At 29.5% G+C, this 57,671-nt stretch carries 49 protein-coding genes (1 of these 49 running past the window's edge); 39 read left to right on the top strand and 10 right to left on the bottom strand.

Annotation, left to right across the window (positions count from 1 at the left end; all coding sequences use genetic code 11):
- The 4 genes from Q3287_RS13645 to Q3287_RS13630 form a co-directional block, all read right to left on the bottom strand.
- Positions 1-54, bottom strand: the beginning of a protein-coding gene (locus tag Q3287_RS13645) for a UxaA family hydrolase (protein WP_407964222.1). Its footprint begins 222 nt before the window's first position; only the first 54 of its 276 coding nucleotides appear in the window; the start codon lies at positions 52-54; its stop codon lies beyond the left edge, outside the window.
- Positions 55-74: 20 nt separating this feature from the next.
- A complete protein-coding gene (locus Q3287_RS13640) occupies positions 75-1,049 on the bottom strand; it encodes a 2-keto-3-deoxygluconate permease (RefSeq protein ID WP_407964221.1) in 975 nt (324 codons plus the stop codon).
- A gap of 269 nt (positions 1,050-1,318) precedes the next feature.
- Entirely contained in the window at positions 1,319-3,226 is a 1,908-nt protein-coding gene (locus tag Q3287_RS13635; protein ID WP_407964220.1) for a sigma 54-interacting transcriptional regulator, read from the bottom strand.
- Between the two features lie 197 nt (positions 3,227-3,423).
- Positions 3,424-4,638 carry an NAD(P)/FAD-dependent oxidoreductase gene (locus Q3287_RS13630; protein ID WP_407964219.1) on the bottom strand — a complete coding sequence of 405 codons (1,215 nt, stop codon included), beginning with the start codon at positions 4,636-4,638 and terminating at the stop codon, positions 3,424-3,426.
- Positions 4,639-4,882: 244 nt separating this feature from the next.
- On the opposite strand from Q3287_RS13630, the gene Q3287_RS13625 reads away from it, so the two are divergent.
- The 3 genes from Q3287_RS13625 to Q3287_RS13615 all read left to right on the top strand — a co-directional run bounded on the left by Q3287_RS13625 (position 4,883) and on the right by Q3287_RS13615 (position 8,625).
- Positions 4,883-6,265, top strand: a complete 1,383-nt coding sequence (locus Q3287_RS13625; protein ID WP_407964218.1) for a TldD/PmbA family protein — start codon at positions 4,883-4,885, stop codon at positions 6,263-6,265.
- Between the two features lie 11 nt (positions 6,266-6,276).
- A complete protein-coding gene (locus Q3287_RS13620; RefSeq protein WP_407964217.1) occupies positions 6,277-7,626 on the top strand; it encodes a TldD/PmbA family protein in 1,350 nt (449 codons plus the stop codon).
- A gap of 189 nt (positions 7,627-7,815) precedes the next feature.
- On the top strand, positions 7,816-8,625 hold the full coding sequence (locus Q3287_RS13615; RefSeq protein ID WP_054271459.1) for an alpha/beta fold hydrolase: 810 nt from the start codon (positions 7,816-7,818) through the stop codon (positions 8,623-8,625).
- 244 nt (positions 8,626-8,869) lie between these two features.
- Here Q3287_RS13615 and Q3287_RS13610 read toward each other — a convergent pair whose 3' ends face one another.
- Complete coding sequence (locus Q3287_RS13610; RefSeq protein ID WP_407964216.1) at positions 8,870-10,105, bottom strand: MFS transporter; 1,236 nt, start codon at positions 10,103-10,105, stop codon at positions 8,870-8,872.
- Positions 10,106-10,253: 148 nt separating this feature from the next.
- Positions 10,254-10,727 (bottom strand): MarR family transcriptional regulator, encoded by a 474-nt coding sequence (locus Q3287_RS13605; protein WP_407964215.1) that lies wholly within the window; start codon positions 10,725-10,727, stop codon positions 10,254-10,256.
- Between the two features lie 246 nt (positions 10,728-10,973).
- Here Q3287_RS13605 and Q3287_RS13600 point away from each other — a divergent pair, with 246 nt between their 5' ends.
- The 32 genes from Q3287_RS13600 to Q3287_RS13445 all read left to right on the top strand — a co-directional run bounded on the left by Q3287_RS13600 (position 10,974) and on the right by Q3287_RS13445 (position 48,195).
- The gene (locus Q3287_RS13600) at positions 10,974-13,019 is read left to right on the top strand and encodes a sigma 54-interacting transcriptional regulator (protein WP_219672861.1); all 2,046 of its coding nucleotides are present in this window, start codon (positions 10,974-10,976) and stop codon (positions 13,017-13,019) included.
- Positions 13,020-13,278: 259 nt separating this feature from the next.
- Positions 13,279-14,478 (top strand): dipeptidase, encoded by a 1,200-nt coding sequence (locus tag Q3287_RS13595; RefSeq protein WP_407964214.1) that lies wholly within the window; start codon positions 13,279-13,281, stop codon positions 14,476-14,478.
- A gap of 55 nt (positions 14,479-14,533) precedes the next feature.
- Positions 14,534-15,229, top strand: coding sequence for a DUF5058 family protein (locus Q3287_RS13590; RefSeq protein ID WP_054271454.1), 696 nt, complete (start codon positions 14,534-14,536; stop codon positions 15,227-15,229).
- Positions 15,230-15,242: 13 nt separating this feature from the next.
- A complete protein-coding gene (locus Q3287_RS13585; RefSeq protein ID WP_407964213.1) occupies positions 15,243-15,920 on the top strand; it encodes a hypothetical protein in 678 nt (225 codons plus the stop codon).
- 105 nt (positions 15,921-16,025) lie between these two features.
- A complete protein-coding gene (locus Q3287_RS13580) occupies positions 16,026-17,627 on the top strand; it encodes an N-acyl-D-amino-acid deacylase family protein (protein ID WP_407964212.1) in 1,602 nt (533 codons plus the stop codon).
- Positions 17,628-18,643: 1,016 nt separating this feature from the next.
- Positions 18,644-19,969, top strand: a complete 1,326-nt coding sequence (locus Q3287_RS13575; protein WP_054271451.1) for a uracil-xanthine permease family protein — start codon at positions 18,644-18,646, stop codon at positions 19,967-19,969.
- Between the two features lie 385 nt (positions 19,970-20,354).
- Positions 20,355-20,834 carry a (2Fe-2S)-binding protein gene (locus Q3287_RS13570; RefSeq protein ID WP_054277445.1) on the top strand — a complete coding sequence of 160 codons (480 nt, stop codon included), beginning with the start codon at positions 20,355-20,357 and terminating at the stop codon, positions 20,832-20,834.
- Positions 20,827-23,079, top strand: a complete 2,253-nt coding sequence (locus Q3287_RS13565) for a xanthine dehydrogenase family protein molybdopterin-binding subunit (RefSeq protein WP_407964211.1) — start codon at positions 20,827-20,829, stop codon at positions 23,077-23,079. Before Q3287_RS13570 ends, Q3287_RS13565 begins: the two co-directional genes overlap by 8 nt.
- 110 nt (positions 23,080-23,189) lie before the next feature.
- Positions 23,190-23,924, top strand: coding sequence for an SDR family NAD(P)-dependent oxidoreductase (locus Q3287_RS13560; RefSeq protein WP_054271448.1), 735 nt, complete (start codon positions 23,190-23,192; stop codon positions 23,922-23,924).
- 25 nt (positions 23,925-23,949) lie between these two features.
- Positions 23,950-24,909, top strand: coding sequence for a methenyltetrahydromethanopterin cyclohydrolase (gene mch, locus Q3287_RS13555; RefSeq protein ID WP_054271447.1), 960 nt, complete (start codon positions 23,950-23,952; stop codon positions 24,907-24,909).
- A gap of 35 nt (positions 24,910-24,944) precedes the next feature.
- Positions 24,945-25,925 (top strand): thiamine pyrophosphate-dependent dehydrogenase E1 component subunit alpha, encoded by a 981-nt coding sequence (locus tag Q3287_RS13550; RefSeq protein WP_167640399.1) that lies wholly within the window; start codon positions 24,945-24,947, stop codon positions 25,923-25,925.
- On the top strand, positions 25,925-26,902 hold the full coding sequence (locus Q3287_RS13545; RefSeq protein ID WP_407964210.1) for an alpha-ketoacid dehydrogenase subunit beta: 978 nt from the start codon (positions 25,925-25,927) through the stop codon (positions 26,900-26,902). The genes Q3287_RS13550 and Q3287_RS13545 overlap by 1 nt, the downstream gene beginning before the upstream one ends.
- A 17-nt stretch (positions 26,903-26,919) precedes the next feature.
- The gene (locus Q3287_RS13540) at positions 26,920-28,185 is read left to right on the top strand and encodes a dihydrolipoamide acetyltransferase family protein (RefSeq protein ID WP_407964209.1); all 1,266 of its coding nucleotides are present in this window, start codon (positions 26,920-26,922) and stop codon (positions 28,183-28,185) included.
- Positions 28,186-28,308: 123 nt separating this feature from the next.
- Positions 28,309-29,706: an amidohydrolase family protein gene (locus Q3287_RS13535; protein WP_407964208.1), complete on the top strand. Its 1,398-nt coding sequence runs from the start codon at positions 28,309-28,311 to the stop codon at positions 29,704-29,706.
- A gap of 26 nt (positions 29,707-29,732) precedes the next feature.
- A complete protein-coding gene (locus Q3287_RS13530; protein WP_407964207.1) occupies positions 29,733-30,740 on the top strand; it encodes a dihydrofolate reductase family protein in 1,008 nt (335 codons plus the stop codon).
- 59 nt (positions 30,741-30,799) lie between these two features.
- Positions 30,800-32,200, top strand: a complete 1,401-nt coding sequence (gene lpdA / locus Q3287_RS13525) for a dihydrolipoyl dehydrogenase (RefSeq protein WP_407964206.1) — start codon at positions 30,800-30,802, stop codon at positions 32,198-32,200.
- Between the two features lie 109 nt (positions 32,201-32,309).
- Positions 32,310-32,660 (top strand): TIGR03792 family protein, encoded by a 351-nt coding sequence (locus Q3287_RS13520; protein ID WP_054277438.1) that lies wholly within the window; start codon positions 32,310-32,312, stop codon positions 32,658-32,660.
- A 71-nt stretch (positions 32,661-32,731) separates the two neighbouring features.
- Positions 32,732-32,965: a hypothetical protein gene (locus tag Q3287_RS13515; protein ID WP_153885148.1), complete on the top strand. Its 234-nt coding sequence runs from the start codon at positions 32,732-32,734 to the stop codon at positions 32,963-32,965.
- Positions 32,966-33,147: 182 nt separating this feature from the next.
- Positions 33,148-34,437, top strand: a complete 1,290-nt coding sequence (locus Q3287_RS13510) for a hemolysin family protein (RefSeq protein ID WP_054277436.1) — start codon at positions 33,148-33,150, stop codon at positions 34,435-34,437.
- 28 nt (positions 34,438-34,465) lie between these two features.
- Positions 34,466-35,146, top strand: coding sequence for an HAD family phosphatase (locus tag Q3287_RS13505; RefSeq protein WP_054271438.1), 681 nt, complete (start codon positions 34,466-34,468; stop codon positions 35,144-35,146).
- 101 nt (positions 35,147-35,247) lie between these two features.
- Positions 35,248-35,787 (top strand): putative ABC transporter permease, encoded by a 540-nt coding sequence (locus tag Q3287_RS13500; protein WP_054271437.1) that lies wholly within the window; start codon positions 35,248-35,250, stop codon positions 35,785-35,787.
- Between the two features lie 178 nt (positions 35,788-35,965).
- Positions 35,966-36,982 carry a Gfo/Idh/MocA family protein gene (locus tag Q3287_RS13495; protein WP_407964205.1) on the top strand — a complete coding sequence of 339 codons (1,017 nt, stop codon included), beginning with the start codon at positions 35,966-35,968 and terminating at the stop codon, positions 36,980-36,982.
- A gap of 48 nt (positions 36,983-37,030) precedes the next feature.
- The gene (locus Q3287_RS13490; RefSeq protein ID WP_407964204.1) at positions 37,031-38,002 is read left to right on the top strand and encodes a Gfo/Idh/MocA family protein; all 972 of its coding nucleotides are present in this window, start codon (positions 37,031-37,033) and stop codon (positions 38,000-38,002) included.
- Between the two features lie 243 nt (positions 38,003-38,245).
- Complete coding sequence (gene dltD / locus Q3287_RS13485; RefSeq protein ID WP_054277433.1) at positions 38,246-39,436, top strand: D-alanyl-lipoteichoic acid biosynthesis protein DltD; 1,191 nt, start codon at positions 38,246-38,248, stop codon at positions 39,434-39,436.
- A 120-nt stretch (positions 39,437-39,556) separates the two neighbouring features.
- Positions 39,557-41,071, top strand: a complete 1,515-nt coding sequence (locus Q3287_RS13480) for a D-alanine--poly(phosphoribitol) ligase (RefSeq protein WP_407964203.1) — start codon at positions 39,557-39,559, stop codon at positions 41,069-41,071.
- Positions 41,071-42,219, top strand: a complete 1,149-nt coding sequence (gene dltB / locus Q3287_RS13475; protein WP_243193322.1) for a D-alanyl-lipoteichoic acid biosynthesis protein DltB — start codon at positions 41,071-41,073, stop codon at positions 42,217-42,219. The genes Q3287_RS13480 and dltB overlap by 1 nt, the downstream gene beginning before the upstream one ends.
- Before the next feature lie 18 nt (positions 42,220-42,237).
- Positions 42,238-42,468 (top strand): D-alanine--poly(phosphoribitol) ligase subunit DltC, encoded by a 231-nt coding sequence (dltC, locus tag Q3287_RS13470; protein ID WP_003422749.1) that lies wholly within the window; start codon positions 42,238-42,240, stop codon positions 42,466-42,468.
- A 215-nt stretch (positions 42,469-42,683) separates the two neighbouring features.
- A complete protein-coding gene (locus tag Q3287_RS13465) occupies positions 42,684-43,469 on the top strand; it encodes a DeoR/GlpR family DNA-binding transcription regulator (RefSeq protein ID WP_407964202.1) in 786 nt (261 codons plus the stop codon).
- A gap of 258 nt (positions 43,470-43,727) precedes the next feature.
- On the top strand, positions 43,728-45,638 hold the full coding sequence (gene phnW / locus Q3287_RS13460; protein ID WP_079740411.1) for a 2-aminoethylphosphonate--pyruvate transaminase: 1,911 nt from the start codon (positions 43,728-43,730) through the stop codon (positions 45,636-45,638).
- Positions 45,639-45,937: 299 nt separating this feature from the next.
- Positions 45,938-46,759 carry a polymer-forming cytoskeletal protein gene (locus Q3287_RS13455; RefSeq protein WP_407964201.1) on the top strand — a complete coding sequence of 274 codons (822 nt, stop codon included), beginning with the start codon at positions 45,938-45,940 and terminating at the stop codon, positions 46,757-46,759.
- A gap of 40 nt (positions 46,760-46,799) precedes the next feature.
- Entirely contained in the window at positions 46,800-47,567 is a 768-nt protein-coding gene (locus Q3287_RS13450) for a polymer-forming cytoskeletal protein (RefSeq protein ID WP_054271429.1), read from the top strand.
- 7 nt (positions 47,568-47,574) lie between these two features.
- A complete protein-coding gene (locus Q3287_RS13445) occupies positions 47,575-48,195 on the top strand; it encodes a YhbD family protein (RefSeq protein ID WP_054277429.1) in 621 nt (206 codons plus the stop codon).
- 222 nt (positions 48,196-48,417) lie between these two features.
- On the opposite strand, the gene rbr is transcribed toward Q3287_RS13445, so the two are convergent.
- Both rbr and Q3287_RS13435 read right to left on the bottom strand, forming a co-directional pair.
- Entirely contained in the window at positions 48,418-49,005 is a 588-nt protein-coding gene (gene rbr / locus Q3287_RS13440; protein ID WP_054277428.1) for a rubrerythrin, read from the bottom strand.
- An 85-nt stretch (positions 49,006-49,090) separates the two neighbouring features.
- Positions 49,091-49,528 carry a MarR family winged helix-turn-helix transcriptional regulator gene (locus Q3287_RS13435; protein WP_054271426.1) on the bottom strand — a complete coding sequence of 146 codons (438 nt, stop codon included), beginning with the start codon at positions 49,526-49,528 and terminating at the stop codon, positions 49,091-49,093.
- 103 nt (positions 49,529-49,631) lie between these two features.
- Between Q3287_RS13435 and Q3287_RS13430 the strand changes: the two genes are divergently transcribed.
- Positions 49,632-50,630 carry a YhdH/YhfP family quinone oxidoreductase gene (locus Q3287_RS13430; protein ID WP_407964200.1) on the top strand — a complete coding sequence of 333 codons (999 nt, stop codon included), beginning with the start codon at positions 49,632-49,634 and terminating at the stop codon, positions 50,628-50,630.
- Positions 50,631-50,732: 102 nt separating this feature from the next.
- Here Q3287_RS13430 and Q3287_RS13425 read toward each other — a convergent pair whose 3' ends face one another.
- A complete protein-coding gene (locus tag Q3287_RS13425) occupies positions 50,733-51,659 on the bottom strand; it encodes a carbon-nitrogen hydrolase family protein (RefSeq protein WP_407964199.1) in 927 nt (308 codons plus the stop codon).
- Positions 51,660-52,042: 383 nt separating this feature from the next.
- On the opposite strand from Q3287_RS13425, the gene Q3287_RS13420 reads away from it, so the two are divergent.
- A complete protein-coding gene (locus tag Q3287_RS13420; protein ID WP_407964198.1) occupies positions 52,043-53,647 on the top strand; it encodes an amidohydrolase in 1,605 nt (534 codons plus the stop codon).
- 200 nt (positions 53,648-53,847) lie between these two features.
- Here the strand turns inward: Q3287_RS13420 and Q3287_RS13415 are convergent, their stop codons facing one another.
- Positions 53,848-54,390, bottom strand: coding sequence for a helix-turn-helix domain-containing protein (locus tag Q3287_RS13415; protein ID WP_054277425.1), 543 nt, complete (start codon positions 54,388-54,390; stop codon positions 53,848-53,850).
- A 346-nt stretch (positions 54,391-54,736) separates the two neighbouring features.
- Here Q3287_RS13415 and serS point away from each other — a divergent pair, with 346 nt between their 5' ends.
- Both serS and Q3287_RS13405 read left to right on the top strand, forming a co-directional pair.
- Positions 54,737-56,008, top strand: coding sequence for a serine--tRNA ligase (gene serS, locus Q3287_RS13410; RefSeq protein WP_054277424.1), 1,272 nt, complete (start codon positions 54,737-54,739; stop codon positions 56,006-56,008).
- A gap of 187 nt (positions 56,009-56,195) precedes the next feature.
- Positions 56,196-57,623 (top strand): histidine kinase, encoded by a 1,428-nt coding sequence (locus Q3287_RS13405; RefSeq protein WP_407964197.1) that lies wholly within the window; start codon positions 56,196-56,198, stop codon positions 57,621-57,623.
- Positions 57,624-57,671: the final 48 nt, after the last annotated feature.

Genomic DNA, 57,671 nt, shown 5'->3' with positions numbered 1-57,671 from the left:
TCTAACACATGTAACTAGATTATCTTTTTCATTTGCATGAATAATTGCATTCATTACTTTTACCTCCTTAAATATTAATTTACTTCAATGTTTTCATTTGCTTTAAAAATAGCTTTTTTCCTTTTTTCTCTCTTATCTAAATAAGAAACCAACATTGGACAACATATTGCAGTAACAATGATAGCAGCAGCAACCTGCACTGTTGAAACAGCAGCAATTGTCGCTAGAGTAGGGTCTATAGCAGCTAAAGCTTCAGGAGTACCAGCTGCATTACCAGCTGTTGTACCAGTAGCTGCACCTACTGCTGGATGCTCTGCACGTATAAGTTTCATTACAAAATATCCACCCATACCAGTTATTAGAGTAACTCCTAAACCAAGACCAACCCCAGGTAATCCAGCAGTTATAATTTGATTAAAGTTTAATGCTGCTCCTAAAGGAAAAGCAAAGAAAGGAATTAATAATGTTGTACCAGGTGCGAGGAATTCTCGTATATCTTCATCAAGATTTCCAAGTATAAATCCAAGTAATATTGGTATAAGTGCTGCAAATAGTGCTACTATAGGTACATTTGCAAGGCCAGTCACTCCAAAAGCAAGCATTGTGAAAAAAGGACCATCATTTAGTGATAATATAGATATTGCTCCAACATCTGTAGAGTCCCCATATTCCCCTGCAAGTGCAGCAAATAGACCTCCATTTGAATTAGTCATGGTAGCAACTATGGCAAGAGGTGTAATACCAAGTATACCTTTAGGTCCTATAAATTTACTGACAATAATACCTAATACTGCACCAATTATGAATTTTGTTGCTGTAAGTGCTATTCCTTTAGTCAATGGTTTACCAGCTTGTCTAATGTTAATTTGAGCTCCATTACATAGACAAAATAGAGCAAGTATACTCATTGCACCAGTTTTAAATAAGGATGTTGTGAATCCTCCAATTTCTAGAGCTTGTGGACATACTGTATTAAATAGTGCTCCCAATAACAGGGGACATACCATAAGTCCTCCTGGCATCTTTTTCACTGATTTCAAGATGTGCATTTAGTATCACTCCTTTTTATTTTTATATAAGTATCTAAAAGCAATTACTATGCCAATATATAGATTTTATGTTTTAAGTTATTATGATTATTTTTGCTGATTGCTTGAAGTGCTGTAGAATACTTAGAACTAAAAGTATAATTGTGTAAATCTTAACATTGAAAATAATTATTTCATTATATAATAATATTTCTCAGTGAAAACAAATAAACGTCTTATGTATTAAAATTAAACATAAAACGTTTCGATATATTAAGTATGTATTATTTTTAAACATCACTTTCCATTTCTTTTAACTTTCTCCATAGAGTAGAGCGAGTTATTTTTAGAATTTCACAAGTCTTTGTAGTGTTTCTATTGTTTTCGTTGTAAATTTTATAGATATATTTTTTTTCTAGTGTCTTTAAATCTAAGTTATTACATTCAAAATTATTATTTATATTATCTATATTGCTTGTATTATCTATATTATTTATATACTCACTGTTATATTTTTCTAACAAAATCGAGTCAAATGATTCTACAATAACAGCTCTTTCCATCATTCCTTCTAATTCTCTTATATTTCCTTCATATTCTCGTTCGAGAAGTACTTGCTTAATATTTGGAGTGATAATTAAAGGGGTTTTGTTGTATTTGACTGAGTATTTATGTATAAAAAATTCTGATAGTTTTAATATATCTTCTTTTCTTTCTTTTAATGAAGGGAGATATAGTGTTAAGATATTTATTCTAAAATAAAGGTCTTGTCTAAATAAACCATCACGCATCATATTTTTTAAGTCTTTATTAGAAGCACAAATAATTTTCACATCTATAGGAATGACTTTATCACCACCAATTCTCATAACTTGTTTTTCCTGCAAGACTCTCAATAGTCGTCCTTGAAGTTCAAGAGGAATTTCACTTATTTCATCGAGAAAAATTGTACCCTCATGTGCTAGTTCAAATACACCTGCTTTTCCTTTTTTTCTCGCACCTGTAAATGAACCTTCCTCATAACCAAAAAATTCACTTTCTATTAAAGATGGAGGTATAGCAGCACAATTTACAGCTACAAAAGGTGCATTTTTACGTTTACTATAGTTGTGTATGCTTTGACAAAATAGCTCTTTACCAACACCTGATTCTCCAGTGATAATCATAGGGGTGTCATAACAGGCATATTTCTTTGCAATTTCTATGCAATTTTTCGTTTTTTCACTAGCATGAATTATGTCATCGAAAGTGTATTTAGCAGAGAGACCTTTATTTAATAGACTTCTTCTTATTGTATGCTCAAAAGAACTTATCTCCTTGCTATCTTGAAAGGTAGAAACAGCTCCTTGGATTTGACCATCGACGATGATTGGAACTCTATTTGTTATGATTTTTGTACTTCCTATATTTTGTATTTCACCAATTTGTGGCTCCATAGTTTCAACTACTTGAGGAAGGACTGTATTTGGGATTACATCTATAATGTTATGATAAAGTGCATTCTCTTTTTTTATACCAAATATTTTTTCTGCACTCTTATTAAATAATGTGATTATAAAATTTTTGTCAACAGTTATTATGCCATCATGTACAAAATCTGTCATAGCTTCTATCTGTAATCTTCTTTTTTGTTCATCTTTGGTTGCATCAAGTATTTGTTCTGCTTGTTGAATGGCTCTAAGTATATTTTCTTCCCTAGATTCGATTAATATCCCCTTGCAATTGAGTCTTTTAACAATATGTGCAACAGTAGTATCTCCTATGTATGTGTTGATACCTTTTTTTCTGTATTTCTCTATAGCATCATAAATCTCTTCTTCTTTTTCAATTTCAATCATAGTTATTTTCTTATTTAATATTTCTTCTATGATGTCAAAACCATAGATTACATTATTAAATCCAATTATTCCAAATGGCTCATTAGAGTTTTTTACTTCTTTATAGCTTTCTATGATATCATAAGCATCTACTTTAATCTCAACTATAGGTATGTTGTAAGTAGCTTTTAGCATATTGTAAGTACCACCTCGGCTTATGATGATTCTAGTTCCATGATTAATACTTTTTTCCGCAAGAGGTATCCCTTCTTTTAGATTACCAAATACAACATCAATATTTGTATAATTGTATTTTTTAACTATATGAATTGATTTTTCATAGGTTCCTTTAGTGGGAGCAATAACGAGTATTTCTTTCATAATAATTCCTCCATTTTTCATCAAATAAACTTAAATATTATACTGTGACTAAAATTTATCAGTTATATTTTAATATTTTACTTTATATTTAATTATAAATAAAGTGTTTTTAAAAAGAGCATTATAAAAGACTGTATAAAAGTTAGATTTTAGAATTCTAAAACTTCTTTTTTGTACAGTCTTTTAATGTGTAATATCTATTTATCAAATCTATTTACTCTAAATAATTTCATATTTTTATTTTCTTTACCAAGATACAATTCACTCAACATTATACCACCCAATATTGCAAAGAGTATTCCATTGGCTCCATAACCTAGGCAATACCATAGATTGTGGTTTTTGTTATCTGGTCCAATAAACCCTAAATTGTCTAAAGTAGAAGCAAAGCAACCACAATATTTATATTCAATCTGTATATCCTTTATATCCTTAAACATGCTTTTCAATCTTTGTTCTAAAATATCATACTTTTTATTAGCTAAAGTTTCATTTTCTATATCATCAAAACTTACATCCTCGCCACCTATAATTAATCTATTATCTTTTGTAGTTCTTAGATAATTATATGGGTCGCAGTTATCTCTAATTAGAATATTGTTTTTCCAAGAATCTATGTTTTTAATTGGCTTTGTTGCTATATTAAAAGTATTTGACTTAGTTGCAAAGTTTCTTTTGGTAAATAAACTTGTATTGTATCCTGTAGCTACAATTAGTTTTTTTCCATGAACTTTATAACCATAAGATACTTCAGCAGTTACTTTATCATTTGCGAAATCTACTTTTTTTACTTCTGTATTTTCATATACCTGAAGACCATTTTTTAGACTTATATCGATTAAATGATGGCTATATTTATATGGGTCTAATTCTCGTCCTCCGTTTTTTGCTATTAATCCTGATTTCAAATCAAAACTAAAAGGGTTTGTAGATTCATCAATATATTCAACATCAAATCCATTTTCTTTTCTTAAATTATATTCTTCTTTTATAGCCTTAATTTCAAGCTTATTAGCAGTGTAAAGTAGAGTATCTCTTTTAGCATAATCACACTTATTTCCATATAGTTCTATAAATTCATCTAATTCTTCAAGTGCTGATACACAAAGATTGTATGCTTTTATTGCATCAGTTAAAGTCATAACTTCTGTTAAGTCTATCAAATTGTCATCTAATTCGTACTGCAAAAGAGAAGTGGTTACACTAGTGCTTCCGTGTGCAATCCTTCCTTTTTCTAGAATGACTGATTTTATATTGTTTTTAGCTAGATAGTAAGCACAAATGCATCCAGTAACACCGCCACCAACAATTATAACATCAGTATCAATATCATCAGTAAGATATGGAAATTGTTTTGGTATTTTGTTTATATTGGTAAAAATAGGCTTTCCTTTTACATATTCTTGATTCATATATTTCACTCCTAACATTTATTATGTATGAGTGTATTATTTTCTATAGCAAATAATATTATACATTTTAATTATCTAGATATATGGGTATGTATAAATAAAAATGTGATAACATTTTAGAGTAAAACATATGTATAATATATTCATAAGTACTTTGTTTTAAGTAATAGTGGTATATAATGTTTTTAATAAGAAAAGAGATTTAATAAAAATCAATTAAAAATTTAAAGTAGGAGGTAAATTTATGCTTTCAAAAGATATAGCTTCAAAGGTATTAGAAAAGTGTCTAATTACTGGAGGAGATTTTGCTGAGATTTTTGAAGAAGACACTCTAAATAATTCTATCAGTTTAATAGATAATAAAGTAGAAAATGCAATAGGTGGAAGAAATTATGGTATAGGAATAAGAATATTTAAAGGGTTAAAGAGTATATATGCTTATACAAGTGACAATTCTCTAAGTAGTCTGTTGGATGTAGCATATAAAGCTGCTGTTGCTTTAGGCAAATTAGAAGATGGTAAAAGTATAATATTAAATGACAGTATTAAAATAAATAACATACATAATATAAAAATTTATCCAAATTCAATAGATAATAGAGATAAAGTAAATGTAATGAAGGTTGCATATAAGAGTGCAAAAGAGTTTAGCAGTGATATATCTCAAGTAAGTGTTAGTTATTCAGATAAAGACCAAAAAATATTAATTGCAAATACTGAAGGAATATATGTTGAGGATAGAAGAATAAGAACGAGACTTGGGATAAGTTCAGTTGCATCTAAAGGCAATGAAAATCAAACTGGATTTGAAGGACCAGGAGGTTGTAAAGGATTTGAGATATTTGAAGAAATAGACCCGGAATACTATGCGAAAGAATCAGCTAGAGTAGCACATACTATGTTGCATGCTAAAAATTGCCCAGCAGGTAATATGATGGTAGCAATCGATAATGGATTTGGTGGGGTAATTTTCCATGAAGCTTGTGGTCATTCTCTGGAAGCTACATCAGTTGCAAAAGGAAACTCTGTATTTGCAGATAAATTAGGTCAACAGATTGCTTCTACAAAGATTACAGCTATAGATGATGGAACAATACCAAATTACTGGGGCTCTATGAATATAGATGATGAAGGAAATCCAGCTCAGAAAAATATACTAATTGAAAATGGGATATTAAAGTCTTATATGATAGATAAACTTAATGGTAGACGAATGGGAATGAATCCTACAGGAAGTTCTCGTAGACAAAACTATAAATTTGCTCCAACTTCAAGAATGACCAATACTTATATTGCTGCTGGAGAAGATAAACCAGAAGATATTATAAAGTCAATACCATATGGACTTTATGCTAAAAAAATGGGTGGTGGCTCTGTAAACCCTGTAACAGGAGAGTTTAATTTTGCAGTTTCAGAGGGATACTTGATAAAAAATGGAGAAAAACAAGAACCAGTTAGAGGAGCTAGTTTGATTGGAAAAGGTAGTGATGTACTTATGAATATAGATACGGTTGGGGATAACTTAGAACAAGCTCAGGGGATGTGTGGTTCATCCTCAGGAAGTATACCAACTAATGTAGGTCAGCCTATGATAAGAGTAAAAGAAATTACTGTAGGTGGAAGATAGGAGGGATAAGTATGGAACTTAAAAGTTTTAAAGATATATTATTTAAAAAAGCTCTAAGCGAAGGTTTTGAAGAGTGTGAGGTATACTATTATACAGGAGAAAATCTAAGTATAAATATATATGAAGGCGAAGTTGAGAAATACAATCTTGATAAGTCTTTTGGTTTGTCTTTTAGAGGAAAAATAAATGGAAAGATAGGTTACTCTTATACAGAAATTTTAGATGATAAAGCTGTTGATATGTTGATAAAAAATGTAAAAGATGGAGTAAATACTATTGAAAATGAAGATGTACAATTTATATATGAAGGTGATAAGCAATATAATGAGGTAAAAACTTATTCTAAAGAGCTAGAAAATTTAGAAGCAGATAAGTTGATTGATTTAGCCTTACAAATGGAAAGAGAAACTAAAGCTTATTCAGACAAGGTAATAAATTTATCTAGATGTACTCTATCTTATTCTGTATCAAGTAATGGTATATATAATACTAAAGGTCTTGATTTAAGTAATAAGACTAATATGCTTATAGGATTTGTAGTTCCCATTATACAAGACAATGAACAAAAATATGATGGAGTAGGGTATAATATAGCAACTTCTATTGAAGAAATAAAGCCTTATGAGATAGCAAAACTTGGTGTTGAAGATGCTTTATCTAAGGTAGGGGGTAAGAGTATACCATCAAGTAAATATAAAACTATATTGTTTAATGAAGCTATGGTGTCTTTGCTTAGCACATTTTCTGGAATATTTAATGCAGATTCAGCTCAAAAAGGATTATCTTTATTGAAAGGTAGAGAAGGAGATATGATAGCATCTCCTATAGTTACAATAGTTGATGACCCACTTTTAGAAAATGGTATGGCATCTACTCCTTTTGATGATGAGGGTGTAGCTACATTTAAAAAAGAAGTCATTTCAAATGGAAAGCTTATAACTTTACTTCATAATTTAAAGACGGCTAATAAGGCAAGTGTAAAGACTACAGGAAATGGAATAAAATCTTCATATTCATCACCTATAGGTATACATCCAACTAATTTCTATATAGAGAAAGGGGATAAATCTCTAGATGAAATTATGAAGTATATAGGTGAAGGTTTGATGGTTACTAGTTTCGCAGGTCTTCATTCAGGTGCAAATTCAGTAACAGGAGATTTTTCTTTAGCAGCTAAAGGTTTTTATATTAAAGAAGGTAAAAAAGTATTTCCAGTAGAGCAAATTACAGTAGCAGGAAACTATTTTGACTTGTTGAAAGATATTGAAGTTATAGGGGATGATTTGGAATTTCCAATGAGTAGTATAGGTTCACCTTCAGTTGTTATTAAAGAACTATCAGTAGCAGGTAAGGATGAATAATTAAAAATAATTGTATAAGTAAAAAGCCATATTAAATAGAATAATTTTAGATGAAAAGGTTCATGTAGGTCTATTTAAAAAAGCAATAGAAAAGTATTGTAGATAAACTCAAAAGTTTAGTTATTCATCATTTTATTCATATATATAAAATTACTATCATACATTTTCTTGAAGGGAGTTGCTATTGATATGTATTATGTATATGTAAATGATATAAATATAGCAGTTTATGATTTAAATCCGAGTGCTAAAAAAACAGTACTTTTTATACATGGTTGGCCATTAGGACATAAGATATTTGAATATCAAACTAACATACTGCCAAAACTCGGATATAGAACAGTTTCAATTGATTTAAGGGGTTTTGGTAAATCTAGTGCAACATCAGGAGGATATACTTATAGCCAATTAGCAGATGATATTTATAAGGTAGTACATGCTATTGGATTAAAAGATTTTACTCTTGTTGGTTTTTCAATGGGAGGAGCAATTGTACTTAGATATATGAGCCTGTTTCATGGATATGGAGTATCAAAGTTGGCATTGTTTGCTGCTGCTGCACCATCATTTGTACAAAGACCTCCAGAGTTTCCATATGGCATGACACGTGAAGATGTTAATAAACTGATAGCTCAGGCATGTACTGATAGACCAGCAATGGTAAGCCATTTTGGAGAAAAAGTATTTGCATCAAATCCACCTGAAAGCTTTAGAAGGTGGTTTGACGATATTGGTTTTAGAGCATCAGGCATTGGTACAATTGCAACAGCAGTATCTTTAAGAGATGAAGAATTATTTAACGATTTAAAATGTGTAAGAGTGCCAACAGGTATCTTTCATGGAAAACTAGACCAGGTATGCCCATATGAGTTTGCAGTTTTTATGAATGAAAAAATAGAAAATTCAACTTTGTATACTTTTGAGTATAGTGGCCATGCTATATTCTATGATGAACTCAAACTATTTAATCAGGAATTTTTACAGTTTTTAGAGGGATAGAAATATTTTAGAATATTTAAAATAAAGTAATATTATATAAAGTGGTATAGATGAAGTCTTATGTCACTTCATATACTATAGACAAATGGGGTTTTAGAACTACCACTAGTTCTGAGACCCTATTATTATATGTTCCCAAAGTTAAGTGTTATGTATATTATTTAGAAAAAATTTCTTTATAAATAATATTAATAAATATACAATCGAAAATAAAAATATATACTTATCTGAATAAAGTATGTGCTTACTCATTTATTTGTATACCCTTGTATAGGACTGATATAGCTGCTGATATAAGTATTATACCCATAAAAGCAGGAGAAGCATGACCAAATAATACATAGATTTGACCTCCAATAATAGGTCCAATTATTCTTGCTAAAGATTGAATTGACTGGCTACCTCCTTGAATTCTTCCTTGTTCACTAGAATCTACAGATTTGGATACCATGCCATTAAATGAAGGTCCAAAGATTGAATCACCAAAGCCAAATATAAACATTCCAATAATAAAAAGAGGATAGAATGAGAATAAAGCTGATGTGGCTATAAAACAGTAACCTGTAATCTCTGAAACCATTCCTAGAATTACTATTTGTACATCACTAAGCTTTAACAAAAGTTTTGGCATTATAAAGCCTTGTGAGATTATATCTTGTATACCCATAATTGAAAACATAAGTCCAATTAGTGTAGGTCCCCAACTAAAAGTATCTAATGTAAATTGAGAGAAGACAGCCTGCAAAGAGCCATTAGGTATCCAAAGTAAAAATCCTGATATAAGCAACCTTTTTAATGTCTTTATTGAAAGTACATTCGTGAGTTGCGTGAATGGATTCAATCTCACCAATGTAATCTTCTTAAGTCTATTAGTTTTGTCAAGGCTCTCAGGCATATAAAAGAATCCATAGATAAAATTTAATAAAGTAATTGTAGCACCAAAATACATAGGTACAGAATAACCAAATCTTGCAAGTAATCCACCAATAGTGGGTCCTATAGCAGCACCTGCACCTGCAACTGCACTAACCCATCCAAAATATTTTGTTCGCTGTTCTATAGGAGTGATATCTGCAAAATATGCGAAAATAGTACTTATACTACCTCCTGTTAGACCTTCTATTATACGTCCAACAAATAATATCCATAGAGCTCCTCCTATACCAAAGACTAAGTATCCAATTGCAGAGCCTAAGAAGCATATTAAGAGTAAAGGGCGTCGACCATATCTGTCACTCAAAACTCCAAGCCCAGGAGCAGCAAAGAATACACAGAATGCATAAATGGATGTAAGTAGAGTAACGACTATAGCTTGATTTTGAGGATTAGTTATATAAGGCTGTACTAAGAATGGAACAACAGGATTTATAATACTGAAGCCTATTCCACAAAGAAACACAGACATAAGACCAAATGTTAAAGCCTTTTTATTTAGAGTTTGTTCTGTGTTTTGTTTATTGTTTGATTTAAATTTGAACATTTAAATTCTCCTTTCAAAAGTTGAATTTGATTCCTTGGAAACATATTTATCGTATCATCGTTTTGTTTCTTTGTCAACAAAAATTGGAAATAAAAAAGCAACCTGTTCTCATTAGAGTCTGGTTGCCTGTAATTTTATTCATTTGAATTTATTCTGATTTAATATCTATATCAAGTTTTTTAATCTCTGTGTCCAAATGCTTATTATATTTTTCTACAAGGTTAATCATACTGTTAAGTTGTTCTTCTGTTACATCTTCAAATACAGTTTTATCTCTTTCTTGAAATTTTCTATGAAGTTCCTCATGAACCTTATTAATTGCTTTTCCTTGCTTCGTAAGCCTAAAATAGATTTCTTTTTTATTATCCTGTTTTTGATAACTTTCAATATAGCCTTTTTTCATGAGTTTTTTAGTTACTTTACTCATAGCTCCTCTAGTCATATAAAAAGATTCTGCAAGTTTTGTTACGTTGGAATCTGTATTTTTTGCAATGTATTCTATACAATGTACCTCAGAAGGTTTATAATCCTTAAGAGCTTCTTCCATCTTAGACTTATTAAGCCAAGCCAGTTTGTTAAATAAGTTCCTAAAGCCTGTTATGACTTGTTCTTCTTTATTCATGAACCGTCCTCCAATTCGTTGATGCATTAACAATATTATATTAAATTTTTGTTATTATTTCAACAACATCAAAATAATCATACTAGAAATTAAATGATATATAAAAAAGACAGCATACGCAGGCTTTTTGTAGAAAATAATACCAAATGATATAAAATATGATTTTTAAGATTTAAAACTTTTTCAAAAAGTGCTACAATAGACCAAATTATTAGTTTCTATATTCACTAAACAGGAGGTGATGGTATGAAAAAACATAATATTTTATTTATATCAACAGATGACAAAATAAATATAGATACATCAAAACAGTTAGAAAATATATTTGGAGAATTTTGTAATATAGATAACTTGGTCTATATAGATAGAATTGATATTGAAGTATTAAAGTATGAGCTTATAGTATGTTCAGATAATGAGATAAAAGAACATATACACAATAATATCGATAAAAATATACCTATTGTAATAATACATCGTACAATAAACATTGAAAATATAAACCAGATAATAAGTATAGAAAATGATTCTGAAGTTATGGTCATAGATGATTATAAAGAGTCAGCAGATGAAACAACCAAGATAATTAGAAAACTAGGCCTAATTCATATTAATCTAATACCATATTATCCAGGATGCAATAAGTCTAAATGTGAAATTGGGATTATTACAGGAAGTAGAAATAATGTACCACAAAATGTGAAGCAAATAATTGATATAGGGGATAAAATAATCGATATAAATACAGTCATAGAAATCTTTACAAAGCTGAACATATCTATAGATAAGTTACATATTATTAAAGAAAAATATAATGAAGATACAGTAAGTGGATATAGGTATTATACAACTATGAATAAAACTATGAAGAGTTTTTTGGAGATTATTGATGAAGGTATTGCTTCTATTGATAAGCTAGGAAAGTTTATATATTGTAATAAAGTATTTTCTAATCTAGTTGGGATAGACCAAAATGAGATTATATCTAATAATTTTATGGATTTATTTAGTGATAAAATTATTAAAAAAATATTTTTTCAAGAGGATGAAGTTAGTGATGAAGTAGTGAGTCTAAATAACAAAAAACTCATAATTAATAAAGTAAATGTGTATGAAAATAATGAACGTATAAAAAGTATTATAAGTATTAAAGATATAAGTGCAATTCAGATACTTGAGGATAAGATTCAAAACAAATTTCAGACAAAAGGATTTGTATCAAAGTACACATTTGATAATGTTGTAGGCGAAAGTAAAATAATAAAAGAAAAGATTAATATTGCAAGAAAAATAGCATCTACAGATTTTTCTGTGTTGATACTTGGTGAAAATGGAACAGGAAAGGAAATATTTGCTCAAGCAATACACAATGAATCTCTAAGAAAAGATAAGCCCTTTGTTGCAGTAAATCTATCTTCTTTATCAGATACACTTATTGAAAGCGAACTTTTTGGTTATGAAGAGGGAAGCTTTACAGGAGCTATAAAAGGTGGAAAAATAGGGATATTTGAAAGAGCACATACAGGAACAATTTTTTTGGATGAGATAGGTGACATCTCTCTAGATGTACAACAAAGATTGTTAAGAGTCTTACAAGAAAAAGAAGTCATGAGAATGGGTGGAAGTAAAATTATACCTGTGGATGTTAGAATTATAGCTGCAACAAATAAGGATTTAAAGAAAAAAATCAAAGAAGGTTCTTTTAGAGAAGATTTGTATTATAGGATTAATGTATTGCATATAGAAATACCTAGGCTTAGAGAACGTAAGGAAGATATACCTCTTATAAGTAAGTATTTCTTGAATGAAATAAATAGTAATAAGTGTTTTACAGAAAAGTCGATGCAGGTATTAAAACTGTATGAGTGGCCAGGTAATGTAAGAGAACTTAAAAATTTGATTTATTATATAGACACCATAGTGGAGGAAGATAGGGTAGACTATGAGCATTTGCCAGAACAATTTAAATTTGAAAATAACAATACTCTAGTTAATGAAAATTTTGATTCAATTATACTAGATTTTAAACAATCAAATTTCTTTAGTGAGAGTATTTGTATATTGATGAGTATAGAAAATTGGAATAATAAAAATATATCCTTAGGAAGAAATAAATTACAAGAAATTTTAAAAGAAAGAAGCATAACATTAAGTGTAGACCAAATTAGAAAAAGAATAGATAAGTTAAAAAATCATGGATTATTATCATCTGGAGTAAAAAAACAAGGGAGCTTTATAACTGATGAAGGAAAGAACTTTATATCATATGTAAAATTTAAGGGGGAAATATAGGGGATTAAAAATGAAAAATCCCCTAAAAATCCCCTAAGATAATCTTAGATAAATAAAATTATTTCAAATATTGAGATAATTTAAAAAATATTGAATTAAAAATAAAAAATATTATTTCTAATAAACAGTAGTAAATCGTCATTTTACTACCGTTTTTATTTTTTGAAAAATTTAATGTGCAATTAAAACTTATATTTTGGCATATCAATTGCTACATAGTGAAAATATAAAAAAATTGTAAAATTTGGAGGATGTTGTTATGAAGTCAGCTTATAAAGGATACGAAGCTTATAGTTATTTAGAAAAGGGAAAAGATATCTCATCTATTGAGATGTGTAAAGGAGATAAGAGAGTAGAAGAGTATCTTATCGAGTTAGATGATGTTCAAGAAGCTAAAGTTAAAAGTATAGTAGATGAAAAAGTATTTATATCTCTACATGAACATCCAGTTTTATTCCCAGAACATTTAGAAAGAGATATATTTGAATACAACAGAGAAGGAAAACAAAGATGTGCCTATGAAGCATTGTCAAGAGGATATTATGATGCTATATTTGATAATTTAATGGATGGTGTGTGCACAATAACATCAAATGCTGGATGGAAATGGGATGATATACTAATTGATTTAGGCATGAGGTTATGTGATTTAGCACACCAAGATTTTGTTATAAAGTGTGAAAAAGTGGAAGACATATATAGAGCTAAAAGTGAAGGTAAAGTGGCATTGATACCAACACTAGAAGGAGCAGCACCAATAGAGAATGAACTTGATAGAATAGATATATTATATGGATTTGGTATAAGGTTAATGGGAATCACGTACAGTGAATCCAATGCATTAGGCTCTGGATTAAAAGAAGAAAAAGATGGAGGTCTTACGAATTTTGGTAGAAAAGCTGTTGAAAGAATGAATAAGATTGGTATGGCAATAGATTGTTCTCATGTTGGAGTACAAACAACACTTGATGTTATAGAGTATAGTAAAGACCCAATAATATTAAGTCATGTTGGAGCAAGAGGCTTATGGGATACGAAAAGATTGACTCCAGACGAAGTGTTAATAGCATGTGCTAAAAAAGGAGGAGTTATAGGTGTAGAAGCAGCACCTCATACTACGATAACTGAGAAAAATAAAGAACATTCAATAGATTCATTTATGGAGCATTTTGAGTATATCAAAAACTTAGTAGGAATAGACCATGTAGCATTTGGTCCAGATACAGTATATGGTGACCATGTAAAATTACACTCAGTATTAGCTGCTAAATTTGATATAAAAAAGATAACAGGTACAAAAGAACATCCTAAAGTAGAATATGTAAAAGGGCTTGAGAATCCAACTGAGACTTCAAAAAATATTATTAGATATTTAGTAAAAAATGGGTACAGTGATGAGGAAATAGAAAAGGTACTAGGAGGAAATATACTTAGAGTGTTAAAGCAGGTGTGGAAATAAGTAAATAGAGTAGAAGTATTAATAAAAGTTGAGGATTTATAGGGAGGTTTTATAAATGGATTATTTAAAATTAGCTAATCATCCACTCTTGTGGATAGCAAGTACAGTAGCAGTATCAATAGTAGTGGTACAATCCCTTATATTTGCTATAAAGTCTTGTAAAGTTGGTAAAACAATGGGAATAACAGATAAACAAATAAAATCAGCTGTTAAAAGTAGTGCTATTTCAGCTATAGGACCTTCAATGACTATATTTGCTGGAATGGTGTCGCTTATAGTTACAATGGGTGGACCTATAGCATGGATGAGATTATCGTTTATAGGTTCTGTAATTTTTGAATCTATGTCAGCAGGGTTTGGAACAGATGCGCTAGGTATAACTTTGGGTTCTCCTGAAATGACAGAATTGGCATTTACAAATGCAGTTTGGACTATGATACTTGGTTCTTTAGGATGGATAATATTCACGTTACTGTTTGGGCATAAATTGGATAAGATAACTAATGTTATATCTAGTGGAAAGAAATCATTTATACCAATAATATCTTTAGGAGCGATGCTAGGTTCATTTGCATATTTAAATGCTGATAGGGTGTTACGTTTTGATAATGGAACAATTGCATGTATAAGTGGGATGGCTATAATGATAATATTATGTATGATTGAAAAAAAGAAAAATATAAAATGGTTAAGAGAGTGGGGGCTTACAATATCAATGTTCAGTGGAATGATAATAGCTTCAGTAATATAAAGGGGGAAGTTTTATGAGTAAAGTAAAATCTATATACAATGAAGAGTACTTACCTTTTATGATAAGGTATGGAAGATTGACATTATCTTTAGGTATTATAGCAGCTTTGGTTCCTGGAATAATTTTGAGTTTTGGATTTGGTATTATGCCTCCAATATCAGCATTATTGGCAAGTACAATGGCAATTGTTAGCATGAGTGCTCCAAACTACATAATAGAGCCAGTTTCTTATTCGCCAATTTTAGGTATACCAGGAACTTATATGAGTTTTCTTTCTGGAAATATATCTAATATGAGACTACCATGTTCAATAGCAGCTCAAAAGGCAGCAGAAGTTGAATCAGGAACAGAAGAAGGTTCAATAATATCTACAATAGGTATAGCTGTATCTATCTTAGTGAATATAAGTATATTAACTATAGGAGTAATTCTAGGAGGAAGTGTATTATCTAAGATTCCAGCTGAAGTAGTAGAAAAACTAAATTTAATATTACCAGCTTTATTTGGGTCAGTATTTGGACAAGTATTTTTACAAGATAAAAAATTAGGTATAGTAGCAATTGTAATATCTGTATTAACGATTACACTATCAAAGCAAGGTATAATACCACAATCTTTAGTAGTTCTTATATGTGTATTTGGGACTATATTAATTGCAAGAGCTATGTATAAAGATAAACTTAGAGATTAATAACATTTAAATGATAATAAATTCTTAAATATTATAATTCAGTTTTAATGTACAAAAAGTTACAGAAAAAATTACTTAAAAGTACAGTTTTAGGGAGGGAATATATTGATATACGATTTAATCTTAAAAAATGGATTTATAGTAGATGGTACTGGAGATGTTGGTTTTTATGGAGATATAGCAATTAAAGACAATTTAATAGTTAAAATAGATTCTGGGATAAATGAAGAAACAAACAAAATAATTAATTGTCATGGAAAAGTTATAACTCCTGGATTTATTGACCCTCATGTTCATGAAGAGATAGTAGCAATACTAGATGGCAAATTTGAAAAATTTCTAAAACAAGGAGTTACAACAACTATAAATGGTAATTGTGGGCATTCTATAACACCATATTCTTCTGAAAATGTATATGAGTATATGTATAAAAACGGCTTATTACTTGAAGAAGAGAAAAAGTATCTTATAGATAAAAATAAATATTGGAATAATTTCACAGAATATTGTGACCTTATATCTAAAAGTGGCATTTCTATTAATATGGGATTTTTATTGGGGCATGGAACTATAAGATGGAGTGTTATGGGAGGTTCTAAAGATAGACCACCTACAGAAGAAGAAAAAAAAGAAATTACAAATATAATAAATGATGGTATGAAAAGTGGGGCTTTTGGAATATCTACTGGATTGGCATATATTCCAAGTAAGTATGCTGATATCGATGAACTGGTTGATATCGCAAAGTTAATTAAAGAGCATGATGGTATATATACATCCCATATCAGAGATTATATAGGAAGATATAATGCAGTAAAAGAAACTATAGAGGTTGGTCAAAAAAGTGGGGCTAGAGTACAAGTATCTCACTTAAGCCCTATTGAAATAGAAGCCTTTAATGAGATATTAAGAGCTAGATACAATGGCGTTGATATAATGGTTGATACAGTACCAAGAAGTTCTGGTCATTGTATGAAGAAGAAAAGAGTGATTCAATTTATTATGGCAATATCATCTAGCTTATTTGAGCTAGGTATGGATGGAGTAATGGATGCTCTTAAAAATGAAGAAGGAAGGGCACTTATATTAAAAGAGGCATTTATACTTGGAGATAGAGGAAGTATAATACTTCTAAACACTAAAGATACTGATATGGAAAAAAAATCAATACGTGAAATAGCCATTCAAAAATGTGTGAATGAAGATACATTATTACTTGATTTACTTTTATATGGAGATGAAGAGCTTATCTTTTGTTTAGGTGGGATGTATAGAGCTGATTTCCCAGATAAATTACATGATAATAAAATAATTGACAATCCATTTGTTATGGTTGGCTCAGATTGTTTGTTTAGTGTAGGTGGAGATATGTCATGGTTTGAACTACAAAGAAGAGGAGCCTTTCCAATTTTTTTCAATATGTATAGAAAATCAGGTGTAAGGCTAGAAGAAATTGTAAGAAGAGTTACTTCATTACCAGCTAGACAATTTAAAATAAAAGATAGAGGTATCCTTGAAGAAGGAAAAATAGCTGATATAGTTGTTATTGATATAGAAAACTATAGTTATCCTAGGTCAGAAGAAGTCGATTTCTCAAAACCACAATTATTAGCTAAAGGTGTTGAATATGTAATTGTAAATGGTAAAATCGCATTGGAGGAGGGGACGGTCACTGATATTCAATGTGGTGAAGTATTAAAAAAATAAATTCTTGAAAATAATAGGAATTTATAAATAAAATAAGTATGCCATAAGTAAAGACGAAGTGTGAAATTTATTTAAATAAAAATCATATTTCGTTTTTACTTTTAGTAATAAAATTTAATTTTTTTTAATAATAGTGAAGATGAATATAAAAAAGATACAAAAAATATTTTCATTATACAATGAAAAATTAATATTTTTAATCGTTAAATTATGTAGAAAAATTAGATAAATAAATAATTATATCGCTTTGGGAAAAATGTTTTATAAATAAAAAATGATAAAATTATAACGGCTATATAAAAACTACATTAAAGGAATAATTATATATTTTACGACTTAAAGGTCATAGAAATAATTGAAATTATGTTGTATATATTAAAATAATATAACATATAGTTAGAATTTTAGAGATATATTTATTAGTCATTAGTATATGTAAAATGTAGTATTTATTATAGTATGACAGTTGTTTAATGGAGAATAATTCTAACTGGTTAAGAAGGGGGCTTGGTGAGTGTTATATATTATGTTTATTGTAGGAATATAATATGTAAAGTTGCATTAGATTGAGTTGGAATTGTTTATATATATCTTATAAAGTTGATTATAAATGATAAAAAAATAACTATAATTTAAGAATTAAAGAATTTTAATACTAACTTTATTCTACAAAATAAGTATTATTTTTATTTTAAGAAATTCGAATAAAGACGAAAATAAATTGTCAGAATAATCTTGACAGTCTAAAATCGTGACTGTATAATACAATTAAAAATCGGATTAATTACCTAGTTTACAGAAAATAAAAATAATGCTAAGGCAAACGTTTTATTTTTTTAGTAAGTAATCCTCCGCCACTCCTTAAATTAGAGCTTTTCTAATTTCAAAATGTATAACTAAAACTTCATAATTTAACTGTGCAATATTTATTAGGCTCTAACTTTTAAGGTTACTAATAATTTATTACATAGCTCCATACATTTGGCGGCAATGGCGGGAGCGATAAGGGGTAAGATATGGAAAATTACAAGTATGGATTTAACGACAAGCCAAAGCTTCTAACAGCAATACCGCTTAGTATGCAACATGTTTTTTCTGCTTTTGCGGGTACTATGTCTGGTGCTATTTTAGTAGCTGTTGGCATGGGTCTCTCACTAAGTGAGACTGCATTTTTGATTCAATGTTCGATGTTGATTGCAGGAGTGAGCACCATACTGCAATCTATGGGGATTGGGCCAATAGGGTCACGGTTACCAATTGTTACTGGTGGTAGTTTCACCTTTGTAGCACCATTAATTGCCTTAAGTACGAATAATGATGTCGGTATTGCTGGAGCTTTTGGGGCAGTACTTGTAGGAAGTTTAGTCTTAACTTTAGTAGGACCATATGCAGTAAAATATTTGCATAAATATTTTACACCTACAGTTACAGGAAGTGTTGTTTTAGCAGTTGGGTTATCACTTATGAGTTCTTCATTTGACTATGCAGTATCATTTGATGTTCATAGCCCTGATGTAGTTGCTAATTTTTCTTTGGCTATATTTACACTGTTATTGACACTAATTTTAAATCAATTTGGAAAAGGTTTTCTGAAAGTGGCATCCATAATAATTTCAATAGTGATAGGGTATATAGTAGCAGTGATATTTGGTATGGTTGACTTTTCTAGTATGGCACAAGCAAATTGGTTTGCGATGCCAAGACCTGTATTTTGGGGACTGGAGTTTAACTTAGGGGCTATTGTAACCATATGTACGATTCATATTGTGACAGTTATGGAGATAATAGGAGATACCACAGGTGTTGTCAGTTCTGTTGAAAATCGATTACCTACACAAAAAGAATTGATGAGAGCAGTAAGAGCAGATGGAGTTGGAAGTTGCTTTGCAGCTTTGTTCAACGGGCTTCCAGTCATATCAGGTAGCCCAAACATAGGCATAATCTGTATGACAGGTGTTGCAAGTAGGTACATAGTAGCACTTGGAGGAGTAATAATAGGGATTTTAGCATTTTTTCCAAAGTTTGCACAAATATTAGCTTTAACACCAAATCCAGTTATTGGAGGAACATTAGTTATGATGTTTGGAACAATTGCATCATCAGGTATTAAAGTTATTGGTATGGGTAAAATGACAAATCGTAACATAACAATTTTAGCAGTTTCATTAGGTATTGGTATGGGTGGTTATTTTAATCAAGCTGCATTAGCATTTTTACCAAGTATAGTAGTCACTTTAATGACTGGTATATCTGGAACAGCTTTATTATCTCTAATACTAAATATCATATTACCTAAAGAAAAGGAAGATGTAGTTGAGAGTGAAGTAAGTTGTAAAGCTTAGAGAACGTAATTCTAAAGGATATCCAAGAAGGAGCGCCTTGCTTCTATTTTTTTTACCAAAAATAGGATTGAACTTTGAAGGAAACCCAATAGCTTATAAATACAATCTGAAAGGATATCCAAGAAGGAGCGCCTTGCTTCTATTTTTTTTACCCAAAAACCTTAAAAACTTGAATAATCAAAAGATATGATACTCATTTTAATAAAAGTATAATCTGAAAGGATATCCAAGAGGAGCGCCTTGCTCCTCTTTTTTTATCACTAATTAGAGGATTTTGTGTAAAAAAGAGTTGAAAAAAGAGCTTAAATAATACAGACAAAGTAATTAAATTTAAAATTTCATAGAGATATACATAATTAAATTCTGTAGGTGGAAGGTGAAGGTTATGGAGGTTATTGAACTTGATATAAATGGCACAGTGAAAGAGGTAGCCATAGAAAATAAGTGGACTTTACTTTATGTCTTAAGAGAAAAATTAAATCTAACTGGAAGTAAATGTGGATGTAGTACAGGTGATTGTGGAGCTTGTAAAATAATTTTAAATGGAGAAGCAGTGAATTCATGTCTGATTTTAGCAAAAAACGCAGTGGGTAAAAAAATCATGACAATTGAAGGGTTATCAGATGGAATCAATATACATCCAATCCAACAAGCCTTTATTGATTGTGGAGCTGTACAATGTGGATATTGTACTCCAGGTATGATAATGTCAGCAAAAGCTTTACTGGATAAAAATCCAAATCCTTCTGAAATGGATGTTAGAAAGTCCATAGATAATAATCTTTGTAGATGTACAGGATATGTAAAAATTGTCGAGGCTATACTTTTATCAGCAAAAAGAATGGGAGGTGTAGCATTTGAGTAGTGAACTGAATGTTATAGGTGAAAGAGCTCCAATAAGGGATGCTGTGCTTAAAGCTACTGGTCAACTTAAATACACTGCAGATATGAAAATCCCCAATATGCTATATGCTAAGGTATTATTTAGCCCTGTGGCACATGCAAAGATTAAGAGAATAGACACATCAAAAGCAGAAAAATTAGAAGGAGTAAAAGCTATAGCTACATATAAAAATTCGCCAAGAATAGCTTTTAACAGTGCAATGAGGTTTTATGAACATGAATTGCCTGAAGTTGAATACATTTTTGATGATATTGTTCGTTTTGTGGGGGATAAGGTCGCAGCTGTTGCAGCCGAAGATTTAAAAATAGCTGAAAAAGCAATGAAACTTATTGAAGTCGAGTATGAAGAATTGCCTTCAGTATTCGACCCAGAAGAAGCAATAAAAGAAAATGCATATCCAATACATAAAGATGGTAATAAACTTACAGAAAATGTGCAGGAATGTGGAAATGTAGAAGAAGCTATGAAAAAAGCTGATTACATCTTTGAAGATAAATATAAACTTCCAGCTATACATCATGGAGCTATAGAAACTCATGTTGCTATTGCAGACTATGATTATAGTGGAAAACTTACAGTCTATAGTCCTAATCAAAATACTTTTGCTTTTAGAGTAATATTATCTAAAATATTTGAATTGCCAATGAATAAAGTAAGATTGGTAAGCCCAGCTATAGGTGGTGCTTTTGGAGGAAAATTGGAAATTACTATTGAGCCAATAGTAGCTTTACTGGCAAAGTTATCAGGCAGACCAGTAAAACTAGAGCTTAATAGGAGAGAAACTATGGCTTCAACAAGAACTAGACATGGTGCAGTTGTATATCTAAAAACAGGTGCTATGAAAGATGGGCAAATTATAGCGCAAGATATGAAAGTTATTACAAATACAGGAGCATACACATCAAGCGCTTTAAATGTAATAGGAGCTATGAGTCATAAAGTATTTAAATCATATAAGATTGAAAATATGAGATATACTGGGATACCAGTGTATACGAATACTCCAATTGCAGGAGCTATGAGAGGATATGGTTCTCCACAAGCTTTCTTTGCTCAACAATCACAACTAAATAAGATTGCGAAGAAACTCAACATGGATATTTTAGATTTACAACTTAAGAACTTAGTTGAGCCTGATGGAATAGACCAGAGATTTAAAAGTCCTCATGGAAATCCAAGACCAATAGACTGTATAAAGAAAGGAATGGAAATGTTTGAATGGAAAAAACAGATTAAACAGCAAAATAGTTCAAGCGGGAGATTCTTAATCGGCATAGGTATGGCAGTTGGTTCACATGGAAATGGATGCTTTGGGGCACATAGAGACATGACAGCTTTGATGCTTAAGATGAATGAAGATGGTTCAGCTGTATTATATACAGGTACTCATGATATGGGGAATGCATCTGTAAGTGTTCAAGTGCAGATTATATCTGAAATACTTGGAATAAGCCAAGAAAAAATAGAGTGTATACAAGCAGATACAGAAGCATCACCATGGAATCTAGGTGACTATGCAAGTAGAGGAGTATTCGTATCTGGAAATGCAGCTTTAAAAGTTGCTAACTCAGTAAAAAAACAACTATTAAAAGAAGCATCACAACTTCTAGAAGAGGATGAAGAATGGATAGAATTAAAAAATGACAGAGTTTATTCTATTAAAAATACTGATAAAAATGCTACATTGTGTGATGTTATGATACATGCACAAAAAGTAAATTTAAGGGAAATTATTGGAGTTGAGACATTTTCTTCAGATACTGGTGCAAGTTCATATGGTGCACATTTTGCTAAAGTTGAAGTTGATACAAAATTAGGAGATGTAAAGGTACTTGAATATGTAGCAGTACATGATGTAGGAAAAGCACTAAATCCAATGTCTATAGAAGGTCAGATTGAAGGGGCAATTCAGATGGGAATAGGATATGCTTTGACGGAGGAACTTGAATTTGATGATAGAGGAAGAATAAAGACTAATTCATTTCGCTCATACCATATGATAAAAGCAAGTGAAATGCCTAAGATAAAAGTAGGCATGATAGAATGTGGAGAACCTGGTGGTCCGTTTGGAGCTAAGAGTATAGGAGAATGTTCAGTAGTACCTTCAGCACCAGCAGTGTCAAATGCTGTGGCTAATGCACTAAAGTGTGACTTTTATAGTTTGCCATTAAAGAAAAATACTTTATTAGAAAATATAAGTATTTAATCTTGTCTTATAAAAAATAAGAAACCATTTAAGATGTTTTAGAGATTGTAGTAAGACACTTTTTTCTAGCTGTAAATATAAATTATGTGAATGTAAAGGGTGTGGTGGTTGTGGATTTAAGATTTAGAGATAAGGTTGTTGTGATAACAGGAGCGGGTCAAGGATTAGGGGCAGGTTTTGCTTTAGATTTTGGTATAGAAGGGGCAATTGTAGTTTTGATTGGAAGAACTAAAAGTAAGTTGGATAATATTGCAGATAAAATCATCAAATCTGGTGGTAGAGCATTCGTTTCAGTTTGTGATGTAAGTAAATCCAAAGAAGTAGATAATTGCTTTAAGAACTTAATAGAAAAGTTTGGGACTGTAGATATCTTGATTAATAATGTTGCAATTCATAAATCATGTCCAGTAATTAATACTACAGTTGAAGAGTGGAATTCTCAAATAAATACAAATTTGAATGGAACTTTCTATTGTACGAAAGCTGTTCTCAAAGCAATGATAGATAAAAGATATGGAAAAATAATAAATATTAGTTCTACAGCAGCAAAGCACTTTTTCCCAGGGTTTGGTGCATATTCAGCTTCTAAAGGAGGTGTGGTAAGTTTTACTCAAACTTTATCTGAAGAAGTAAAAGAATATGGAATTAATGTAAATGCAATATATCTAGGAATGACAAATACAGAATATACAAGAAAACGATTTGACTCTGATGATGCAGTTACAATACCACTTGAAGAAATGTTGCAAGTAGAAGAAGTATCAAAGGTCGTAACTTTTTTAGCATCTGATGAAGCTAGTCCAATAATGGGAGCTGCGATTGATGTCTGTGGAAAAAAAGCATAAATAAAATATATTGAGAGGTATGAAAATGATAAGTTTAAATAAAAAGGCGATGGTAGTAGTAAGAGAAATATTGGAAGATGCAGAATCATTAGGGTGTGAAGTCATCAAGACAGATTGTGGAGCAACCATAATTGATATGGGTTTAAATTGTAGTGGAAGTTGGAAAGCAGGTGTTTTATTTACTAGAGTTTCTATAGGTGATTTGGGGATAGTAACATTGGGAGATTTTAAACTAAATGAAGAATACTCTTTTTCATCTGTTGAAGTATTCATAGATAAGCCTTTAATTGCATGTATGGGTTCACAGATTGCTGGATGGAAACTCGGTGAAGGAGAGTTTGCGACTATAGGGTCAGGTCCAGCAAGGGCTTTAGCAAGAGTTAAATCAGATTGGTATTTTGAAATGACTCCATACAAAGATGATTATCATGAGGCAGTCTTGTGCATTCAAGATATAAAATATCCTGATGAAAAAACTATTTTAGAAGTTGCAAATGCTTGTAAAGTAAAACCAGAAGACACATATATATTGATTTCACCTAGTACGTGTATTGTAGCATCAATGCAAGTATCAGCAAGAATCATTGAGCAAGTATGCCATAAAATGTTTGAAAAAAACTTTGATGCAGGTCAAATTGTACTTGCAAGAGGAAAAGCACCAATAGCACCAATAGTAAAAGACGAAATTAAGACTATGGGAAGAATCAATGATGCATTAATTTATGGTAGTGAAACTGAGTTTTGGGTAGATTCAACTGACACTGCTATTGCAAAAACTATACATCAATTGGCAGGAAAAACGTCATCTCCAAATTATGGAGAATTATTTGAGGATGTATTTGAAAAAGCAGGAAGAGATTTTTTCTATGTAGACCATGATGTACATTCGATTGGCAAAATACAGATACACAATATAAATACTGGAAAATCATTTTCATCAGGAGAGATAAATTATTCAGCTCTTGAAAGAAGTTTCTTAAAATAAATGATTTAAATTCTATTAATTTAGGGGGAGACAAAATGGTGTTAGATAAAACAAGATTAGAAAAATTATACCGTGATATGGTTATGATTCGAAGATTTGAAGAAGTAATAGAAGAGTATGCTGCAAATGGTACCATACCAGGATTTGTTCATTTAAGTATAGGTCAGGAGGCTTGTCAAGCAGGTATAGTAGATGCACTTAGAAAAACAGATTATAAATTTCCAGACCATAGAGGACATGGGACTATAGCACTTTGTGGAACCGACCCAAAACTTGTAATGGCTGAAATATTTGCTAAAGCTACAGGTATAAATGGTGGCAGAGGTGGTTCAATGCATATAAATGATATTGAATGTAGAAATATGGGATTCAATGGAATACAAGGTTCTACTATGGTAACTTGCTTAGGCACAGCTTTTGCATCTGTATATAAAGAAACTGACGATGTAACAGCAGTATTTTTAGGAGATGGTACTTTAGGAGAAGGTACTTGTCATGAAAGTCTTAATATGTCAGCTACATGGAAACTACCAATAATATACTGTTTGCTTAATAATCAGTATGCTATATCTACACACTATACAGATTCTCATCCTCAAAAAGAATTAAAAACATGGGGGGAAGGATACGAGATTCCAAGTTATAGAGTGGATGGGAATGATGTAGAAGCAGTAATTGAGATAGTAGAAAAAGCAGCAGATAGAGCAAGAAAAGGTGAAGGTCCAACATTAATAGAGTTTCTTACTTATCGTTGGCAAGGTCATTTTGCAGGAGACCCAGCAGCATATAGACCTGAAGAGGAAGTTAAGTATTGGAAAGACAGAGACCCAATAAAACTAACTAGAAAAGTACTTATTGAGAGAGAAGGTATGTCAGAAGATGTACTTAAAGATATTGAAGAAGAAATAGAGGCTGATGTTCAAGAAATGCTAAGATTCTCATTGGAGAGTCCATCACCAGATGTTAAAGATGCAGTTACACACACATATGTTGATAGAGAGGTGGAAATAAGATAATGGGAAGAAAACTTTCGTATGGAATGGCAATAAATGAAGCACTTCATCAAGCAATGGAAAATGATGATAGAGTTTTTATATTAGGTGAAGATGTTGCTAAGATGGGTGGAGATTTTGGAATTACTAAAGGGATAATGGCTAAATGGCCAAATAGAATCAAGGATACAGCTTTATCAGAGTCAGCCATATTAGGATTATCAAACGGAGCAGCTCTTTGTGGATTAAGACCTGTACCTGAGATAATGTTTGCAGATTTTTTAGGTGTTTGTTTTGACCAACTTGTAAATAATGCAGCAAAACTTAACTTTATGTTTCAAGGGAAAGCTCATTGTCCAATTACTGTCCGTGCAGTGCAGGGAGCTGGTATACGTTGTGCATATCATCACTCAGTTTGTGCAGAATCATGGTTTATGAATACTCCTGGACTTGTAGTGGTTTCACCAACAACACCTTATGAAGCTAAGGGAATGCTATTATCAGCTATAAAGAACGATAATCCAGTATTGTTTTTGGAACATAAAATGCTATATAACGTTAAGGGTGAAGTACCAGTTGAACCATATGAGATACCTTTATATGAAGCTGAGATTGAGAGAGTTGGTAGTGATGTTACAATAGTGGCTACACAAATGATGTTAGGTATAGCACATAAAGCAGCAAATGAACTTCAAAAAGAAGGAATTAGTGTAGAGATAATCGACCTTAGAACTGTTTTTCCTTATGACAAAAAAACTATAGTAGAATCAGTAGCAAAAACTAGCAGATTAGTTATTGCTCAAGAAGGACCAAGAGTAGGAGGATGGGCAGCTGAAATATCTGCAATGATAAATGAAGATGTATTTGAGTATCTAAGTGCACCAATAAAAAGAGTTACATCAATTGATGCTCCAGTGGCATATGCACCAGTTTTAGAGGATTTTGTTTTGCCAAAACTAGAAAACCTAATTAAAGCCTGTAGAGAAGTTATGCAATATTAATCAAGGAGGGATAAGTCATGATTACAGAGGTTAAAATGCCAAAGTTTGGTCTTTCTATGGAAGATGGGACAATTGGTACATGGTTGATTGAAGAAGGTAACATTGTAAATAAAGGCGATGAACTTTTAGAAATTGAAACTGATAAGATAACTAATACAGTTGAAGCAACGGAAGATGGAGTACTAAGAAAAATACTGTTTGAAGAGGGGGAAGTTGTAAATTGTGGAGAAATAATCTGTATAATTGCAGATGCAAATGAAGATATTAGTGGACTTAATCCGACAGTTAAAACAAATATAGAGAAAGAAGAAGATACTCCAAGCTTAGAGCAGATAATAGAGGTAAAAAATTTGGAGATAGAAAAGAGAATAACTCCAAGAGCTAAAAAAATAGCTGAAGAAAAAGGCATTGACTATTCAAACATAGAAGGTACAGGAATACATGGAGCAATAACAATTGATGATTTGAAAAACTTCATGAATAAAAATCTAGAAGAAAAGGTAATTGAAACTAATCAAAGTGAAGTAGTTGAAAAAGGAGTACGGCAAGATGCTACATCTATTCCTCAAATTAAGAGCGCTAAGACAACTATAAGGGAAAATGATGTGGTAACTAAAATGACTCAAATGCAAAATATAATAGCAAAAAAAATGCACGAAAGTTTGTTGACAACAGCTCAAACTACGATTGCTACTGAACTAGAAATTACAAATCTAACTAAAGTATATAAAAGTTTAAAAGAAAAATATAAAAATGCAGGTATTAAACTGAGTTATACAGCTCTTATAATAAAAGCTGTAGCTCAAGCTCTTGAAAATCATCCTAAACTTAGAACACAAGTGTTTGATGAAAATCATTTTAAAATAAATGATGAGATTAATGTAGGTGTGGCTGTAGACATTCCAAATGGATTAGTAGTACCTGTAATAAAGAATGCAAACTTGAAAGACTTAAGAACAATATGTATAGAACTAAGTGATTTAAGTGAAAAGGCTAAAAATAATCAATTAAACCAAGATGAGATGAGTAATGGAACTATTACTATAACCAATTTAGGTATGTTTGGAATAACATACTTTACTCCAGTATTAAATACACCAGAAAGTGCAATTTTAGGGATTGGAAGTATAATAGAAAAAGTTCTTGTTAAAGAGGGTGCATTTTATGCTGGTTCTGTAATGAATATGAGCTTGACCCATGACCATCGAGTGGTAGATGGAGCTCCTGGAGCACGCTTTCTTCAAGAAGTTACTCAAAATCTCTTAGATTTTAGATGGATGTAAAATAATATTATAAGCACAACAGTAATCGACAGATAGTTTGTTATGCGTTTCTCGAAAGATTTTTTCTCTCCAAACTATCTGTCAAAATTAAAGTATGGCAGAAAATTATATGGAGGTTACTGCATGAGAAAAGTAGATTTGATAATTAAAAACGCTTATCTAATTTCAATGAATACTGAGAGGGAAATATTAAAAGATGCTTGTATAATAATTGAAAAGAGCAAGATAATTGATATAGGAAAAGCTAATTTGTTAGAAAAATATATTTCAGAAAAAACTATAGATGCTAAAGGTAAAGTAGTTTTTCCTGGATTCATAAGTACTCATTCTCATCTATTTCAGACTTTATTAAAGGGATTAGGAAGAGATAAATTATTACTAGACTGGCTTGATAGTTCTGTTAGAAGAGCTATCCATAAGATAGATGATGAATGTTGCTATTATGCAGCATTAACAGGGTGTATAGAAGCAATTAAGACAGGTACAACTACTATACTTGATTATATGTATTGTCATGGAAAAGAAGGTCTTGATGATAGCATAATACGAGCATTTGAAGACTTAGGAATAAGAGGTATACTGGGAAGAGGATTTACAGATACAAGTAAATTTCCTGAGGAATTTGGTTGCACTTATCATGATACAGAGCAAAAATTCTTTGATGATGTCAGAAGATTAAATAAAAAATATAAAAACCATTCAAGAATTGGTATGGCATTGGCACCTGGAATTATATGGGACAACACTGAAGATGGCTATAAAGAGATAAGAAAGATAGCTGATGAACTTAATATACCAATAACAATGCATTTACTTGAAACTGAAGATGATGATAAATATTGTTTAGACGATAGAGGTATGAAAACTGTACCATATCTTGAAAAAATGGGGATTTTAGGCCCTGATTTTATTGCAGTTCATTGTATACATATGTCAGATGAAGACATAGAGTTATTTAAAAAATATGATGTCAAAATATCTCACAATCCTATATCTAATATGGTTCTAGCAGCAGGAGTTGCACCAATTCCAAGGTTTATAGAAGAGGGATTAACTATAAGTCTGGCATGCGATGGTTCGGCTAGTAATGATACTCAAAATATGCTAGAAGTAATGAAGATGACTACATTATTACAAAAGGTTACTCATAGAGATGCAAAACTCTTACCTTCATCAAGTGTACTTGAAATGGCAACATTAGGGGGAGCAAAATCTATAAATAAATTAGATTCACTAGGTTCAATAGAGGTAGGAAAAAATGCCGATATTGTAATTTATAACCCATATAAAAGTTCAATTTCTATACCAATTCATGACCCGATTAGTTCACTAATATATTCATCTACTTCAAATAATATAGAAACTTCTATTATAGATGGAAAAGTGGTTATGGAGAATAATCAGATAACTACTATAGATGAAGAAAAGGTACTATATAAAACTCAACAAATAGCAAGTAAATTAATAGCTGATATTGGTCTAGGTAATGTACAGTGGGGAAAAAGAATTTATGGATTGTAAAACAATTAAGAGAGGATGGTAAGAGTATGAATAATCTTGAATTTTTCAGTATACCAAGAGGTAATTTAAAAATAGATGTATTAAATAGAAATGAAAAGATATTAAATACAATAAAATCAAATTCTAAAGAAGATGTATGTATACCAGATGTTATAGAGTATTATACGGAATTATTTTTTCCTCAGGCAAGTGAAAAAAGACCATATACATTTTCTTCTATGGTTTTATCTTCTGATGGAAAGATGGCATATGAAGATAATAAGGCAGGCCCCTTGATTGGGAAAAATAATTTTATAGACCCAGATGGTGCTCTAGCAGATTTTTGGGTTTTAAATGTATTAAGAGCATGTTCAGATGCTGTGATTATTGGAGCTAGAACTTTACAAAATGAACCAGGAATAACATGTCATGTATTTGACGAAAGTCTGACACAACAAAGAAAAGATTGTTTAAATAAAAAATATCAACCATGTGGGGTAGTAGTTTCTTTTGATGCTACAGATATTCCATTTAATCACTATACATTTAATGTTGATAAAAGCCAAGAATATAAAATGGTTATAGCTACATCTCCAAATGGCTGGGAGTATATAAAAGAAAACTCTCCTCTAAAACATGTGTGTATAGGAAGTTTTAGTTCAATTGAGGATGTTGATGATTGTACATTTGAAGAATTATATAAAGATTTTGATGTTTTTCCAGTGATTATAACTGGAAAAGATAGTACGCCAGATTCTGAGGTATTGCTTTATGTACTTAAAAATTTAGGTATAGAAAAAGTGTGTGTAGAATCTCCTTCATATTGCACACATTTGATAGAAAATAAGTTATTGGATGAATATTTCATAAATTATTCGATGGTATTTGTAGGTGGAAGAATGACTCCAGGTTGTACAATAGCTTATAGCCATTTAGAGCATCCACATTCAGAATTATTGACAATAGGAATTCATAGAAATAATTTTATTTTTACACGTCAAAAACTTCATTATGATATTAAAAATCAAATAGATTTAACAGGATATAAATATTGATAACAAAATTTTGGACATAGTGAATTAATATTTATGATTTAAAAGGAGGAATAGTGAAGATGAACACTGATTTAATTGTAATTGGTGGTGGACCAGGAGGATATGTTGCAGCAATTAGAGGAACTCAACTTGGATTAAATGTTGTAATTATAGAAAAAAATGAACTTGGAGGTACTTGCTTAAATACAGGTTGTATCCCCACAAAGACATTATTTAAGGATGCACAAGTTTTAAATTATTTTAAGCATGCTGAAGAATATGGTATAAAAGTTGAAAAATATGAACTGGACTTAGAAAAAGTACAATCAAGAAAGAAAAAGGTAGTAAAAACTTTAACCAGTGGCGTAAAAGGACTTTTAAAGGCTAATAAAGTAGTAATAGAAAAAGGTGAAGCAAAACTAATAAGTAGAGATTCTGTAGAAGTCAAATTGGAGGATGGGTCTAAGAAAATAATTAAAAGTAGAAATATTTTAATTGCATCTGGTTCAAAATCTTCTAAGCCACCAATAAAAGGAGCTAATTTAGAAGGTGTAATAACAAGTAAAGAAGTCTTAGAAATGAATAATTTGCCTAAGAAAATTGTAATCGTTGGAGGTGGAGTTATAGGAATTGAGTTTGCAGGAATCTTAAACGAATTTGGTTCAGATGTGACTATTGTTGAGTTTTTGGATACTATAATTCCTATGGTTGATAAAGAGGTATCCTCTAGATTAAGTAAATTGCTAAATAAAAGAGGAATTAAAATAATAATTTCATCAAAAGTAGAAGAAATATATAAGAATGGCGAAGGATTAGTTGCAGAGATAAGTAAGAATGGAGAAAAAACAAAAATAGCCTGTGACAATATACTTATATCAACAGGAAGGGAACTTGATGTAGATGGGTTAAACCTAGAAGATATAGGCATAAGATATGATAAAAAAGGAATAAAAGTTGATGAAAATTATTGTACTTCTGTACCAGGAATATATGCAATTGGAGATGTGATTGGAGGAGTGATGCTTGCACATGTTGCATCTGAAGAGGGGAAAGTTGCTGTTGAACGAATGGTAGGAGAGAAAACGAGTGTAGATTATAATTTAGTGCCAAATTCAATTTTTACTTTTCCAGAGGTGTCTACAGTTGGATTATCTGAAGAAGAAGTTAAGGATAAAAATTTAGATTATGTTGTTAGTAAATTTCAGTTTTCTGTAAATGGGAAGGCGCTTACAATGAATGATTCAGAAGGCATGGTTAAGATAATTGCCTCAAAGGATAAAACTACAATATATGGCGTTCATATTATAGGACCTAATGCTAGCGATTTAATACATGAGGCTGTGGTTGCAATGAAAGCTATGTTGACAGTTGAAGAAGTTGCAAGTATTATGCATGGACATCCAACTTTATCAGAAGCTTTTTTAGAAGCATCCATGGGAATATTAGATAAATCAATACACATGCCACCTGTGAGAAAATGATGTTGTAATAAATAAATGTAAGAATAAGAAGTGGTTATATATAGGTAAATTAAGTTGAAAATAGTTGTATAGAAAAAATAGTCAAATATTAAAGAAGGAAGTATATAATATGAAATTAAAAGTATTTGAAAAGCCTTTGTTTGTTGAAGAACTAACTTTCAGGATAAATATCAACTTAATAGAAAAATACTTACAATTAGATTATGAGATTTGGGTTAAGGGTTTAGAATTATTAGAGGGATTTGCTGGTTCTGAGATATGGATTAGTGAAAGTAATCCAGGAGAAATAACATCAATAGTATATTGGACTGATTATAAGTACTATAAAAATATTGATAAAAATTGGCTCTATGCTAGAAAGAAAAAAATGTCTGAACTGATGGGTGAGGGAAATTTAGAGTTTATAAGGGCAGAACACGAAATCAATAAAAGGTACAAACTTGGAGAGTGCAAAGAATAAGATTGAGTGTCACTAAAAACTATACATAGATAATATTGTGGTCAAAATAAATATCGTTCAAGTTAGCTGATATGATGGGAGCTACAACGATTGTTACTATTAGAGCTATGAATAGAGAGGTTACAGATAAAGAATTAGAGTCTGCTACAATGGGAAATGCATTAACATATATAATAGTATCTATATTTAGTTCAATACCAACTATACCTTCATGCATAATAGGAGGTGTTACTTTAGCAGATGGATTTATAATAGGTTCTCCTAGAATTTATTTGCTGATATATAATTTAAATAACCCCTTTTAATGTTTATTAGATAGTCTACCATAAATATTAAAAGGGGTTATTTGGTATATAAAAATTATTTGTAATAAAGTAAGATATATTAATAAATATGATAGAATATATATTATAAATTAAATTTTAGAAATATAAGGGGGGAACTTTGAGTTCTTATAGATTTCTTATATTATAAGAACCAATACTTTATGCGGGATTTATTAAATGTAACACTTATAGCAATACTTGTTTTGATAAATGCTTTTTTTGTAGCTTGTGAATTTGCTATGGTAAAGCTTCGTAGTTCTAGGATAGATACTATGATAGCTGAAGGCAATAATAATGCAATAAGATGTAAAACAATAAAAGACAATTTAAACTCCTATCTTTCAGCATGTCAACTTGGAATAACACTCTGTTCACTTGCATTAGGTTGGATGGGAGAATCTACAGTTAAAGAGTTAATTTTACCAATAATAAGTATCTTTAATCTTAGTGAAAGTATTATATATACCATATCAATTTCTATTTCATTTTTAATTATAACAATGGTAGAAGTTGTAATAGGAGAATTGGTTCCTAAAGCTTTAGCACTTTATAATACGGAAAAAATAATGTTAAGTACATCTTTTTTATTAATAGGATTTTATAAGTTAACATATCCAGTGATATATTTTTTTAACCTAAGTACTGATTTATTTCTTAAACCATTTGGATATTCACAAGCTGATGAGGTTGATGAGCCACATACAGGTGATGAAATAAGGTTATTAGTGGAAGAAAGTTATAGAAGTGGTCTTATAGATGAATCAGAACAAAGATTTGTTGATAATATTTTTGAATTTGAGGAAAAGAAAATTAGAGAAATAATGGTGCCTAGAACTGATATGGTATGTATATATGAAAGTGATTCAGAAGAAAAGATATTATCTACTTTAAAAGAAGAAGGTGTCACAAGATATCCAGTATGTAGAAAAAATAAAGATGATATATTAGGTTTTGTACATATAAGAGATTTATATAATCAAAAGATAAATGAAAATAAAATTGAACTGAAACAAATATTGAGAGATATTATATACATATCTGAAAACTTAACTATAGATAAGGCTCTTGAGAGAATAAGAAAAGAGAAGCTTCAACTTGCCATAGTAGTTGATGAATATGGTGGTACATCTGGAGTGGTTACAATAGAGGATATACTAGAAGAGATAGTTGGAGAAATTCAAGATGAATTTGATAAAGAAGAGACTCATATTAAGAAAATAGGAGCAGGTTCTTATTTGGTTGATGGAACTGAGTCGATTAACTATATTAACAAGTATTTTGGGCTTGATATAGAACATGATGGGTTTGACAGTATAGGTGGATGGATATCCTATATGCTAGGTTCAAATATTAAAGTAAATCAAAGTGTGACTTTTGAAAACTATAATTTTACAATATTAGAATTAGATAAATTGAGGGTTGTAAAATTAATCATAAAAAGTGTAATATAATTATATCAAAAAATATTGGAGGAATTGTATGCAAAAAGTAGAAGGAATTATTTTTGATATGGATGGAGTTTTGTTTGATTCAGAGAGAATATCTCTTGAATTTTGGATAGAGACATTTGAAAAGTATGGATATACTATGACTAAAGAAATATACACATCAGTTATGGGAAGAAATCGTAAGGGTATAATAGAAGGTCTTACAAATATATACGATAGTTCTGTTCCAATAATAGATTTGTACGATGAAAAAACTAAAAACATGATTGAATTTATGGATAGAGAAGGAGCACCTATTAAATTAGGAGTTAATGAATTAATCTCATTCTTAAAGGAAAGTGGATATAAAATGGCTGTTGCAACATCTACAAAAAGAGAAAGAGCAGTAAAGAGGTTAGCCAAAGCAAATTTAAAAGAGTACTTTGATGCTATAGTATGTGGGGATGATGTTGTAAACTCTAAGCCAAATCCAGAAATATTCTTAAAAGCAGCAAAAAAAATAAATATAGAACCACAAAATTGTATTGTTATAGAGGATTCCCCTATGGGTGTGGAAGCTGCATATAATGGTGGTATAAGATGTATAAATGTACCAGATTTAAAAGAACCAGACGAACAGATTAAAGCACAATCACATAAGATACTTGAAAACTTATTAGAGGTTAGAGAATACCTAAAAAGTTTGAATTCTAAAACATGTAATAACCTATAATATAAAATATTAGATTAAATAAATTAAATATAATTTCTTCGATTTAGAATAAATCCGTGAATATGAGAAAAAATAATTATAAACAACTAGGAGGAATATTCATGGATAATGCAGGTTCTCTATTATATTTTTTATTTAATTTTTTCTTGTATGGTTTTATAGGTTGGATAATTGAAAACTTATACAGTTATTATACACAAGGACATTTTCAAGAGGATGGATTTTTAAATGGACCATTTAAACCAATGTATGCAATTGCAATGTCAATTATAATCGAGGTCTCAAGATTTATTGACCCAAATAATATATTTGCATTGCTTTTATTATGTTTAGTGGTACCAACAACAGTAGAATATATTACAGGTATACTTATGAAAATATATTTTAATAAGGTATATTGGGATTATTCTGATTACAAGTACAATAGTAGAGGAATAGTATGTTTAAAGTTTTCTATGTACTGGACTATACTGACTTTTATTGGGGTAAGATATTTTCAAGTATATATAATTGACAATTTGTATCGACTTATAATGCCTTACTGGCCAATTCTTGCAACTGTACTATTGGTAGCACTGTTTGTAGATGAAATTTTTACTATAAAACTATTGAGAGGAAATAGAGATATAGTGGAAAGGTAACTTTAAAAGTATAGGTTAAACTTAGATTGTAGTAGAAAGAAAGCTATGTTAAAATGATGAAATCATTTAAAATTAGCTTTCTTTTTTATTTGATGAATTTATTTGAGAATATTATAATAGGTTATAAAGTTTTCTATTTAAATCAAAATAAAATATAGAAAATAGGGAGTGATTTATAATGAGTAAAGTAAGATTTGGCATTATTGGGACAAGCAATATAGCAAAAACATTTCTAAGAGCTGCTTTTAGGATTAAAGAATTTGAATTGGTTGCTATATATTCAAGGGATTTAGAAAGAGCTAAGGAATTTGGAGAGCCATATGGAGTAAGTATTTTTTTTGATGATTTAGAAAAAATGGCTAAATCAAGTGATATAGATGCTATATATATAGCTTCTCCAAATGCTATACATTCAAAACAAGCTCTTACTTGTTTAAAATACAAAAAACATGTACTTTGTGAGAAATCATTAGCATCTAATTTAAAAGAAGTAAAACTGATGATAGAAACAGCTAGAGACAATAATGTACTTCTTATGGAAGCGATGAGAATTACATGTGTTCCAAATTTTAAGGCAGTTAAAGAAAACTTATACAAAATAGGAAAGATAAGAAGATACTTTGGAAGTTATTGTCAATATTCTTCAAGATATGATAAGTATAAGAATGGAATTATAGAAAATGCTTTTAAAAAAGAGTTATCAAATGGTGCATTGATGGACATAGGAGTGTATTGTATACATCCAATGGTAAATCTATTTGGAGCTCCAAAATCAGTAAAAGCAATTTCTCAGATACTTCAAACTGGAGTTGATGGAGAAGGCTCAGCTATATTTAAATACGATGATATGGATGCAATAATTCAGTATTCAAAAATAGCTGATTCTTATATACCATCTGAGATACAAGGAGAAGAGGGAAGTATAATAATTGAAAAACTGAATCTATTTGAGAAAGCTATTATAAAGTATAGAGATGGAAGAGAAGAAGATATATCTATTTTAAAAGAAAAAGAAGAGGAAAAACCTAGAGAAATAGAAGGCATGTACTATGAACTTGTTGAGTTTATAAGTCTTATAAATAACAATAAAATAGAGTCTAAAATAAACTCTTATGAAAACTCAATAATTGTAATGGAACTTATGGATGAGATAAGAAGACAATGTAATATTGTTTATCCAGCTGATAGTATGTAATTTATACTGTAAAGTATTGATAATATATAAAAGTGTGAGGAGATGTATATGTATAATATAAAGTGGGCTATATTGGGACCTGGGACTATTGCTTCAGAGTTTGCACAAGCTATGAATGAGTTAAATTGTAGCATGTATGCAGTTGCTTCAAGAAGTATTGAAAGAGCTGAGAATTTTGCAAACAAGTTTGGGATAGAAAAAGTGTATGATGATTATGATAAAATGTTAAAGAATGAGGATATAGATGTAGTGTATATATCTACTCCACATTGTAACCATTATGAATATATAATGAAAAGTTTAGAAAATGGAAAACATGTTTTTTGTGAAAAAGCTATAACAGTAAATGGAAGCCAACTAAGAGAGATTGTAACCTTAGCTAACGAAAAAAATTTGATAGTGGCAGAGGCAATGACTATTTATTACATGCCTTTATATAAAAAACTAAAAAATATAGTAGAGTCTGGAAGTTTGGGAAAAATTAAAATGATACAAGTATCTTTTGGAAGTTGTAAAGAGTACGATGTTAATAATCGATTTTTTAGTCAAGATTTAGCTGGAGGGGCATTACTTGATATTGGTACATATGCACTTTCATTTACTAGATACTTTATGTCAACTCAACCAAATGAGATTTTAACAACTGTTAAAAACTTTGAAACGGGTGTAGATGAACAATCTGGAATAATTTTAAAAAATTCTAATGATGAGATGGCTGTAATATCATTAACTATGAGGGCGAAGATGCCTAAAAGAGGTGTTGTTGCAGGTGAATTAGGATTTATAACTGTAGAAAATTTTCCAAGAGCATCGAAAGCAACAATAACTTATACAGATGATGGAAGTGTTGAAAATATAGAATGTGGATATACAGAAAAAGCTTTAAAATATGAAATTGAATATATTAATAATTGTATATTGAATAAAATAAAAGCTGATACTATAGAATTGTCTGTAGATGTTATGAACTTAATGGATGAGATAAGAAAACAATGGGGATTAAGGTATACTTTTGAGTAAATTTAATTTTAGATTAAGTTAAAATGTATACATAGTTAAGTATTAAAATGTCAAATTATAAGTATAAAAAAGTACTAAGAGGAAACTCTCTCTTAGTACTTTTTTTCTGTTTTTTTTACAATTTTGTAACAGTATCAAAAAAAGTTTTGGCGATTTTATTACAATTTTGTAGTTGAATATATACATCAAAACTAATATGATTAATAATAACATAAATTTGAATATTTTTAGAGGAGAGAAAATATGAGAAAATTGATATACTTTATTACTCCGTTTATAATAGGCGTAGTATTTTTATTTGGGCTAGACAAATTTCTTGATTCTAAAACTGATGAACTTTTGAGGGAGAAAAATCTACTTCCAATTATGGATGATACTTTAAGTGATATAAAGGACAAAGGTGTTACAGCAAATAATCATTTTTTAAGAGAAAAAGATATTATGATTTTGGGGTCATCAGAACTTGGTAATTCAACAAAACAACATCCGAAGTACTATTTTAATACGGATAGGAGTAAAAACAAGGTGTTTGCAATTGGGAGAGCCTATACTCAGACATTACAAGATGCTGCAATATTAGGAAGTATGAATCCTAATATTGATAATAAGAAAGTTGTCTTGTTAGTTTCTATGCAATGGTTTATGGAGAAAGATGGGGTAACAAGCCATCATTATCAATCTAGATTTTCACCAATACAATTTTATAGATTTTTAGATAATCCAAAGATATCTAAAGAAAATAAGATTGAATATGCAAAAAAATCAAGCAAACTATTGTGGGGAAGTGACGAGTATAAAGCAGAAGCACTATATGCAAAGCTATATGAACCTAAGACCTTGTCGGAAAAAGCTGAGAAGGTGATTTTAGAGCCTTATTTTCAAGGAAGAAAGTATTGTATAGCTCTTAAAGAAAAAGGGATACTTTATAAAAAATTAATTAGGCTAGATGAAAGAAGAAAAGGAAAAAGAAAAGGGTCAATAAATTGGTCACATGAGAGAAAGAAAGCTATTGAAGATGCTAAAAAAAGAGTTGGTAAAAATCCATTAAATATTGATAAATATTATTATCAAATGCATTTTAAGGATGGTATAGAACAATTTAAAGGAAGAGACAAAGACGTAGACTTGTTAACTTCTAAAGAGTTTGACAGTTATAAACTTATGCTAAATGTCTGTACTGACTTAGATATTAAGCCAGTTGTTGTACTAATCCCAAGTATGGGTAAATTCTATGATTTGACTGGTATATCTGAAAAAGAAAGAGACCAATACTATGATAAAGCACAAAAGATAGCAGAAAGTAAGGGTTTTGAAGTTCTAAATCTTAAAGATAAAGGGTCAGATAAATATTATTTAAGAGATGTAATGCATCTTGGTACGAAAGGATGGGTAGATGTCTGTGAGAGATTATTTAAAATATTTAAAGAGCAATAAAGAATTGGTAACTAGTATTTGTTTAACTATGGTTATAATATTGGCGATAGGAGTACTAACATTTACTCCATTTAAAGAATTGCCATTTATTTATAACGGATTTTAAAGGAGCATTTTTATATGAAAATTATTGAAGGAATAAAAAAATATTCAAATACAGATAGAATAGCACTAATGTGTAATGGAAATAAACTTTCTTATAAAGATTTAAATCAATATTCAGATGCTATATCAGTTTTTCTAAAAGATGTATACAAAGAAGAAGATACTCCAATAGTGATTTATGGAAATAAAGAAAATATGATAATGGCGTGTATGATAGGAGCTTTAAAATCAGGTAGAGCATATGTACCTCTTGACATTAGTTTTCCAATAGATAGAGTTTTTGAAGTTACTAAAGAGATAAAACCAAAGGTATTATTTAATTTTAGTGATGAAAAAGATTTTGGAGATATCAATGTAATTGATATGGACAAGCTAAATGACATAATAAATGAATATCAAGGAAAATCATTACATAAAGAAAACTGGGTAAAAGATGATGAAAATGCATATATACTATTTACTTCAGGAAGTACAGGAAAGCCAAAAGGGGTTCAAATAAGTTCAAACAATTTAGATAGCTTTTCGGATTGGATAAGTCCATATCTAAATATAGATGGAAGTGAGAAAGTAATAATGAATCAAGCAGCGTATTCTTTTGACCTTTCAGTTACAACTATATATCCTGGTCTTATTCATGGAGCGACATTATTTTCAATATCAAAAGGTGTATTAGCAGATTATAAAGAGCTATTTAGACAGTTTAGCATGTCAGATATAGCTGTATGGGTGTCAACTCCTTCTTTTGCAGGTGTATGTGTAACAGAAAAAGAATTTAATAGTAAAATGCTTCCTAAACTTGAGTCAATGATATTCATAGGAGAAGCACTTTCAAAAAATCTTACTAAGGAACTTATGAGTAGGTTCCCAAATACAAGAGTCATCAATGGATATGGACCAACTGAAGCTACTGTTGGTGTAAGTGTAAATGATATGACTAAAGAAGCCATAGAGGATGAAAAAAGTCTTCCGGTTGGATATCCTATGTCAAACTGTAAAATAAAAATACTTGGTGAAGATGGAAATGAGCTTGAAGAAAATGAAAAAGGTGAGATTATAATAATTGGACCATCAGTTTCTAAAGGTTACTTTAATAATAAAGAAAAAACTGACGAAGTATTCTTCTATGATGAAATAGATGGTGTAAAATGGAGAGCTTATAAAACTGGAGATATGGGATATCTCCTAGATGGAAATATATACTATTGTGGTAGAAAAGATTTTCAAATAAAATTAAATGGATTTAGAATTGAAATAGAAGATATAGAGAATAACTTAAGAAAAGTACATAATGTAAAAAATGCAGTAGTTTTACCAATATATAAGGATGAGAAAATTGCTTACTTAAAAGGTATTGTTGAGTTAAATGAAAAGAATGATTTAAGTAACATTAAAAATGGGATGATAATAAAAAAGGAATTGGGAAAATATATACCTTCATATATGATTCCAAGAAATATTTCAATAATTTCTAAGTTTCCAACAAATATCAATGGTAAAATAGACAGAAAGAAACTTATGGAGGAAATTTAATGATTTTTTCACAGTATGGAGATTATTTTTATCTTTATATATTATTATTAACATCAATACCAGCAGTGATTTTAGGTCTAATGGGTAAGAATATAAAGTATTATGGTATGTTGGCAAGTTTATTTATGATATTCTTAATTGTAGGGATGGATGTCCAACTAAAATACCTAGTAATATTTATTATTCTTGAAGTTATAATAGTTAAAGGATATGAATATGTAAGAAGAAAAACTAAAAATAAATACATATATTGGGGATTCTTGTTTGCATCAATGCTCCCAATAATAATAAATAAAATATCTCCAGTTACTTCTTTTGGGATAATTGGATTTATTGGAATATCATACTTAAATTTCAGAACTATACAAATGGTTATTGAAATTTATGATGGAGCTATAAAAGAAGTTAAAATTTCAAAGATGCTTTATTTTATGCTATTTTTTCCAACATTAAGTTCTGGCCCTATTGATAGGTCAAGACGTTTTGAGCAAGATTTGGAAAAGCAAATATCTAGAAAAGAGTATCTAGAAGAATACTTACTGCCTGGAATAAAAAATATTGTTATGGGTGTAGGTTATAAGTTTGTTATAGCATTTTTGATAAATACATATTGGGTATCAAGAATACCTAAAGATATGAGTTTTATAAATATTTTAAGTTACATGTATGCATACAGTTTATACTTATTCTTCGATTTTGCAGGGTATAGTTTGTTTGCTATAGGTGCAGGATACATATTTGGAATACAAGTACCAATAAACTTTGATAAGCCATTTATAAGTAAAGATATGAAGGAATTCTGGACAAGATGGCATATAAGTCTTTCAAGATGGTTTGGAGATTATATTTTTTCAAGATTTGTTATGTCATCAATGAGAAAGAAAAGATTTAAGAAAAGAACTACTGCTGCTCATGTAGCTCAGATGATAACCATGATAACGATGGGATTTTGGCATGGATTAACATGGTATTATGTTGCTTATGGAGTATATCAAGGGCTGGCACTTGTTTTGACTGATATATATCAGAGAAAATCTAAGTTTTATAAAAAACATAAAAAAGAGAAATGGTTCGAGAGAGTTCAAATTTTCATTACATTCCACATTGTATGTTTTGGATTACTGATATTCTCAGGTTATTTAGCTTAATTTTAAGGAGGCAGATTTATGCAAGAAACAGTTATAGAAATATTTGAAGATGTATTAGGGACTGATGAGATAAGAGAAGATTTAGACCTTAACTTATTTGAGACAGAGCTTTTAGACTCATTAGCTATAATTGAAGTTTTACTTGAAATTGAAAATAGACTAGGAATAGAACTTCAACCAACTGATTTAGAGAGAAAAGATATGTCTACTGTAAATAATTTGGTAAAATTCTTGGAAACAAGAAAATAAATTAATAATTAAGTTTTAACTATTAATTTATAAAATAAAGTTTTATAAAGTCCATCTGATATTAATATTTGATGGACTTTTTTTATTATAATATACATTATTTTAAATTGAACTTTAATTGAGTGAAAATGTTTATCATGGAATAATAATTTTGTAAAGGTAGGTATTATTGTAATATTATAGGAGCAAAATATACATATTTAGGAGGAAAAGTGATGTCTTTAAATTCAATAGATAGAAAAAAAGAAATACTTAAATTATTAGATTCAAAAGGTAAAGTAAATACAAAAGAGTTAGTAAAAAAATTAGAGGTATCATCAGAAACAATAAGAAGGTATTTAGAAGAGTTAGAAAATGAAAATAAATTGAAAAAGGTTTATGGTGGTGCTATAAAAATAAATTATGGGGTGATTGAACCAGCACATATAAAGAGAAATAGTACTAATTTGGATAAAAAACAGAGTATTGCTAAATATGCATCTAAATTTGTGAATGATAATGAATCAATTGTCATAGATGAAGGTACTACTAATTTGCAAATTGTGGATTATATAGTATCTGTAAAAAATTTAAAGGTTATTACAAATTCTTATCCTGTACTATCAAAGTTGATTTCCTATGAAAGTCAAGGTTTATTTGATGGAGAAGTTATATTTATTGGGGGAAAAGTAAATTTAAAGCATCAAAGAACAGCATGTCCAATGTCAATAGATACTATGAGAAACTTATATGTGGATAAAGCCTTTATATCTAGCGAAGGTATACTTGATAACTTTGGAATTAGCAGTATAGACCAAAATAAAGCATTATTATCAAGAGAATATATAAAAAATTCAAAAGAGAGTTTTATATTGTGTGATAGTTCCAAAATTGGAATTGTCAGTATGTATAAGATAGCAGATTTAGAAGAATTGGATTTTGTGATTTGTGATACAGAACCTCCAAATGAATGGAGAGATAAATTAAATGAAATAAACATAACATGGATAGAAGCAAAATAAATACAATAAAATTATAAAATGTAACTAGCTCATAGATTTATATGAAAAAGGAAATTTCAACTTATAATTTGGAGTTTTGTGAAGTTTTTATACAGAATAGTAAAAACAAGTATAACCAAGTAAAAACAACTAAAAACATAAATTTAATATACATTTAACCTGAATATGATGTATAATTAACATGTAAAAGTTATACTTTAAAAGTAAAAACAATTAAAAACAACTAAAATTCTAAAAGAATCTATGGAGGCTATAAATATGAAAAAGATATATGGAGAAAAAATAAAGGCAGTAGTATTTGATTGGGCTGGAACAACAGTTGATTATGGATGTTTTGCACCTCTTAATGTATTTATAGAGATATTTAAAAGAAGAGGTATAGATGTAACAATGGAAGAAGCAAGAAAACCTATGGGAAAATTAAAGATAGACCATATAAGAGAAATGTGTGAAATGGATAGAATAAAAAACCTTTGGTCAGAAAAATTTGGCAAAGCACCAACTGAAGAAGACGTAAATAAGCTTTATGCTGAATTTGAGCCAATGTTATTTGAAACATTAGAAGAATATACAACTCCAATTCCTCATGTTGTTGAAACTGTTGAGAAACTAAGAAAGAATGGATTAAAAATAGGTTCTACAACAGGTTATACAAGAGAAATGATGAACATAGTCGAACCAAATGCAGCAAAAAAAGGATACTCACCAGATTTTCTTGTAACTCCATCAGAAGTATCTCAAGGAAGACCATATCCTTGGATGTGCTATAAAAATGCTGAAGCTCTAGGAGTATCTCCTATGAGTTCTATGGTAAAAGTGGGAGATACAATCAGTGATGTAAAAGAAGGCGTAAATGCAGGAATGTGGAGTGTTGCTGTAATAAAAGGTTCAAGTGAGTTAGGACTTACACAAGAAGAAGTGGATAACATGGATAAAGAAGAACTAAAAGCTAAGATGGATGCAGTTTCAAAGAAATTTAAAGAAGCAGGTGCACATTTTGTAATAGAGACTATGGCTCAATTAGAAGATGTCTTAGTAAAAATAGAAAATGAAACTATTAAGTCAGACTTTGTACCAGAAAATGATTACATATTGCTTACACCAGGACCACTATCTACTACTAAATCAGTAAGAGCATCTATGCTAAAAGACTGGTGTACTTGGGATGTTGAATATAATGATTTAGTGCAGGATGTTAGAAGAAGATTAGTGTCTCTAGGAACAAAAAATACAGATAAGTACACAAGTGTATTAATGCAAGGAAGTGGAACTTTCTCAGTAGAGGCTACAATAGGCAGTACTATCCCAGAAAATGGTAAACTTCTTGTAATTGCAAATGGGGCATACGGAAAGAGAATGAAAGATATATGTAATTATTTAAATATAGAATTTATTGATTGTACATTTAAAGATGTAGAGGCAGTTGATTTAAATGTAGTAGAAAATTTATTGAAGGAAAATAAAGATATAACACATATATCAATGGTTCACTGTGAAACTACTACAGGTAGATTAAATCCTATACAAGAAGTAGGAAAACTTGCAAAAGAATATAATAAAATTTATATAGTTGATGCTATGAGTAGTTTTGGAGGAATTGAGATTGATGTTGAAGACTTTAATATAGATTTTCTAGTTAGTAGTTCTAATAAATGTATACAAGGAGTACCTGGATTTGGTTTTATAATAGCTAACAAAGAAGAATTAGCTAAATGTAAAGGTATAGCTAAGTCATTGTCTCTTGATGTGTATGCACAATGGGATACTATGGAGAAGAATAATGGTAAATGGAGATTTACTTCACCTACACATGTTGTAAGAGCTTTTTATCAAGCATTATTGGAGTTAGAAGAAGAAGGTTCTGTTGAAAAAAGATATGCTAGATATAAAGAAAATCAGTTTACAATAGCATCAAGATTAAAATCTTTAGGTTTTGACACTTTGGTAAATGATGGTGCTCAATCACCTGTAATAACAACTTTTTTATATCCTAAAAATGCAAAATTTGAATTTATGGAATTTTATACGTATTTAAAAGAGAATGGATTTGTTATTTATCCAGGAAAATTGACTGATATAGACACGTTTAGAATAGGTAGTATAGGAGAAGTTTATCCAACTGATATGGAGAGATTGGCTGATGTAATCGAAAAATTCATCAATATGTAGAATAGGATGAATTGTAAATTATTGTAGAATTTAGAGAATAATATTTTAGAGGTTTATATAACAAATATATATAAAGATTGAATAATAGGGATGTATCTCACTTAAATCATAAATCTAAATAATTTAGATTTATAGTTTGAATAGAGTGTTTTCCCTATTATTTTTTTATTATTTATATAAATTAAAATAGAACTTAAATGAAGGTTGTTTTACTGAATATAATTATTATACTTGACAACGTAACAATGTTTTGTTATATTAGTTTCAAGGATAAAATACATTAAGGAAAGGATATCATTATGAATGAAGGATTAAATTCACTAAACTTTAATGGAGTTGGAAAGTGTAAAGGTGGAATTTTTGATAGTGTTAATGTAGCAGGAACAGGAAAGATAGAAGGAAATATAAAATGTAGTAAATTTGATTCTTCTGGTTCAGCAAAAGTGCTTGGAACAACAGAATGTAATGAATTTTTTACATCAGGTCTAAGTAAAGTAGAAGGAAATATATTGGCATCAAAAGTGGAGATATCTGGACTTCTTAGATGTACAGGAGATATTAATTCTATTGAAATTGATACGGGCGGAATTATTAATGTTGAAGGAAATATAAAGTCGGATATTATTCATGGAAAAGGATATTTAAAGGCCAATGAGAATATAGATTGTGAAAATATCAATTTAAGTGGAATTTTAAATTGTAACGGATTTTTAAACTGTGAAGAAATTAATATTAGTTTGAATGGAATTTCTAATTTTAATGAAGTTGGAGCAAGTAGGATAAATGTAAAAAAAGGTCATGGAGAATATTGTAAAAAGTTTCGTATGTTGGAGAAAAAGCCTATAAACTTTGAAAAAGTATCTTCAAATTTAATAGGTTTAGGTCTATTATCAATTAGAACATATACAGAAAGTAAGTTATTTGCAAATATTATAGAGGCAGATGAAATAAGCTTAGAAAATAGTGAAATCAAGGTTGTAAGAGGCAAAAATATTAAAGTAGGTAAAGGTTGCTATATAGAAAGTTTGGAGTACAGTGAAAGTATAGAGATTGATGAAGATTCAATAGTTGCTGAAATAAAGAATATAAATGAGACAGTAAACTTAAAGAAAGATAAGTAATAAATGGTTTTAAAAATAAAATTTAAAATGAGGTAATAATATGGAAAAAGGGTCTATAAAAATACTTGGAGAAGGATTTATAAGTAGCGGGGAATATGAAAGCATAAAAATTATGGGAAGTGCTAAATCAAAAGGAAATATAACAAGTGATGAAGTAAAAGTGTTTGGAGATTCAAAGTTTGAAGGTGATATAAATATAAAAAACTTTGTTGTAAATGGAAAAACTGTTATAAGAGGTAATCTTAAAGCTGAACGTGTAAGGGTGAATGGTCAACTTAGTATAGATGGAGATGCAGAAATAGATGACTTGGTTATAACTGCTCAACAGAAAGTTGATGGTAAACTGAAATGTAATAATGTTACAATAAAAGGACAATTAAGTGTAAATGAAAATATGTATGCACAAGATATAAAAATATATGGTGAAATGAGAAATAAAGCAAATATAGAATGTGAAGATATAAAGGTATATGGAGCTATAAAATGTGATGGTCTTTTAAATGGAGAAAATATATATGTTTATTCAGGAGGAGGCTCTTATTGTAAGGAGATAGGTGCAACTAATATACAAATAGGAAGAAGTAAAAATGCTTTTCAATTGATTAAAATTATCAATATTTTTTCTGGAAAATTTAAATGTGATTTGATAGAGGGAGATACTATTGAATTAGAGGATGCGTCAATAAAAGATATACGTGGGAAAAATATATCTTTAGTAGATAATTGTGATGTTGGAAATATTGAATACAGTGATAATTTATCAGTTTCAGATAATTCTACTGTAAAAAACAGTATAAAGGTGGGCTAGAGAAACTATGGAAGAATTAATATCTAAGAAAGATTTACTGAGCAAAACTAATATATCTTATGGGCAATTATATAGATGGAAGAGAAAGAATATTATACCAGAGGAATGGTTTATAAAAAAATCAGCTTTTACAGGTCAAGAGACTTTCTTTCCAAGAGATAAAATACTAGAGAGAATAGAACTAATATTATCTATGAAAGAAGATACTTCTCTTGATGATATTGCAAATATGTTTATGAAAAAAGATACTAATAAAGAGTTTGATATTGATTTTATTCTCAGCAAAGAAGTCATATGTAATTACACAAAAGAAATATTTCAAAACTTATATAAGAAAGAACAAAATATAGGTAAAAAAGAACTACTTATATTGAATATAATAGAGAAATTTTTAGTTAAATCAACGATAACCTTTGAAGAATTAAAATTAATAGTGAACATAATAGAAGAAAATTTTACAGCAATATACAATGAAAATGGTAAAATTTATTTATATAGAAAGTTTGGAGTTCCATTTGTAGTGGGATGTTTAGATTATAAAAAAGTAAGGTTTGAAAAAGATGTAGTTAAAATTATTGAAATCGATTTGATGAAAGAAATAAATGATATTAGTATAAGATTATCATAGTAGGTTATCCTATCTAATTATCTCATATAAATTTAGACGATGTATTATAGTTTTGAAGGAATAATAAAATGAACCATAAAGGATTACTATAAATGTTCAAAGTATATTTTATATCTATAGTAATATTTATGGTTCATTTTATTGTTATCAAGATAATATGGTATTTATAAAAATGTTTGCTATAAATACCAGAGATTATTTAAATACAATGATTCTCTTAGTCTATTCAAATAATGAGTTTTTAAAATCTAAGAAATATCCTTGTGGATGAAGACATACAGGACAAGCCTTTGGTGCTTCTTTACCAACATGTATATGTCCACAATTTGTACATATCCATTGAATATCTTCATTTCTTCTGAATAAAGTACCTTCTTCTAAGTCAGTAGCATACCTACCAAATCTATCACCATGAACTTTTTCTATTTCAGCTATGTTTTCAAATAATTTAGCTATAGCTTCAAATCCTTCTTCACGTGCTGTTTTACCAAAATTCTTATATACATCATCCCATTCTTGAAGCTCATTATGTTGTGCAGCTTTAAGATGTTGTGCTGTTTTGTCGTATAAATCTACAGGATATGCTCCTGATATACTTATATTTTCACCAGAAAATTCTTTTAATTTAGTAAAAAATTGTTTTGCATGTGATTTTTCTTGGTCAGCAGTATAATTAAATAAAGATTCTATTATATACAACCCTTCTTTTTTTGCTACAGATGCAGAAATATTGTATCTATTTCTAGCTTGACTCTCTCCTGCGAAAGCTCTTAATAAATTTTCTTTAGTTTTACTATCTTTTAAATTCATATTCTACCTCTCTATCACAATAAATTTTTACAATATTTAATTCTTTTTATTTATTATTCCAATAGAAGATATAATTATGCTAAGTTTAGTCAGCATTTTTAAAATTGTCATTGATTTTTTTTAAAATTCTAAGAAATTCTTGTTTTTCATTTTCTGTAATATTATGGTATGCAGTGTCTTTTACTTGTGTTGAAATACAGTCAAAAGTATCCTCTATAAGTAATGCCTTTTTCGTAAGTTTTATATATGTAATACGCTTGTCATTGGCACATTTTTGTCTTTCTATATATCCTAGATTTATGAGTTTATTAACCAACACTGTGACAGTGGACTTATCCTTTCCTATTTTAGTTGCAATTTCCTTCATTGTAAGTATTCCATTGTTTTCATAAAGTGCAGTTAAAATATTTCCATGAGTAGGTATTAATTCATCTAGACCATTTTGACTAAGTTTATTTTCAATGAATTTAACCATATTAGCCTTTGTTTTACTTATGAAATGTATAATATATTTATCTTCCATAAATTAATCTCCAATCCTTAATTTATTTAAATTAGTTTGACATAAAACTATTTATAAACTATAATTAGTTTAACATAAAACTAATTGTATTGGGAGGAAATTTATGAATAAAAAATTTAAATCATTATATATTACAGAAGAAGAAGGCGGTTTTAAGAGAAATATAATTGAAAGAGAAATAGATTCATTGCCAGAAGGAGAAGTTATAATAAAGGTAAAATTTTCTTCTCTAAATTACAAAGATGCACTTTCTGCAAATGGAAATAAAGGTGTTACTAGAAAATATCCACACACACCAGGAATTGACGCATCTGGGATAGTTGAATATAGTAGTTGTGATGATTTTAAGGTTGGAGATGAAGTTTTAGTAACAGGTTATGATTTAGGTATGAATACTTCTGGTGGTTTTTCAGAATATATAAGAGTTCCTTCTAGCTGGATAGTGAGACTTCCAAAAGACCTTTCATTGAAAGAAGCAATGGATTATGGTACAGCAGGATTTACAGCAGCTTTATCTGTATATAAATTTATAAACTCTGTAGATAAAGATATGGGAGATGTATTAGTTACTGGTGGTACTGGAGGAGTTGCAGTAATTGCAGCTAAAATATTGATTAAATTAGGTTATTCAGTTGTAGTTTCAACAGGAAAATTAGAAGAACAGAAAGATGTATTATTAAATTTAGGTGTTAAAGATGTTATACATAGGTCAGAAGTGGATGATAACTCAGGTAGACCTCTACTTAGACCAAGATGGGCTGGAGTAATAGATACAGTAGGAGGTAATACTTTATCAACAGCAATAAAGACAACTAATTATTGTGGAGCAGTGACAACTTGTGGTAATGCAGGTGGAATTGAGTTTACAAGTTCAGTGTATCCATTTATCTTAAAGGGAGTTACTTTATACGGTATAGATTCTGTAGAATGCCCAATGAATGTAAGATTAAAGATATGGGATTTATTATCTAATGAATGGAAATTAGATGATTTAGATGATATGGTAAATGTAGTATCATTAGAGGAATTAAATAATAGTATAGATTTAATAATGGCAGGAAAGCATGTAGGAAGAACAGTAGTTGATTTAGAAAAAATGTAGATAGCCAAATTAAATTTATAAATATAATTTTAGAATATTAAGAAAAAATGAGATACCTTAAAGTTATTTAGGAGTATCTCATTTTGATTTTTATGTAAAGGATTATTCATGAACAATTAATTCAAACACATCAGGTCTTGAATAATGACCTTCTGAGTCAAAATCTAGTCTACTAAGAACTATCTTTTCTAGGTCTAAATCAGCTATTAACATTTCTTCTTTATTGAAAATAGGCCCTGCTACATATTTTCCAAAAGGGTCAACTATACAGCTTCCTCCTGGACACATAATTTCTGGTTCTACATCTAATTCTTTATAGTAATTAAGGTCAGTTGGATACATATTTTTTTCAACATATTGATTACATCCAATAACATAACATCTTCCTTCTAAAGCAATATGTTTCATAGTTGATTGCCATTCTTCTCTTGAGTCTGCAGTAGGAGCTATATAAAGTTTTACTCCTTTAGCATAAAGAGCTGTTCTAGCTAATGGCATATAGTTTTCCCAACAAATCAAGCCCCCCATTTTTCCATATGGAGTATCAACTACTGTAAGAGTACTTCCATCTCCTTCGCCCCAAATACATCTTTCTGTTCCTGTAGGTTTAAGTTTTCTGTGTTTACCAATAAGTTTACCTTCTGGAGAGAAAAATAAGTTTGTACAATAAAGAGTACAGTTTATATCATTACCATCTCTTTCTGTTATACCCATTGATAAGTATACTCCTGCTTCTTGAGCTGCTTTTCCTAATAAATCTGTTGTAGCACTAGGAACTGGCACAGAATTATCATAGTATCTTTTCCAATCTTCTCTACCTTCCATCGTTCTACTTCCAACAACAAATCCAAATGAAAGACCTCTTGGATATGCAGGTATGAATGCTTCTGGAAAAACTACAATATTTGCCCCTTTTTTACCAGCTTCTTTAATTAATCCCAATGCTTTTTCAACTGTTTTTTCTAAGTCCATTATAATTGGTGATGCCTGAACAACAGCTACTCTTACGTTTTTATTTTCTTTGTTCATAAAAAACCTCCTGAGAATATTTAAATTTATTGATTTGAACAGACTACATCAAATGATTTTGATAAGTAAAGTATTTATATTCTGAATAATGATGTAACTGTATACTTAAAATGATACATCATGATTTGAAAAATTACAATTGTGCAAAAACAATCAAGTTTAAATATTTAATTTCACTATTTCACAACCCCTTTTTTAGCTATATAGAGCTCATTAAATTGTTTTATTTATAATGAATAGTATTTATTTCTTAGCGAACAATAATTAAAAACAAAAATTTTGAATGAATAAAGTCTAAAGAAACCAATTTAATAAAACATAATATAATTAAAAAGAAAATAATAAAGAAAATTTATAAAAATAGACAACCTAAGGAGAATTTTATGAAAGAAAAAATTTATTACAATGGAAATATCATCACAATGGAAGATTCAATATGTGGAGATGCTATTCTTATAAAAGATAAAATAATAAAAAATATAGGAACAAAAGAAGAAATACTTGCTTTAAAAAATAAAGATACAGAAGTTATAGATTTAAAAGGTAAGACATTGATGCCTTCTTTTATTGATTCACATAGCCATTTGATAGCTTTTGCTACTACGCTAAAATTAATTCCTTTAGAAGATGCAACTAGCTTTAAAGATATAGTAAAAAAAATACAGGATTTCAAAGAGAAAAATAACATAAAAAAAGGTGAATGGATAATTGGATTTTCATATGATAATAATTTCTTAGAAGAAAATAGGCATCCAGATAAAGATGTACTTGATAGTGCCTTTTCAGAAAATCCAATACTAATTTCACATGCTTCTGGTCACATGGGAGTTGCAAACACTCTAGGATTAAAGCAACTTGGTGTTACTCATGAAACACAGGACCCTGAAGGTGGACATATTGGTAGAGTAGAAGGAAGTAAAGAACCAAACGGATACTTAGAGGAAAATGCATTTTTTAATGTATCATCTAAAATAAAACAACCATCACCAGATGAGATTTTTAAATCAATTGAAAAAGCACAGGACATATATCTAAGTTATGGTATTACAACAGCTCAAGAAGGTTTAATGGCAGAGAATCAGTTTAATCTTTTAAAAGCAATGGCAGGTAAAAAGAAATTAAAGATGGATATTGTAGGATATGTGGATTTGAAAAAAAGTAAGTCTATAGCAGATGCAAATAGAGATTTTGTAAAGAAATATACAGATAGATTTAAAATAGGTGGATATAAGATATTTTTAGATGGTTCTCCACAAGGTAAGACAGCTTGGTTAACCAGACCATATGAAAATTCAGATGATGATTATTGTGGATATCCTATATATAAAAATGAAGAAGTAGAGGAATTTATAAATACTTCACTAAAAGAAAAAATGCAACTTTTAACTCATTGTAATGGAGATGCAGCAGCAGACCAGTTGATAGATTCATTTGAAAAAGTTTTAAATTTAGAAGAAAAAAATAATAAAAATGATGCAAGACCAGTTATGATACATGCTCAAACAGTAAGAGAAGACCAAATCGATGATATGAAGAAAATAAGTATGATACCTTCATACTTTGTGGCTCACACATACTATTGGGGTGATATTCATATCAAAAACCTTGGAGAAGATAGAGCATTTAAGATTAGCCCACTTAAGACAACTATAGAAAAAGGTTTAATTTACACTCTACATCAGGATACACCAGTAATAGCTCCTAATATGTTTGAAACAGTATGGTGTGCTGTTAATAGAATTACGAAAAGATGTGTGCAAATAGGAAAAAATGAAAAGATAAGTCCATTAGAAGCTTTAAAGGGCGTTACTATAAATGCAGCATATCAATATTTTGAAGAAGATAAAAAAGGTTCAATTAAAGAAGGTAAATTAGCTAATTTGATAATAATAGATGAAAACCCACTTACAATCGACCCTATGAAAATAAAAGATATTAAAGTATTAAAGACTATAAGAGAAGGAGAAGTATTATATTCTTTAAAATAGATGTAAATTATGTGAGATTGTTACCATATAAAAATAGACTTAATTAATAAATAGGTAGAACTAAATAAGATTGTAGTTAAATCAACAATTTATTATGTTGAAGATTTATCAGTATAATCTTATTAATTCTACCTTCTTAAATAAATATGAATTTATTGAGTTATCTATGTAGTATGTGAGATAATTAAGTAGATAATAGTCTATGAAACAATTATGTATATTACTTTACTTTCAATTTCATTAGGATTTCCCCATTTATGTCTCATGCCAAATGGAATTTTGACACTATCCCCTTCGTTTAGTTGGAATACATCATCTTCCAAGTTAAGTTGAACACTTCCTTTAAGAACATATGCTACTTCATCTCCATCATGTCCATTTTTTTCTTTACAATAAGATTTAGGAGCTAAGTTCATAATTGCAAACTCAAATTCATTAAATGGATTGCTTGATAACATTTCATATAAAATATCTTTTGAGTCTGGCAGAATTAATATTCTCCTTTGATTATTTCTAACAATTAGCTCCAAATTATCTATAGAAGGAATAAAAAAATTGACTAATGGTACATTTAAAGCATTTGAAATTGATTTTAAAAAACTTATGGATGGATTTACACTTCCTTTTTCTATTTGGCTTATTAATGAAGGTGTAACTTTAATTAATTTAGACAAGTCTTTTATACTGAGATTCTGTTTTTTTCTACATAAAGTCAATTTCTTACCTATATTTGAATTGTTCATTTAAATCCTCCTATTAAAATAAATGATTTATAAAGAATTATATCATAAGGTAAAAAAATTTATATGAAAGCGAATAATTACATAAGATTGATAAAGAAAAAGTCAAAATAGATAATTGATTAGCAAAATCGATATAATTATAATGAAGTTAACTATAGAGATAGTAATCAAAAATTAAATTATATTAATTTAATTAAATATAATTTGACAATATATAAAAAAGTGAGTAAAATATAACTAAATAAATGAAATAAAAAATATTTCTTAACCTCAGACAGAAAATATATTATCAAAATTATTTGAGATTAAGAGAGAATGTCCAATCTTAAGTACTGAGGAGGAAAAAATGCTTGATATAAAAAGAATAAGAGAAAATTTAGATTGTATAAAAAAAGCTATGGAAAGAAGGGGTGAGAAAGCCTTTAGTCTTGATGAAGTAGTTAAGTTAGATGATGAAAGAAGAAAAATTCTTCAAGAAGTTGAAGTCATGAAAAATGAATTAAATACAGCATCTAAAAATATGCCAAATCTTATAAAAGAAGGTAAAGATGTAGAAAATGAAAAGGCTAAGTTAAAAGAGTTATCTGATAAGATTAAAGTTATAGACCAAAAGCTCAAGGAAGTAGAAGATAAGATGGAATATTTGTTAATGAGAATACCAAATGTACCCCATCCAGAAGTGCCACAAGGTGAAACTGATGAAGATAATGTTGAAGTAAGAACTTGGGGAGATACTACTAATTTTGACTTTAAATCTAAAGCACATTGGGAAATTGGAACAGAACTAGGTATACTTGACTTCGAAACAGCAGGTAAAATAACAGGTTCAAGATTTACTCTTTATAGAGGATTAGGAGCTAGGTTAGAAAGAGCCTTATTAAATTTTTATTTAGACACAAATACAACAGTAAATGGATATACAGAGGTTATTCCACCATTTATGGCAAATAGAAATAGTTTTCTAGGTACAGGTCAACTACCTAAGTTTGAAGAAGATATGTTTAAAATAGAGGGATTGGACTATTTTTTAATTCCGACATCAGAAGTTCCTTTGACCAACATACATGCGAATGAAATACTTAAATTTGAACAATTACCAATAAATTATACAGCTTATACTCCATGTTTTAGGTCAGAAGCTGGTTCTGCTGGAAGAGATACAAGAGGATTGGTAAGACAACATCAATTTAATAAAGTAGAAATGGTTAAAATAGTAGCACCAGAAGAATCTTATAATGAGTTAGAAAAGCTTACTAACAATGCTGAGAATATGTTACAATTATTGAAATTACCATATAGAGTAGTAAAGATATGTACAGGTGATTTAGGATTTACAGCTTCTTTTAAATATGATGTAGAAGTTTGGATGCCAAGTTATAATAGATATGTTGAGATTTCATCTTGTTCAAACTGTGAAGATTTCCAAGCTAGAAGAGCAGGGATAAGATTTAAAAGAGATAAAGATTCTAAAGCTGAATATGCACATACATTAAATGGCTCTGGTTTAGCTATTGGAAGAAGTGTTGCAGCTATATTAGAAAATTATCAACAAGAGGATGGTTCTGTAGTTGTTCCTGATGTTTTAAGACCATATATGGGAGTTTCTATTATTAAATAAGAGTAAATTATGTACTTTTAAATAATACAATAAACTAGAAGAAATTAAAAAATAATAATAAATATAAAAAAGTGTACAAACTAATGAATATTGATATAGTGAGCTATCATATGAAAGAGTATGTACATTTTTTTATTTATTAAATTTACTGAAAGATAAATAATTTACAAGTAGAAAGGAATCTTTTATGAAAATTCAAAAGACAGAGTGGGGATATATTGAATGGAAACATACTTATGATGAAAATAATCCTAAACAAGCTATGAATATATATATTGCAGTAACTATGCAAGGTAAAAAACATTTTAACCATGTTCATTATGGTCAAGAACAGATGATATATATTTTAGAGGGGGAAGGTTTGTATATCATAAATGGAGTATGGAAGCCATTTTATCAAGGGATGATTTTTTATATAGAATCTGGTAGTACACATGAAACTATAAATACAGGCGATAGACCAATAAAAGAACTTATTGTTTCAAATAATGTAAATGATGCGGGAGAGAGTGAAGTCATAGATATTAATCCTAATAAATATCTAAAGAAAACTTTGATAAATTATAGCGAAAGTACTTTAAACTTATATGCAGCAATAGAATCAATTCGTGGTCAATTTATAGACCCATTTAAAATTCCATTGATTATATATGATGATTCATGGAATATAGTTTTAAAAAATCCTTACTTTCCTTTATTTTGCTTTGAAAAATGTAATCCTATGAAATTTCCTCAAAATTGTGATTGTATGAATCGAAAAAGTAGTAACCAATTTGTATGTAAGCATGGGATAACAATATATAACATTCCAATACTGTATAAAAACAATAGTATAGGCGTCATAAGGGGTGGATATGTATTATTATCTGATTTAAACTTAGATACAACACATAGTAATTTATATGATATACCAGAAGGTGCTGCTAGAAGTATAAAACGTCTCTTAAAACAAATATCTAAAAACATAATAAATTTTTGTTCATTCAATGATATAAGAAAGGATTTGCAAGAAAAGGAGAATACTATTGCAAGAACATATCATTATGGAGAGCAACTGGAAATGAATTTAAAAGTAGCTCAAGATATGGTTACTAACTTAAGGATAAATCATCATTTTTTATTTAATACCCTAAATTCAATGGCAAGTATAGCACTTGATGATGGTAGTTATGATTTATATAGTGCAATAATAGATTTATCTAAAATGTTTAGATATACAATGAGGTCTGATTTACGCTTTGTAGAATTAGAATCGGAAATATTATATATTAAAAATTATTTAAACTTACAGAAATTACGCTATGGAGATGCACTTAAAGTAAATTATCTTATTCCTAAGAAGCTATACAGTCTTTCTGTACCTTTTAACTTTATTCAACCTATTGTAGAAAATGCTTTTACACATGGGTTTAGAGATATTGATACAGAAAAAAGAGTAGAAATAATTGCAAGAGTAGATTCTGAGTATGCGATTATGGAAATTCATAATAATGGAACTATTTTAGAGGAAAATAGTATAGACAAAATAAAAGCAGGTATTCGTAGTAATAATGGTCATGGATTGTCTTTAATATATACAAAGTTTACATCTGCTTATGGAAATGACTTTGATTAAAAAATAGCTACACACACTTGTGACTTTAGTCATGAGTTAGTAGCTAAA

Origin of the sequence: Clostridioides sp. GD02404 (genome assembly GCF_045898275.1) — a bacterium.
In the GTDB taxonomy this organism is placed as follows: Bacteria; Bacillota; Clostridia; order Peptostreptococcales; family Peptostreptococcaceae; genus Clostridioides; species Clostridioides difficile_A.
This window is presented reverse-complemented; position numbering and strand designations above follow the sequence as displayed.

Excerpts from the sequence above, each read along its gene's own strand:
- mch (WP_054271447.1), top strand. The coding sequence starts at position 23,950 with ATGATAAGTTTAAATAAAAAGGCGATGGTAGTAGTAAGAGAAATATTG.
- Q3287_RS13590 (WP_054271454.1), top strand. The coding sequence starts at position 14,534 with ATGGATTATTTAAAATTAGCTAATCATCCACTCTTGTGGATAGCAAGT.
- Q3287_RS13430 (WP_407964200.1), top strand. The coding sequence starts at position 49,632 with ATGAATAAAAAATTTAAATCATTATATATTACAGAAGAAGAAGGCGGT.
- Q3287_RS13585 (WP_407964213.1), top strand. The coding sequence starts at position 15,243 with ATGAGTAAAGTAAAATCTATATACAATGAAGAGTACTTACCTTTTATG.
- Q3287_RS13610 (WP_407964216.1), bottom strand. The coding sequence starts at position 10,105 with ATGTTCAAATTTAAATCAAACAATAAACAAAACACAGAACAAACTCTA.
- Q3287_RS13595 (WP_407964214.1), top strand. The coding sequence starts at position 13,279 with ATGAAGTCAGCTTATAAAGGATACGAAGCTTATAGTTATTTAGAAAAG.
- Q3287_RS13545 (WP_407964210.1), top strand. The coding sequence starts at position 25,925 with ATGGGAAGAAAACTTTCGTATGGAATGGCAATAAATGAAGCACTTCAT.
- Q3287_RS13495 (WP_407964205.1), top strand. The coding sequence starts at position 35,966 with ATGAGTAAAGTAAGATTTGGCATTATTGGGACAAGCAATATAGCAAAA.
- Q3287_RS13450 (WP_054271429.1), top strand. The coding sequence starts at position 46,800 with ATGGAAAAAGGGTCTATAAAAATACTTGGAGAAGGATTTATAAGTAGC.
- Q3287_RS13480 (WP_407964203.1), top strand. The coding sequence starts at position 39,557 with ATGAAAATTATTGAAGGAATAAAAAAATATTCAAATACAGATAGAATA.
- dltC (WP_003422749.1), top strand. The coding sequence starts at position 42,238 with ATGCAAGAAACAGTTATAGAAATATTTGAAGATGTATTAGGGACTGAT.
- dltD (WP_054277433.1), top strand. The coding sequence starts at position 38,246 with ATGAGAAAATTGATATACTTTATTACTCCGTTTATAATAGGCGTAGTA.
- Q3287_RS13435 (WP_054271426.1), bottom strand. The coding sequence starts at position 49,528 with ATGGAAGATAAATATATTATACATTTCATAAGTAAAACAAAGGCTAAT.
- serS (WP_054277424.1), top strand. The coding sequence starts at position 54,737 with ATGCTTGATATAAAAAGAATAAGAGAAAATTTAGATTGTATAAAAAAA.
- Q3287_RS13445 (WP_054277429.1), top strand. The coding sequence starts at position 47,575 with ATGGAAGAATTAATATCTAAGAAAGATTTACTGAGCAAAACTAATATA.
- Q3287_RS13490 (WP_407964204.1), top strand. The coding sequence starts at position 37,031 with ATGTATAATATAAAGTGGGCTATATTGGGACCTGGGACTATTGCTTCA.
- Q3287_RS13500 (WP_054271437.1), top strand. The coding sequence starts at position 35,248 with ATGGATAATGCAGGTTCTCTATTATATTTTTTATTTAATTTTTTCTTG.
- Q3287_RS13605 (WP_407964215.1), bottom strand. The coding sequence starts at position 10,727 with ATGAATAAAGAAGAACAAGTCATAACAGGCTTTAGGAACTTATTTAAC.
- Q3287_RS13625 (WP_407964218.1), top strand. The coding sequence starts at position 4,883 with ATGCTTTCAAAAGATATAGCTTCAAAGGTATTAGAAAAGTGTCTAATT.
- Q3287_RS13505 (WP_054271438.1), top strand. The coding sequence starts at position 34,466 with ATGCAAAAAGTAGAAGGAATTATTTTTGATATGGATGGAGTTTTGTTT.
- Q3287_RS13640 (WP_407964221.1), bottom strand. The coding sequence starts at position 1,049 with ATGCACATCTTGAAATCAGTGAAAAAGATGCCAGGAGGACTTATGGTA.
- Q3287_RS13520 (WP_054277438.1), top strand. The coding sequence starts at position 32,310 with ATGAAATTAAAAGTATTTGAAAAGCCTTTGTTTGTTGAAGAACTAACT.
- Q3287_RS13420 (WP_407964198.1), top strand. The coding sequence starts at position 52,043 with ATGAAAGAAAAAATTTATTACAATGGAAATATCATCACAATGGAAGAT.
- phnW (WP_079740411.1), top strand. The coding sequence starts at position 43,728 with ATGAAAAAGATATATGGAGAAAAAATAAAGGCAGTAGTATTTGATTGG.
- Q3287_RS13455 (WP_407964201.1), top strand. The coding sequence starts at position 45,938 with ATGAATGAAGGATTAAATTCACTAAACTTTAATGGAGTTGGAAAGTGT.
- lpdA (WP_407964206.1), top strand. The coding sequence starts at position 30,800 with ATGAACACTGATTTAATTGTAATTGGTGGTGGACCAGGAGGATATGTT.
- Q3287_RS13630 (WP_407964219.1), bottom strand. The coding sequence starts at position 4,638 with ATGAATCAAGAATATGTAAAAGGAAAGCCTATTTTTACCAATATAAAC.
- Q3287_RS13635 (WP_407964220.1), bottom strand. The coding sequence starts at position 3,226 with ATGAAAGAAATACTCGTTATTGCTCCCACTAAAGGAACCTATGAAAAA.
- Q3287_RS13515 (WP_153885148.1), top strand. The coding sequence starts at position 32,732 with ATGATGGGAGCTACAACGATTGTTACTATTAGAGCTATGAATAGAGAG.
- Q3287_RS13620 (WP_407964217.1), top strand. The coding sequence starts at position 6,277 with ATGGAACTTAAAAGTTTTAAAGATATATTATTTAAAAAAGCTCTAAGC.
- rbr (WP_054277428.1), bottom strand. The coding sequence starts at position 49,005 with ATGAATTTAAAAGATAGTAAAACTAAAGAAAATTTATTAAGAGCTTTC.
- Q3287_RS13535 (WP_407964208.1), top strand. The coding sequence starts at position 28,309 with ATGAGAAAAGTAGATTTGATAATTAAAAACGCTTATCTAATTTCAATG.
- Q3287_RS13550 (WP_167640399.1), top strand. The coding sequence starts at position 24,945 with ATGGTGTTAGATAAAACAAGATTAGAAAAATTATACCGTGATATGGTT.
- Q3287_RS13540 (WP_407964209.1), top strand. The coding sequence starts at position 26,920 with ATGATTACAGAGGTTAAAATGCCAAAGTTTGGTCTTTCTATGGAAGAT.
- Q3287_RS13425 (WP_407964199.1), bottom strand. The coding sequence starts at position 51,659 with ATGAACAAAGAAAATAAAAACGTAAGAGTAGCTGTTGTTCAGGCATCA.
- Q3287_RS13405 (WP_407964197.1), top strand. The coding sequence starts at position 56,196 with ATGAAAATTCAAAAGACAGAGTGGGGATATATTGAATGGAAACATACT.
- Q3287_RS13615 (WP_054271459.1), top strand. The coding sequence starts at position 7,816 with ATGTATTATGTATATGTAAATGATATAAATATAGCAGTTTATGATTTA.
- Q3287_RS13415 (WP_054277425.1), bottom strand. The coding sequence starts at position 54,390 with ATGAACAATTCAAATATAGGTAAGAAATTGACTTTATGTAGAAAAAAA.
- Q3287_RS13465 (WP_407964202.1), top strand. The coding sequence starts at position 42,684 with ATGTCTTTAAATTCAATAGATAGAAAAAAAGAAATACTTAAATTATTA.
- Q3287_RS13575 (WP_054271451.1), top strand. The coding sequence starts at position 18,644 with ATGGAAAATTACAAGTATGGATTTAACGACAAGCCAAAGCTTCTAACA.
- Q3287_RS13600 (WP_219672861.1), top strand. The coding sequence starts at position 10,974 with ATGAAAAAACATAATATTTTATTTATATCAACAGATGACAAAATAAAT.
- Q3287_RS13530 (WP_407964207.1), top strand. The coding sequence starts at position 29,733 with ATGAATAATCTTGAATTTTTCAGTATACCAAGAGGTAATTTAAAAATA.
- Q3287_RS13570 (WP_054277445.1), top strand. The coding sequence starts at position 20,355 with ATGGAGGTTATTGAACTTGATATAAATGGCACAGTGAAAGAGGTAGCC.
- dltB (WP_243193322.1), top strand. The coding sequence starts at position 41,071 with ATGATTTTTTCACAGTATGGAGATTATTTTTATCTTTATATATTATTA.
- Q3287_RS13510 (WP_054277436.1), top strand. The coding sequence starts at position 33,148 with ATGCGGGATTTATTAAATGTAACACTTATAGCAATACTTGTTTTGATA.